This window comes from Achromobacter sp. UBA5777, assembly GCF_002418565.1.
GTDB classification, from domain to species: domain Bacteria; phylum Pseudomonadota; class Gammaproteobacteria; order Burkholderiales; family Burkholderiaceae_B; genus Achromobacter; species Achromobacter animicus.
The window spans coordinates 1-57,671 of record NZ_DIEJ01000106.1; the positions used below are offsets into that span (position 1 = coordinate 1).

Sequence of the window (57,671 nt, forward strand, 5' to 3'; positions counted from 1 at the left end):
GACGCTTCGCGTGTGGCTGCGATTAGGAATGCGTCGGTGTCGCATACGTAGGTGTCACACATACGTAGGTGTCTGACACCCCAGCGTTGACGCATCGCATTGAGCCGGCGTCTCCCCGGTGTCTGACACTGGCCTACGAAGCTCGGTCGCCATCAGCCATCGCACGGCTCCGGTCTTAGATAGCGCTCGACGGATCTTCCGTCGTCGCCAGCCGCTGCGCCGTAATCTGCTTTAAATAATCCACCAGCCGCTGACAAGCAGGCGTCAGCGGCCGATCCGCTCTGATTGAATACCCGACGTCGCCAAACGCGCCAAACACATTCGTAGGCAGGCGGGCCAAAATGCCCATCGAAAGAAACTGCGCGGCGGCGTCGTAAGGAATGAGCGCCAGCGCGTCGCTATGCATCAGCACGCCGATATTGGTCAAGAGAGACAGCGACTCAACATGCCGCGCAGGCAAACGCAATCCCGCATCGAAGAACGTGCGCTCTATCGACGCGCGCAGCGGCGACGTTGGCGCGGGCAGGATCCAGATGTGATCCATCAAATCCGCCAAGGCCACATCAGTGGCGCCAGCCATCGGATGACGCGCGCCGACGACCAGGCACAAATCTTCGTGATAGAGCTTGTGATGATCGACAGCGACGCCGGAGATCGAAGCCATATCCGCGCCGGGCAGACGGCCGACGACGATATCCACGTCGCCGGTGGCGAGCGCGGGCAGCAACTGCGCTGAGGGGCCTTCGCGGACAGTGACCTGGATACCGGGGTGTTCGGTCATGAGGCGGGCGATGGATTCGGGCAGGAGCTTGGCGGAGGCGGCAATCAAGGTGCCGACGACGACGTGGCCGCTGGCGCCGCCCAGGACGGCGTCGATGTCGTCGGCCATGTAGCGCACTTCGGCCATCATGGCGTGTACGCGCCGGCCGAGGACGAGGGCGAGTTCGGTGGGGGTGACGCCGCGGTTGGAGCGTTCGAACAAGGTCGATCCGAAGAACGCTTCGAGGTCGTGGATGGCCTTGGTGACGGTGGGTTGCGTCAGGTGCAGTTCGCTGGCGGCGCGCGATAGGGAGCGGCGCGCCAGGACGCGTTCGAAGATCTGGAGCTGATGCAGCTTGAGCTTGTGGCTCAGCGCGTTGGGCGTTATGCGGAAGTTCGACATCCGTGCGGCCGCCCTGGCGCTTGGCCGCGGACGATGGTCCTGTTCCCTGGGTGAGTCCGACATGCCGCCGCCCATGGTGCGCTGTCCGGATCGCCGGGGATCGGCTAGCGGGCGGCGGGCTTGTAGGCGACGGCTTTTATTTCGATCAGCAAATGCGGGTGCGGCAACTGGTGCACCGCAACCGTGGTGCGCGCCGGACCGTCGGCGTCGAAGAACTCGCCGTAGGTCTGATTGTATCCACCGAAGTCGTTCATGTTGACGAGGAAAGTACTGATCTCGACGACATCGGCAAGCGTGGCGCCGGCGGTGGCGAGAATGTCGCGGATGTTCTCGATGACGGCGCGGGTCTGCTCGCGGATGTCTAGCGTGGTGGTGCCCATGGCGTCGACCTCGGCGCCGGCGATGCGGTTGTCGGGCAGGCGCGAGCTGGTGCCGGAGACGTACAGGAAGTCGCCGGCGCGTTTGATGTGGGGATACTTGCCGCGGGGCGTGGCCTTGCCGGGGACGACGGTGGCGGTGGGGGTGGGCTGGTTCATCTTGCGGTCCTTTAAATGAGGTGTCAGAGCTTGATGCAGACGTTGGTCGGTTCGGTGTAGAAGTGCAGCGAGTGGCGTCCGCCTTCACGGCCGATGCCGGACAGGCCGCTGCCGCCGAACGGTGTGCGCAGGTCACGCAGGAACCAGCAGTTCACCCATGCAAGGCCGACGTTCATGGCTTGCGCGACACGGTGGCCGCGCGTGAGGTTCTGGGTCCAGACGGCGGCGGCCAGGCCGTAGCGGGTGTCGTTGGCCAGGCGGATGGCTTCGTCCTCGGTGTCGAAGGGGGCGATGTGGCAGACGGGGCCGAAGACTTCTTCCTTGATGCAGCGGGCGTCTTCGGACAGGCCGGTCCAGATGGTGGGCTGCACGTAGGCGCCTTCATCGCGGGCGTCGCCGAAGACGGGCACGCCGCCGCCGGTGACGACAGTTGCGCCTTCCTCGCGGGCGAGGGCGAAGTAGGACAGCACTTTTTCGCGGTGCTCGCGCGAGACGAGCGGTCCCATTTCGGTGTCGGGGTCCAGCGGCCAGCCGATGCGCATGGCGCGCGCGCGTTCGGCCAGCGCGGCGACGAAGCGGTCGTAGATGGGGCGCTCGACGTACACGCGCTCGGTGCACAGGCAGACCTGGCCGCAATTGGCGAAGACGGAGCGCGTGACGCCGTCTACCGCCGCGTCGAAGTCGGCGTCGGCGAAGACCAGTGCGGCGTTCTTGCCGCCCAGTTCGAAGGACACCGGTTTCACGCCGGGCGCCACGGCGCGCATGATGGCCGCGCCGGTGGAGGATTCGCCGGTGAAGGTGATGCCGTCGATGTCGGGATGCGTGGTCATGAATTCGCCGGCGGAGTTCGGGCCAAAGCCATGCGTCAGGTTCAAAACGCCGGGCGGCAGGCCGGCGTCGTGCGCGACTTCGGCGAGCAGGGTGGCGGTGGACGGCGTGACTTCGGACGGCTTCATGATGACGGTGTTGCCGAACGCCAGCGCGGGCGCGACTTTCCAGGTCAGCAGCAAGAGCGGCAAGTTCCAGGGCGAAATGACGCCGACCACGCCGAGCGGCTTGCGGTAGGCGTAGTTCAACGCTTGGCGGCCGTCAGGCGTGTCGGTCATGTAGCTTTCCATGTCCAGCGTGCGCGCCAGTTCCGCGAAGGTGCGGAAATTGGCCGCGCCGCGCGGGATGTCGATCTTGCCGGCCCAGCCGATGGGCTTGCCGGTGTCGCCGATCTCGGCCTGCAGGAAGTCGTCGAACCGGCGCTCGATGCCGTCGGCCAGCGCCAGCAGGTAGTCAGTGCGCGCCGCCACGGGCAGCGCGGCCCAGGCGGGCAGGGCGCGCCGCGCCGCGATGACGGCGCGGTCGACCTGGTCGCGGCTGGCTTCATGCACCTGCGCGATCAGTTGCCCGTCCACCGGACTGTGTTTGTCAAAGGTGGACGCGCCGTCTTCGAAGCGGCCGTCCAGGTAGTTGCGCAGTTGGCGAGTCGGCATCGGCGTCGTTCCCGTTGGAGTCAGATGGGGTGGTTCATATAAATACGTATACGTACTATATTGGCGGATATTAGGCAGTGGGCGGATCCAAGTCAATGCGCATTTGCGAGAACGGCTGCGCCTACAATCGCCAGGCACATTCCATGGACGCCAGATGACCGCCGCTTCCCGCTCCGCCCGACCGGCTTCCGCCCGGACCCTGAAGGAATTCGACCTGACGCATGTGGCGTCGCACTTGCTGCGCCGTGCGCATTTCCGGGCCGAGGCGCTTTTCACGCAGGCGTTTCCGGACGAGGATCTGACGCCGCGCCAGAAGGCGTTGCTGGTCACGGTTTATCAGAATCCCGGCGCGACGCAGAACCGCATCGCCGAGCTGATCGCTTTGGATCGGAATTCGTTCGCGGAAATGATCGCGCGGATGACGAAGAAGGGGTACGTGCGCCGGACGCGGTCGGCGGAAGATGGACGCGCTTATGCGCTGGAGATCACGCCGGAAGGCGCGGCGCTGCTCGCGCGCATCCTGCCGCGAGACGCGGAGGTGGAGGCGCAGGTGCTGGCGCCAATCCCGGAGGAATTGCGGCCGGTGTTCCTGCAGTGTTTGCGCTTGATGGCGGGATTGGAAACCGCGCCCACGCCTTGATGTGCAAGCCGCAGGTATCGCCGCGGGTCAGCTCTCGCTTTTGGGCACTGGCGCGGGCGGGGGCGTTTGAGAAGACGCTTGCGAGGGCGCTTTTGGATATGTCGGCGCAGGCGCTTGAGGATGCGACTGCGGGGGCATTTGCGATGACGCGTGCGAAGGCGCTCGTGGATATGTCGGCGCAGGTGCTTGAGGATGCGTCTGCGGAGACATTTGTGAAGACGCTGGCGGGACCGGGTGTGCGCTTGCCGGTGCAGGCGCCTGCGGCGACGTTTGCGGCGGCATTTGCGCTGCCGCCTGCCGCGGCCGTTCTACCTTTCCAAATCGCAACGCAAACTGGCGCGTGAAAACCGCGCCAAAGAAGAAGATCTGCGCGGAATACCAGATCCACAGCAGCAGCGCGATCAGCGAGCCCGCCGCGCCGTACGCGGACACCGCGGCGCCGCGGCTCAAGTACAGCCCGATGCCCCACTTGCCGAGCAGGAACAGGGCGGCCGTTACCACGGCGCCCGGAATGACATCCGGCCACGAAATCCTGGCACTGGGCAGCAGCTTGAAGATCACGGCAAACAGCGCCGCCACCACGGAAAACGAAAACAGGTTTGACGCCCACTCCGCCACAATCGAGAAGGTCGAATTGGCCCAGAGCGACCCATAAATGCCGCGCGCAGCAGCAAGCGCCGCATTCACGGTCAACGACACCAGCAAGAAAAGCGCCAGCACCAGCACCAGGCCGAACGACAGCAGGCGGCTTCGCACCAGGCCCTTGATGCCGCTCTTCTGATTGGCCTGCACTTCCCACAGCTCATCCAGGCTAGCCTGCAATTCAGCAAAGGCGGTGGTCGCGCTGAAAATCAGCACGCCGATCGACACCATGGCCGCAATCCAGCCGCTGCCGGATTCGTGCGCGCTGGCAAGTACCGTCTGGATCACCTCGGCGCCGCGCTCGCCGATCAGGTCGCGCAACTGCGCAAACAGCTCGGAACGCACGGCCTCTTCGCCAAAGAACGCGCCCGCCACCGCAATCACCAGCAGCAGCATCGGGGCCAGCGAAAACACCATGTACAGCGCCAGCGCGGCGCCCTTGCTGGACGCGCGATGGCTGGACCATTGCTTGGCTGAGTCCATCAGCAAACCGCCGATCTGTGAGGGTCGCAGTACTTGCAGAACGGTTCTGGGCAGTCGCATGGCGCAATGTCTCGGTAGGGCGAGCCTTCATTGTAGGGACGCGTACAAGCCCCAGATACGGCCAGATTGTTGGCAAACGTTTTCAAACGCCGGGATATTTGCCGCTACTGAAACAACACGCAAAGTATCGGGCGCCATTTCGGTGCGCAAAAAAGAAAAACCCCCGGGGCGAAGGACCGGGGGTTTTTCGGATACTGCATTCCCCGGCCGAAGCCGGGGAGGCCTTGCAGGAACAGCGGGACTTAGAAGTCCATGCCGCCCATGCCGCCCATGCCGCCGGGCATGGCCGGAGCAGCGGGCTTGTCTTCAGCCAGTTCAACAACGGCGGCTTCGGCCGTCAGCAGCAGGCTGGCGACGGAGGCAGCGTTTTGCAGGGCGGTGCGGGTCACCTTGGTGGGATCCAGCACGCCTTGCTCGACCAGGTCGGTGTACTCGCCGGTCGCGGCGTTGTAGCCGTAGTTGCCCTTGCCGCCCAGCACGTTGCTGACCACGACGCTGGCTTCTTCGCCGGCGTTCGTGACGATGGTGCGCAGGGGCTCTTCCACAGCGCGCAGGATCAGTTTGATGCCGGCGTTCTGGTCAGGCGTGTCGCCCTTCAGGTCAGCGATGGCTTGCTTGGCGCGCAGCAGCGCAACGCCGCCACCAGCCACAACGCCTTCTTCCACTGCAGCGCGGGTGGCGTGCAGGGCGTCTTCGACGCGAGCCTTCTTTTCCTTCATTTCGACTTCGGTGGCAGCGCCAACGCGAATCACGGCAACGCCGCCGGCCAGCTTGGCCACGCGTTCTTGCAGCTTTTCACGGTCGTAGTCGGACGTGGCTTCTTCGATCTGCACGCGCACTTGCTTGACGCGGGCTTCGATGGACTTGCTGTCGCCAGCGCCGTCGATGATCGTGGTGTTTTCCTTGCCCACTTCGATGCGCTTGGCTTGGCCCAGTTCAGCCAGACCGGCCTTTTCCAGCGACATGCCGGTTTCTTCGGAGATCACCGTGCCGCCCGTCAGGATGGCGATGTCTTCCAGCATGGCCTTGCGGCGGTCGCCGAAGCCCGGGGCCTTGACGGCGGTGGTCTTCAGGATGCCACGGATGTTGTTCACAACCAGGGTGGCCAGCGCTTCGCCTTCGACGTCTTCCGCGATGATCAGCAGGGGACGGCTCGACTTGGCAACTTGTTCCAGCACGGGCAGCAGGTCGCGGATGTTGCTGATCTTCTTGTCGAAGATCAGGACGAACGGGTCGTCCAGGACGGCAACTTGCTTGTCCGGGTTGTTGATGAAGTAGGGCGACAGGTAGCCGCGGTCGAATTGCATGCCTTCGACGACGTCCAGCTCGTTTTCCAGCGACTTGCCGTCTTCGACGGTGATGACGCCTTCCTTGCCGACCTTGTCCATCGCGTCAGCGATGATCTGGCCGATGGAGGTGTCGCTGTTGGCCGAGATGGAACCGACTTGGGCGATTTCCTTGCTGGTCGTGACCGGCTTGGATTGCTTTTGCAGTTCGGCGACGGCGGCGGCGACAGCCTTGTCGATGCCGCGCTTGAGGTCGATCGGGTTGAAACCGGCGGCAACGTACTTCAGGCCTTCCTGAACGATGGCCTGGGCCAGCACGGTGGCGGTCGTGGTGCCGTCACCGGCGTTGTCGGAGGTCTTGGACGCGACGTCCTTGACGAGTTGGGCGCCGATGTTTTCGAACTTGTCCTTCAGTTCGATTTCCTTGGCGACGGACACGCCGTCCTTGGTCACGGTCGGGGCGCCGAACGAGCGCTCCAGCACGACGTTGCGACCCTTGGGGCCCAGGGTGGTCTTGACAGCGTTGGCGAGAACGTTCACGCCACGGACGATGCGCACGCGAGCGTCATCACCGAACAATACTTGCTTGGCAGCCATTTCTTAGCTTCCTTCGAAAATTCGTTTGAGGCGGGAGATTTACTGAACCACGGCGAGGATTTCGTCCTCGCGGATGACGAGCAGTTCTTCGCCATCAACCTTCACGGACTGGCCGGCGTACTTGCCGAACAGAACCTTGTCACCAGCCTTCAGGTCGACCGGCAGGATCTTGCCGTCTTCGGTCTTCTTGCCGGGGCCGACGGCCACGACTTCACCCTGGTCGGGCTTTTCAGCGGCGCTGTCGGGGATGACGATACCCGAGGCAGTCTTGCGCTCGTTTTCGAGGCGTTTGACGATCACGCGATCGCCCAGGGGACGCAAGGCCATGAGGAACTCCTGTTAACTAAATGAAAGAGGTGGTCGGTTGCCCGGGAGGCGTTAGCACTCACCGGAGTCGAGTGCTAATTATAGGGATGATGTTCTGAGGTTCAAGGGGGGGCGGGGCGCTGTTACATATTTGGGGGCCCGGTGTCGAATTCCATTGAGTTTGGAATTTGTGTCATCCAGTTTGGAACTTTCGCATCGTCTGTGATGAGCGCACACCACAATAGCAGCGCCGTTGGCGTCTGTGTCCCCAAATACGAATATGTATTAATTTAACGCAAGCCGTTGAAAAATAAGGACTTATTGCGCAAGGGGGTTGGTTGGGATAGAGTTCAAACATCCCAACCCTGAACTTTTCTCGCCATGCTCTATGAGACCTTCGGATCCAAGCTTCGTCGGATGCGAGCTGCACGAGGCCTGACGACCAAACGGCTAGCCGACCTGGCAGGCGTGACTCCGTCCTACCTAACGCAGATCCAGAAAGGCAATCGGGAGCCCCCGGATGACTTGGTCGCACGCTTGGCGCGGGTGATGGACTTAGAGAGCCAAGAGGCGTCTGAGCTCGCACGCGTGCTCACAAAGGAACGAATCCTCCGAGCGATTAACAGATCTGGTAACGAGACGGCGGCGGTCATGCTTGCCGCTGAGATTCTGAAGACCGACGACGGCGTGTGCTCCGAGTCTGAGTATGAAGCATTGCGCGTAATCTGTTCCCTGTACCTGGCAAGGACTAGGAGTTACGCCGGGCGGGACACGCAGTCGCCGCCGAAGCCAGATGACAGGAGAGTTGCCATGTAGAAAAGACAACGCCGATCCACATAGAGATAGACCGGCGTTGTGCTTCGGTTTGGAAACCAAAGACTGGACATCCCAAGTTTCCTTCCGCAGTGCAACCCAGTCAAGCAATTTTTCGATGAGCGACCGCTCGTCGGGGACAAGTGTTGCCTTCAGGAGGAAAAGCATGCTGCTAGAACGCGGTAGGAAAGTGGTCACCAGATCACCACACCGTAGAGTGGGGTACATCTCTTGCCCATGGCTTCAAGAAGATCAGGTGGAATATGAAAGCCTGCTGGAGCTGAACTTTGCGCGTATTGCGTTGCTCTGCCCTGGGTTAGTGTCGATTCGATCCCAGCCCTTTGTCATCGAATTGCCCGGTGGCGCTACGTACACGCCCGACTTTCGCCTGGACTTCGCCAGCAAGCTTGCTGTCATCGTCGAGGTGAAGCCGTCAAAGTTCGTTCGTCAGCATCAGGAAAAGTTGGACGCCGCGGCTGAACTGCTGCGAAGCCACGGATTCACTTACCTGATCGCGACCGAGGAGCAAATCTACAAAGACGGTCGCGATGCGAGGGCGTCCGTCTACATCCGCTACGCCAGGTCTCACTACGCCGACGATGTCGTGAGAGGTGCATTGGTCAAACTCCAGGCGCAAGTTTCTCCTGGTTCGCTTGACAAGCTAGCCCAATGCGTCGGCTGCCCACGAGAGCTCGTCTTGCATCTGATTGGGGTTCGGCGATTGACGGTCGGTCCGTCGCTGCTGCCCGATCAGATCTCCTTTCCCTCTGATCTTGAGGAGCTTCGCAATGGCGACTTTTGCCCTGCAAGTTGGCTTAACAATTAGGAAGGGCGGTCGGTGCTGGACGTTTGTTCGGGACTTGGGTGACAACACTATCCAGTTCGAGGACATTCATACTCGGGCTGTGACTACGTTCCAGGCGGCAGACCTCGTACGCGACATTATCGACGGCAAGTATGAGGTCTTGAGCCCCGCCCCATTTGCTCCAGCGCTCACGCATGAGCGCGCGTCAACGGGGTCAGGTGACGCGCTGGCTTCGCTAATCGGTAGGTTGACCGCCAGGCAAGGCCGAGAGATAGAACGACGTGAAAGATACGTTCGGGCCGTCACAAAAAGCGGTATCAAGCCTGCAGCACGGTTGGAAATCTCGAGTGTAGTGGCGTCAGTGGTGCAGAGATTCCCAGACGAAAATCCACCCTCTGCTTCGACGGTGATCCGTTGGCTGCGCTGCTTCAACAATTCTGAGGGGAACGTGCTGAGTCTTTTGTCTGGAAACGTTCGCCGGGCCAAAGCAATCCGATTGGACGAGATTACAAGAGAGATCGCATGGGAGGTACTGCGGCAGAGCTATTTTGTCTTTCGTGGAAAGGGAGTAACGGCGGCGTATACGAGGTACCTGGCGAGACTCACGCAAATTGAGCAGCAACGGGGGTGTCGCCAGATTGAGCCAATGAGTTTGTCGTCCTTTCGCCGGCTCGTTCAATCGGTGCCCCGCTACGAGGCAGACAGAGTTCGGATGGGTGCAACCGCAGCAAACAATAGGTGGCGCCACGCGGTTGGCGGAGTCTACGCCACGCGCCCATTAGAGCGCGTGGAGATGGACCACACTCTCCTTGACCTCTACGTGATTGATGATAGGCGAGGCATTCCATTGGGACGGCCGACATTGACGCTGGTCATAGACTCATTCTCGAAGTACATCTTGTCGGTGTTCATCAGCTTCGAGGGCGAGTCTCTTGGCAGGGTGTGCCAAAGCTTGAAGCTAGCTCTGAGACCGAAGGATGATCTTGTCCGCGCGGTAGGGGCAGAGCGCGAGTGGCTCACCCCAGGCCTGCCGGAAACTATCCTTGTGGACAATGGTCTGGCATTTCATTCACAGCAGTTTCGGCAAATTGCATGGGCATTGCGATGCGATCTTGAATTCGCAGCAGTCAGAAAGCCGTGGTTCAAACCTAACGTCGAACGTGCTTTAGGGACGATGATGAACACGCTGCCCATCGAAGGAATGCCAGAGAAAATCCGCGGCCTCGCGAAAAGAACGGATCCAAAAATTACGGCCTGCGTCATGTTCTCCGATCTATGCCAATGTCTTGTTCGTTGGGCAGTCGACGTCTATCCGGTCGCAATACCAGAGCGTTCGTTGCTTAGGCCGTACGACACCCTATCCGAATCGATGCAGACCATGCCGCCACCGCAGTTTGCCGGCGGACTTGAACATCTCGATCTGCTCACTGGTCTCTCTCGTGATCTGACGGTCGCACACCACGGGGTGGAAATGTTCCACATCAGCTACCGCAGTCCGGATCTCGCAGAAATGGCGCGATCTCAGCGCACCCCAAGGTTCAAAACCGAAATCAAGTTTGATCCGAATGACCTTGGCAGCATCTGGGTAAGAAATCCCACCTCAAGAAGCTGGCTAAAGGTGCCCAGCATGATCCCCGACTATGCAGACGGCCTTACCCTCAGCCAGCACCGTCTAATCAGGCATTACGCGAAGGAAAAATTACGGGGGGAGGGTGCATATGCCGAATGGCAAAGAGTGCAGCAGGAGTTTGAGGATATGGTGGACAACGCCGTCAAACGTGGCAAACGCCTGATTCGCGACATGCGCAAGTACGCGCTGCTTCAGGGCCTTTCTTCGGTGAAGCCTCTTGCGGAACAGAAGATGAATATTTCGCCGCCTCCAGAGAAAGAAATAGAGCTTCAGATCTTCACCGACGATGAAATAAAGGTACTTCCAGAGGAAATCCCGATCTTCAAGGGTTTCATGCCGGATGAGTTCAACCTTGGGGGTGTCCGATGAATAGGTACGGAGCAGCCGCGATCAGTGCGAGCAACGCATTTTCGGAAGTCATCGTCCCACATCCTGCTTTTGAGAACGTTTTGCAGTATGTGCTGAATGCGATCGAAATTGGAAATCAGGTTGGCGTCTTCACCGGAGTGAGAGTGACCGCTCCATCAGGCGCAGGGAAAACGTTGTTGATGTCCCATCTTGCAGACATATTGCGCCAGGGGCTTAGTGACAGTAGCAACGTTCCGTTGATCAGCGCGAGCCTAAAAGAAGAGCCCTCTGTTTCCCAGCTCCAAACTGGATTGCTCAATAATTTCTCGTATGCCATGGCCAGTTCTATGCAGCGAGATAGAGGGCGCGCCAACAACAATGATGTCAACCAGATTCTTGTGAGCGCCATCAGGCACCATGGTGTCAAGGTGATAGTGCTTGACGAGTTCCAGCATGTCTATCACACATCGGGCACAAAGGTCTTCACACCCATCATAGATTGGCTAAAGCGGCTCATCAACGCGACAGGGGTACCAGTGGTGTTGCTGGGCACCGAGATGATGGATAACTTGGGAACGATCGATCCTCAATTGACCTCAAGGATTCCGGTGGCAGTCAAGCTGGCGCATTTTCGACTTGGGCCGGAGTGGCTCGGATTTCTGAAGGGCCTGGCAGACACCTGCAAGGCAACAGACCTTACTTCGTCGTACAAGAACAAAGAATGGGCAGGAGCAATTTTCCGGGTCACGTCGGGATCTCCTCGCCTATTGAAATCGCTTCTTGTGCAAGCGATTCTCCTTGCCGTCGAGCGAGAAGAACTGAACTTGTCAGCGGGAATTTTGCGTCAAGCCTATTCGCTCCAGACGGGGGCTTCGGACGAGGAGAATCCTTTTGCTTCTCTTTGACCACATACTTGGCCGGCCTTTGCCTGTCCAAGACGAAATAGGCGACAACGAGTCTGGCAACGGATATGCCCTACGAATGCTGACAGTGAACGGATTGCAGTTCTCTGATTTGGCGAGGGCTGCCGCTTCCGTTGGTCACACCTATATGCCTGCTACTGCGGCGCCTTATTTATCCTATGCGTTCGGAGCGTCACTCAGTCGGCTTCAAAGGGCGATCCCCAGAAGCTACTCGTTGAAAGGACGGCGCAGATCGGCCTTCCTTGGGCACGACTTCAGTCGGACCTATCAGTTGCGCTACACGCGGCCTCAGGTGTGTCCCTCGTGCCTGGCAAGGCCTGATGCCCGGCTACAAGCTATCTGGGAGATTTCCCTCTATACATCATGCGTTGAGCACGAGTGCCTGCTGCTCGATCTGTGCGTCTGCGGCCGGGGCATTTCGTGGAGGAGGGCAGGCCTGTTTGAATGCTCCTGCGGCGCGGATCTGCGAGCGCTATGTTGTGAAAGTGCAGGTCCCGGCTCTCTAGCGATCTCAACCTTGATTGCGGCGCGTGTCATGCGCGGAGTGCCTGAGCAAAAGAGCGCTGGTCGGCGAGGGCTTCTGAACGCCCTCAGTTTGGACACATTGCTTCGACTTGTGAGGGCACTGGGGATCTCTGAGAGCGCATCAGGCGATGACCTTGTACCAGGGCGATTGACACGCCTTTTGAGTGCTTCCGAGGCTGTGTCCACAGTGGGAAGAGCGTGGGACCGTCTGGGCGATAGAAATGCACCTATCTTCGCTGAGCTCCCACCTGCCTGGCAGATAGAGGAGCTGCTCGGAGGTGCGAATTCAGGTGATCTTAGGGTATTGCAGGCGTTGCTTGGTGAAGAGGAACCGACGGTCAGTCGTTGGCTGAAGCAGCATCGATGGGTTCAGTTGGATCTGCTTGAGAGAGACGTTAATGGTTGAGCAAATCCCTTCACTGTTGTTCTTACCGCAGCCAGAATTGTATGAGTCGACCTCTTCATGGCTGGCGAGGGTCGCGTGCATGCATGGAGCGCCAGTATCGAAAATCCTTGATGACCTCGATTTGTCGCGCAATCGGGATTGGGACATAGGCATCGGTTTAAGGAGTGCAGCTCGGTTGGCGCAAGGTACCAACCTACCGCCAGCGACGCTTCAAGGCTTTGTCTCGCGCTTTGACGCTTTCCGGCGGAATCGCTGGCTTAGGAGATGGTTGCGTCTGAATGAGCGGGGGACTGCCCGCAGCGGATTCTGCCCGAATTGCTTGCGCCAGGATGTTGTGCCCTACCTTAGATTTGAATGGCGAATGCGCTATTGGATGATTTGTCCAACGCACGGAAACCGTATCCTCACTATTTGCCCGGCGTGTCAGTTCAGCGACCCTGTCGCTGTGGATGATCAACACAGTGCGGTGCCTTTTGCGGGGTGCGGAAAGTGTGGTGCTGACCTCCGCTTTGTGGGGCTCGCGGCGTTGAAATGCGATACGGCAGCGCAACTCGCGCAGCTGCAAGTGGCTGTGACGGCCGCGATCTTGCAAGAGGGGTTTTCCTTGGTGGGGATTGAGGAGAGGATCCCACTCGCAATGCTCCCCAGCCTGTTGGCAGCAGGGATTGAACCTAGGGATCGAAATGAGAGGCAGCCCTTGAGTCGTGTTGATCCTCGGCTCTTGGACGACGCTAGACGAAGCATCGGTCAGGTCAATGCGCTTGGCAGGCTTTACGCCTCCGCAGACGTTGTGGCCTCCCGTGGCAATACGCGGGGACGGCGCGTTTGGAATGGAGATATCGGGAGACTGTGCGAGATCGCGTTGAAGCAACGCTTTCGATGGCCATTGGCCGTGGTTGAGCTTGATGCTCACCAGCGGCAGTAGGAGTTTTGGGTTCTGCTGGGGAGCGGCAGTCCGGGAGGTGCCGCCTTCACCATACCTGCGGGCGTCTATGCGCAGGGCACGACGCGTGGATGTTGGGCGTCGCGTGAACAGGTGGAAGGGCCTACTTGTAACGGGAAAAGCGAAAGCCCCAATAATGGGGCTCCGTAGTCTGGAAGTCATTACCCGCTCCGGGCGGAACCACGCTCGTGGGGCTAACGCTATTGCCTCGTCGGAGGCGCACCAGCTATTGCGTGTGGATAATTATCGCGTGAAAGTGCCTTCGCAAGCAAACGCAAGAAGGCCGCCAAGCAAATTTGTGGAAAGACTACTCCGACATGCCTGGCGCCGCTGACTTGGTACAAGCTGCCATTTTCGGCCAGGAGCTGCCGATCAGGATTTATTCTTGCTCGACTGCTTCACGCTGTTCTGAGTCAATTAATGCCATATCTCTGCTCTTTGGCCTTGTCGTTGGCTAGGGACAGATAGTTGGCCGACCTATAGAGCGCACCTTTGACTTTTCGAAATCCTTAGTGGCCTCGTCGATGCGCTTGATCGGTTCCTCGAACGCGTCAAAGCAAGTCGCCAGTTGCGGTTACACGAGGTGTTGAAGTCTTCCTCCAATCGGGCCGGCCTCCAGAAACGTAGAAAACCGCAGCGAGCCCCGTTTGCTAGTGGCTTTTCTTACGGGCGGTTGTCATTCGGCACACGGAGTAGACTTTCAATCTGGAATCGCCTGCACCTCACCTGGCTTGAACCACTTGCTCCTCTCGGCATACGCTAGCGCCTGGGCCGCATCGCTGGCCCAAAGCACCAGAGCCAGGCTCTCCTTTGCTCGGCTGCAGGTCACGTAGATGAGCCGGAGCGTCCTGTCTATCGACGTCTCTTTGCCTTCATCCGCGTTTTTGACGTCTGAATCACCGAGAGGTGCGCCGAACAGGCGGTCGTAGGCAAACAAGGAACCTGCGGCATCCTCATCGTCCATGACCACCATTACATGGTCGAACTCCGATCCTTTGACAACTTGGTGGGTCGCTAGATGCGAGTTGCCGCCCAAGTACATTTTGAACCGGCGAAGCTGGCTCCACGGAGAGGCGAAGAGAGCATGCCAACCCCGAGCCAACCTGTTTTCAGTGGTTTCTGGCTGTCGCGACTTTGGCGCCGACGGAGGAGGGTTCGTGTCGTTGAATGCAACTACCAGGCGCTTGTCGGGCTCGAACAGGCCGCCCCGGAGAATCGGCGCGAGCACCTCACGTACAGTCGCAGTGGGATTGACGCAGACTTTAGCGAACTCCTCAACTGCTCGCTGATAGGCTTTGAGTTGCCGCAATCGCGCGTCACCGTCTTCAGGCAGCTGCTTGAGCCGGCCGTAGCGGTGGAGCACTTCTGTAACGGCAAAGTCGGACGCCCCTCCATCGTCGACGCAGTCGGCGAGGTCCGTCATCTCCCTCAATAACATCTGAACTGCCGTAGGCCCAGTGGCCTCGCTATTCGCGTCAGGTCGAACTGAGTCTGGATCAAGCAATGAGAGCGCTTCAAACGCCTCGAGAAATCCACCACGCCGTGCGACCAGCGCATGCTCCAGAGCCAGAATCTTGTGTCCAAGGCTACCCGGCTGCCACTCAGAAACACCTGTCACAGCCTGCATTACCGACTCGCAAAGCCCTTCACGACGCAGCTTGTCTTCAGGCGTAGAAGTCGTGTTCCCGATAAAAATGCGCACGATCCCGGCCGACTTCTCAACGCGCGGATGTTGATGAACTGCCTTCTTGGCCTGGGTTCGGCCACCCAAATCAGAATCCCAGATTTCATTGATGAGGTCGACGATGCGCCGCTGGCTTCTATGGTTCATCTCCAGCTTCGGGGTTGCCCACGTCGGCGGGACAGTGTTCGGAAGATCTGCATGCCCATCCAAATAGATGCGCTGGCGATGGTCACCAAGTAATCCCAACATCAAGCTTGAAGGGGCCTCCGCAACGACCTCCAACAGCGAATCGAGGATGCTTTTCATCGTGTCTTGAGATTCATCGATGAGGATGACGGGATGCTGATCGCGAAGGATGCTACGAAGTGTCGGCTTTTGTTTAAGCAGCCAGGAGGCCACCGCCAAGACCTGAGAGTGGCTCAACGCCCCGTCGCCATAGCGCTTACGATCCGGGCTATAGGTGAACTGTAGGGTCGCGGTTAGAGCGATTGCCTTGGCTTCAAGCTCTGCAATCGTCACCTTGTCCTTGTCGGTCGCACCGTTCTTTCGACCAGCTGCGGCTACGCGTGCCTTTTCCAACGCCAGAGCGTTCAACGCTAGCAGCGCTTCACGAATGTCGTCATCGAAACCTGCAATCAGATCCCAGCAAAAGGAATGGATGGTCGCAACCTGTGTCAGGTCGTTGTTGCCCAGTCGGCCGGTGATGATCAATGCGGCGTTCTTCGTATACGTGATGACACGAATCGTCTGCGCTCGCGCCCTCAGTTCTCGCGCAAACCTGACTGCCGGGTCATCAGGCCCAAGCTGTAATTGATCTTGTGAAGCGCTTTGCCCGATGCCGGTGAGCTTGCGAAGGACCGCCACCAACGTCCGTGTCTTGCCGGACCCGGCCCCAGCAAAGAGAAAAAAGCTCCGCGGCGGTGTGCTCGTGGCGTAGCCGACGATTTCGTCAGCTACGCCCGCGTCGCGTTCATTCGGATCAACCTTGGGCTCAGCCATCAGATGTTCCCCTTCTTCGAGGATGCCAGCTCCTTTTCTAGCCACGTCAGCGAATCGGCGATATACGCCGGACAGTTCAGCTTGTCGCCCAGGCTGATGCGCTCAAACATGGTCGCGGCGAACTCAGCCTTGGCGAATTTTTTCCGCAGCATGGCGTGCAGTGCCCTATTGAGCCCCTCGGCGTCCGGTTGAGCGACGACAATTTCCACGACCACACGCAAGGCGCCAACTAATTTCGGCGGCGCAACTTCACCTTCAACTTCCTTCTTCCCCTTCTTTGGATCAATGCCTTTGAACCAATCAATATTGGTCAGGATCAGCGAGTCCTCAAACGAGCTTGGCCAGGAACCTCCCTTTTGAACCGGGACCTGCCATGCAAATCTGACCCGCCCTCCGCTTCCATTGGCCCAGACTTGGTCTGCTTCGGCTGGTTCCGCCAACAGATGTAGCTCTTTCTTCTTGGGGTGCCAACCGTTGAGGGTGTCGTTTCCACACTCCAGCACCTTCGGGTCGACGATTGCAGCGGCCTTGCGTACGAGTTTGCCTTCCGCGTCCTGCGTCAGCTCCACGGGGTCTATGTCGGTGATGACCACCGTGGGAATTCCAAGCCTCTCGACGAGCGGACGCAGTCGATGTGCGTGGCGACCACCAAGATCGAGGAAGGAGATGTAGCGCTTGTCGAGCTCGTGGAAATCGCGCTCGATAAAAAGGGGTACAAGCATCCGCTCTGCCGCACCCTCCACAAAGATCGCGGCGTCGGCGAATAGCAGGTCGGTGTGCTGCACTCGGAAATACCTTTCCGCAAAAGTCTTCGTCTCCTTGTCGCTCCCAAAGGCAGTGGCCAAATCGATGACATCGGAACAAGGCATCGCACCCACCGCCACCGGAATTCGCCGCACATAGCGCAGCCGGTCGAAGTTCTCGGCGTGTGCCAAATGACTAGCATGGGTGCTGATAATCAGTTGACTGCTTAGATGTGCATGCTCGGGGGCAGTAGGACTGATAAGCTCCGCTGCACGCCGCGGGAAAATGCGTTGCACTTGGACATGCAGGTGGGCCTCGGGTTCTTCCACCAGCACGAGATGCACGGCTGCGGGACTACCTTCAGGCGGCTTGAGCCTGGCATCTCTGAACGAGACCAATTGGTAGCTCAGCGACTGGAGGTTCTGGTAGCCCAGCCCGATTGAATATTCGGGAAGGTAGACGTCAGCATGTTGACCGTCAAGGCGGTACTGCACAGCCGTGCTGTGGTCGAGCAGGTCACCGGCCTGAATTCGAGTTCTGAAGTGAATCTCCTGCGGATCATGAAGCGTTGGATACCCGAGCTTCTTCACATCCTCGATGGAAGGTGTTAGAGCAGCTTGGATGCGAGCATCAAGCTCAAGTTGCGCCTTGGCCATTGCTCCAATGAGCTCTGGGTGGTGGCCTTGCCCAGTGGTCGCGACGCCCAGATGTTGACGGGCGTACTTCAAGAGTTGGTTGGAAAATAGGCCAACTCTGTGGGTGCCCGAGGTTGATCGCGCCTCTGCTTCCTCCGTCCCCAGCCCCCGCTGCGCTGCAACAAAATCTACCCGCAGCAGCTTCGAGAGCTTTGCGCGGTCAATCGGCGCTGCCTGAGACGACAGGGGCTGCGGCGCACCTGCGGGTGGGTTCGCGAGCGGCCCTTTAGCGGGGTCCAGCTTGTAAACCAGGACGCTGCCAAGGTCAGCTGCGTGACGAAGCCAATAGTCGACAAGGTCAACGGGCCACGCATGAGCCTCTTTGTTGAGGTTTTTCACGGGCTGCCGAGCCTCACGGTAGCGCCAAGCCAGTCGCTGCAGCCCTTCTACCGAGGAGGCAGGTTCAAGGCGAAGGCGAACACCCACAGCGCCACCGGTCCAGTTCAAAGAAGTAATGAAGGGTGCGACAAGGTTGTAGGACCCGATCTGCGCATCGAACCACAAGTCCAGCGTAGGCATGCAGGCCCAAAGCGCTGCCAACTGCCCCTCCCACTTGGCTACTTCACCTGCAGCAGACGCCGGGTCTTCAGTCAGCTTCTCCCATTCTTCTCCGAGCGCTCTCAACGCTGGCCACTGATCCAGGCTGATGTCAAAGGCACCGAAGACCTGCCCTGGAGCGAGAAAGTTGCGAATGGCTATTAGGGTAGACGTCTTGCCGCTGTTGTTTGCGCCTACCAGTACCGTCGTCTTCTTGTCGATCTTAACCAGGGCTCGTGTCAGTCGTCGAAATCGGCTCAGCTCGACGCAGGCCAGGGTGACAGTGGGAGTTGCAGAAGATTTTTGAGCTGGTGCGCTCATCGACGTTCCTTGAAGAATCTAATTCGTGGGGTGGCGCACTCGGGCAGTGCGTTGCTTCCAGGCAATTGGGCTACTGGCCTCACGGAGGGACAACTAGTGAAGGGACTGCGTGTGAATGAGCGCGCAAAACACGCAGTCGCTGTGGTCTGTTCCGCTGAAGGAGGGAAATTGAGGGTGCGTGCGGTCTATCGTTCGCGTTACTGAACCCCAGCAACTCAACTACCAGGTTTGGCTTCAGCCCGACTGAGGCACGCAACGAAATCTTGCGGCTCGGTGACTGCACGACTCCTCCTTGCTCTAGGCCCTGCGCTTTGTGCAGCATTGAGATAGCATAATTTGAAACATTATATGTCTTTATGTATATGAAATGAGAATGCGATGTTGCCGATCTACGTAGAGCATGCCCTTTGCCCTTCATCGAGCCATCTGCGGGTCGCTGCGGACCTCATAATGGCCGAGGAAGCGTTGTTCACGGTTGCCAGCGAATGCTGCTTTGCGGCCGCTCGAGCCCGGCTGAGCGACCGCAACGGGTCGAAAGCGATCTGTCGTCAAAGCCGGCTTCCGGTCAGAAGCGAATAATCACAGCGCGCTCTCGGCTGACTGCTTCAGAGCGAACAGTGCTATTCACGATAGAGTTCTCGAATAACCGCAGCCATCGGCGCAGGCCACACTGCGCCGCAGATCGGCGTTTGATGAGTCAGCAGCATGCGCCTCTGGTGCTGGACGCGCCGATGACGCTGAAGCCGTTCCTTTAGATTATTGTTGCCACCGACTATCCAACTCCAATTCCATGGCCCCGAAAAAGCCCAAGAAGCAGAATCCATCCACCGCCACAGCTCCTGCGACGGCCCCGGCGGAAGGCGAACGCCGAGCACTCCGTGGATATATTGGCCAATATGAGCGAGCGGGCGCTGCCATTTACTCAGCGCTCGAGCGCGACGAGCTGCGCTGGATCGGCGTTGCCGACCGCAACGCGGGTATCGCTGATGACCTAGTACTCGGTTTTGATGGATTGGTGGTCGGCCACCAGTTCAAGACGTCCAAGTTCCCGGGAACTTTCACTGTTGAGACGCTGTTTACTGGCGCTAGTGGCCTCTGGAAGCCCCTGGTTCATGCTTGGCAGTCCCTGCGCACGGACAACCCGGGAAGCCGCGTCGAGATTCGCTTGGTCGTCAACGACTTTCCGTCGACTACTGACAAGCCAGGCGACGGCACCCCCTCCCACAGCGCGGCATTTCTTGAAGAGTTTCAGCAGCATACAAATCGGTCGCTAGCGGATTGGTGCACGCCGGAGTGGAGCCGACTGATCGATCACCTGCGCCGGGAAGCAGGCCTTAGTGATGGCGACTTCGAACGGTTCTTGCAGAGCCTCCGTGTGGTGTGCGGAGCTGCGGCGGACTTCGTCCAGTCGCACAAGCTGAACGCCGAACAGGCGAGACAGGCATCTGAGATTGCCAGCGTACTGCCCAGGCTGGTCGTCGACTCACGGGACAAGGACAGGTGGACGCGTGACGAGCTGCTTCGTGAGCTTGGCTGGCGCGATCCCGTCAAGACGTTGCTCATCCATCGGTTCCCAGTCGGCGCCTATGTCCAGCGCAACCGCGACACTGAGGTCAAGCTATTGGCCGCGCTGCAAGCCACCAGCCACGGCTATGTCTCACTCATAGGGCCGCCTGGCTCAGGGAAATCCACCCTCCTACAGGTGGCGCTGGCCACCGAAGCAAATACCCGGCTCGTCCGCTATCTGGCGTATGTGCCGGGCGCTGCCCAGGGCGTCGGGCGCGGAGAGGCCGATAACTTTTTGACCGATGTCGGCGCGCAACTGCGCAACAGCGGTTTGATCGGGCTGCGTCTTCGCGATGACTCGCTGCATGAGCGGCGCGAACAGTTCGGCGTCCTGGTGCGGCAGGCAGGGGAACGCTTCGACCGCGACGGGATCCGAACGATCGTCGTCGTCGACGGGCTCGACCATGTTCCCCGCGAAGAGCTGCCGACCAATTCACTGCTGGGGGAGCTACCTCTTCCTGCGGCCATCCCGAAGGGGGTTGTGTTCGTCCTCGGCACGCAGCGGTTGGATCTTGCGAATCTGAAGCCCGCCGTTAAGGAACAAGCGGAGAAGAGCGAGCGGCTAGTCCTCATGAGCTCCCTAGGTCGCGAGGAAGTCGCCCGGATGGCGGATGCGCTTGGCCTGCCTGTCGACATTCCGCGATTGGAGCTGAGCAAGCTCACGCATGGCCACCCGCTGGCAACGCGCTACTTGATTCAGGCACTGCTGCACGCGGACGAAGCCGGCCGCAAGTACCTGCTCAGTGGCGGGATGCCGTTCGACGGCGACATTGGGACCGTGTATGCCGCCGCCTGGCGCGAAATCGCAAGCGACAGCGATGCCATGGACGTGCTTGGCTTTATCGCCCGGGCCGAGGCACCCATGGACCTGCGGTTGTTGGCCACGGTGGTCAAGGAGTCTGCGATTGAGCGAGCACTGGTCGTGGCACGGCACCTGCTCCGCAGTTCATCCCTGGGATGGAGTGTGTTCCACAACAGCTTCAGGCTGTTCGTCATCGCCCAACCGCGAATTCGCCTCGGTAGCGTCGACGACGAATATTCCCGGCGCGTATACCGCGACCTCGCCGAACTGGCAAAGAACGCGCCGCAAGAATCCGCGCAGCGGTGGCTTGAGTTGCGCTACCGCGCCCGTGCTGGGGACGGTGCCGATGTACTTGCGTTGGCAATTCCCGCTCGTTTCCGGCAACACCTGGCCGATGGGCGTTCTATCACCGAGATCCACGCTGATATCCGGCTAGCTCTGCTAGCAGTGCGTGAAACGCACGATGCGACGGCCTTCACAAAGCTGTTGCTGTGTAGTGACGAAGTGGGCAGGCGCGAAACAGCCCTTGAATATGCCAACCAGCTTCCGCTTGCGATGCTGGCAGTCGGGAACATCGATTCAGCCGTCTCTTTCGTGCAGTACTTTCCCAGCCAGGGCTACGAGGTAGTCGACGCCCTGTTGGCGCGAGGCGACTTCGAGCGCGCGAAGGAGCTATTTGAAAATCTAGAACCACTATCGCAGCTCCATACGTCCAAGTTCCAGAACTACGGGAACGAACACAACATCAACGAATTCAAGAGGTGGGCGAGGCGCGCCGTCCATTTCCGAGATACAGAGCAGATGCAGGCAGCGATTGACCATCTCGCCGCGGAGGGGCTACGCGAGGCCGAAAAGGTGGATCCAGAAACTGTCGCCGCACTGCGCCGGCATTTGCGGACGGAAGCCGCAGAGGCGACGCTCCTCCATAAGGTTGACGACGATCCACAAGACCTCTGCAGCGAGCTCGGGGTATCCGACGAAGACAAGCCTTCTGTGATGGTTCACGCAGGGCTATTGGCAAGTCGGCGTGGCGCCATTGCGCACGCGCTTTCTCTGTTCGATGCCGCTGTCGTCCTTCCCGGCTTCGGAGAGGTGCCCAATGGCGACCGCCGCCGTATGGCACTGATTGCATGCCAAGCTGGCCGTCGTGACCTAGCCGAGGTGCTGTTCGATAAGTTGGTAGCGCCGATGATCTCCATGTGCGACGACGAGACGGACCTGGCTGGGCTGGGTTATCTGGTCGGCGCGGTGATGCATCACGTGAGGCTTTGTACGATGCTTGACAAACCGTTGCCGAGTGTGGTGCCGTCGAAGCACTCCTTCCTTCATCCGTTCCAGCAGCGCGCGTCGACGATAGGCGTACTCCTAGGTCGCGCCGCTGTCGACAACGCGGCAGTACAGGCTGGCAGCATCCAGGCCGAAGCCCGCGTTGCCCTTGGGTCCGTGCTACGTCTGACTTCAGAAGCCGGTAGCGAGTCATATCGCATTCAGCAGGCATTCAAAGCGATCCCTGTGCTTGCGAAAGTGCTACTTAGGCTCGGCGCCAAATGTGGCGAGGATGAGTACCGCGCCGTACTTCGAGCAGTTGATGCAGCCATCGCCTCATCTACGCTGGGGGGTACTGCATACCTGCGGCGCCGGTTGGCCGTCGATGCGTATCGGGTTGACGGTGACCGTGCGGGGGCCGTCGACCGGCTCAACGCCCTCGTGACGGAGCTTCAAGAAAGCACGCCGAGTGAACAAATTGACGGGTTGGCGGATCTGTCCATCGCGTTGGCTGCGGTAGGGGACGTAGAGCGGGCGAAACAGTTGCTGGCGACAGTTCCCGAACAGTGCCTTGGCTACGCGCTACCTCCCAAAAAAGATCCACAGTACGCAATCTGGCGGGACATCCTCGTCCTTGCGAACACCGCTGACCCGGAGGGCCGTGTCAAGCGGCTCTCAGGCTTGATACGCCAGGTCAGCGGCATGACCGAAACGGAAGGGTCTTCGGCCGCGCACCGCCTGACAATGTCGCTGATTGAGGAAGCGATGCAGGTCGGGCCTCGCTTCGGTTTCGAGGTGTCAAAGGCACTGGCAGATTGGTATCTGATTGGCTGGCCGAACCGCGTCGATCTACTCATGAAGGGGATGGCCCGGCGAAGCCCTGACTTCGTCTTGCCTTGCGCTACCGTCTGGTGCGGGCTCTGCCTACCGTTCTACATGGAACCGCACTACCGGGATCCGTACCACGTGGGCGACTTCATCGATGTCGCCGCCGACGCGGCAGGCCCCGGCCAGATTGAGCCGCTCACACTGATGCTATTGGGGGCGATCGAAGTAGTCAGCAGAGCACATGAGAGGGTCGGACTGCTCCGGCGTCTTCGCACCGCGGCCGGAAGACATGGGCTCTCTTCCGCGGAGCTTGATGCCGCTATCGCCCGATGGAAGTCAGAAGCGCCGGACCCACGATACTCGTCTACCCCCAGCAAGTATGACTCTGCGGCTACTCTTGATGAGCTTGAACTCGAGTTTGAAGCGGATGGCGATGAACTGAACTACAACGCCGCGTACCGATTCAGAGATCTTGCCGAGAAAGCTCCACTTTATGCGGTGCGGAGGATGTTTGAGCGTTGGAAAGTCTTGCGGGACGACGCGCGCTGTCGCTTCCTGATGGTGAAGCGGTTGGCTGCGGCGGGTGAGATTGAGTACGCCAAGAAGCTGATTCAGGGCTATGAGACGAGCAAGGACCCCTGGCGGGCCTGGAGCCAATGGATGGGGGGCGGCAAGTTCCTCTATTTTGAGGCGAAGAAACTCTTGGACGGGCCATCCACATCTGCTGTCGCCTTCGAGAATATCGTCGATTCGGTGACGGCGGGCGAGGAGAATATCCAGTCTCTGCTGACAGAGCTGGATTCGATATTGCCGGTAATTAGCGCGACGCCTGACTGGCCGGCCATATGGTCGCTGCTTGAGGAGCAGATGGCCTGCACTCGCGAATTCCAACTGGGACGGTCATTCCAGCCGAGCGAGCACCCACTCAGCGAGACGGATCTTCTGGAGGACTTGCTGCACTTTGCCTATCAGTTGCCCGTTGCCGAGGTTCAGCGACACGCACGCAACTGCACTCTGCGCTTGGCAGGCCAAGCAGGACATGGTCAAGCTTTGTTCAAGTCTCTTATGCGGCGACTTCTGACCGGCGATTCCGATGCCCCCCTGCGCGCGCTCGGAACGCTGCTGGCTTTTGACAGCGCGGGCCTAACATCCGAGCTGGGCACTGCCGTGGCTGCGTTGGTCAGTCACCGCGATGTATGTGTAGCAGAGTCAGCCGCGATCTTGTCACATCGGTGGGGGGTGACAGTCTCAATGGACGCGAAGCCACTGCCGCTCTTCTATAGCCTCGAACTGGAGTTCCCCTCGGAGGGCGACAATGCCTTCAAGGACGAGAGAACTGGTGCGATGCGAGTCGAGTCGTCGCTTGGCTGGACCGAGATGCTGCGCTCCACAGCAAGGCACCTTGCGCAGGCGGCAGGTATCGACGAGATGACAATCCGCCAGCGCGCGGCGATATTCATCCAAGATTGGGGCGGACTTGAGGCATTCGGGCCTTCTGGTGTCAAAAGGCTAGAGGCTCAGCTTCGCGCCCTCGAAATGCAGATCACATACCTGAAGCCTCACGCCTATATTGCGATTGCCGCCCTTCGCCACGTTGCGGGAGAACTGCGGCTGGCGGGTAAGCTAAACGGCCGCGACAGGCCGACGCTGTTGGAGCGTTTGGGTTGCCCCTTGCCGCCTCGGCCTTCGACGTTCCCGCAAGCGCGCCCCGAATGGATCCGCATGCCGCTGTTCGACCGACACGCCGGTTGGTCCGAGCGAGAGAAGAAGTGGGTTGACGAGGTCGACAGCGACGTTGCGTCTTTCCCGGCACACCCGGACGGCCAAGTTGTGGCTGAGGTGTCGCGTATCAAAATCTTCAAGCCACGCTTGTCAGAGCATCGTCTCTATCGATTTCGAGCACCATCGGCACATACTGACGGGGAAGACTTCGACCAGTGCTATGAAACGTTGCCCCTCGCGGTCTGGCTGGGTCAGCACGTCGCCCTCGACGATGAGCTGGCTCCAACGCTGGTAAGACGAGTTGTTTGTTCCGTGGACATGGGCTTTGATGTAGCGGCCTATCCGTTCGCGTTGTGCCCGAACTGGGTGATGAGGCTTCGTTGGCGCACGCACGACGAAGAGCCGAGCGTCTTCCTCAACGCGGGTGGGGCTGTCGTCGCAAAGCTCTATTGGTGGCGTGACGCCGGCCCGGTTGACATCGATGCGGAGGCTATGTGGGGCGAAGGTTGCTACCTAGTTCTGACGCCAGCAGGCCTCGAACAGCTCGCAGCTACCTGCGGGAAGCTGGACCTGACCATCAACGTATTTGCAAGCAGGCAGATCAATCAGCCCAGCCACTACGGGCAATCTCTCCTAAAGACGGCGAAGAGCAGCTATTCGGTTTAGGCTGTCCTCATACAGCTGCGATGTCAGACGAGAGAGCCCAGGCCGACGCTGGCCTATCGCTCTCATACTGGGTTACCCGAAAGCGCCCCTAGCGTCCTGATTGCGCGACCGTGGCCAGCTTCTGAGTGGTGATCTGCCCGATGATCCGGTAATTCACTCATTGTTGGCGGTTTTGTATTCAGACGGTCAGTGCAACGGTTTTGCGCGGGGGGGGCGACCTGGCCTACGCCGATTCATTGGATACGGTTCGAAGCCCGCACTCATCCGCGAATATGTTAGCTCGCGTTGGATCGTGGGATGTGACGAAGTGGAGTACGCGTATAGTGCTCTGCTTGCCATAGGAGCGATAGGTATACGGCCTTGAACCTGATGTCTGGCCACAGAAGCACTTCAGAACAAAGGCTCTTAATTTGGCTTTTGGGAACAATAGTTGGAGTTTGGTACAGACGATGAAAACGAGTGCTCAGCTTCGCGTAGACAATCACTACGTGCCCCAGCTCTATCTGAAGCAATGGGCGAAGAATGGGAAGATCCCCACCTATCGGCTCTTAGTGCCGAAAAATGAGGCTCCTCTATGGAAGGACCATTCCCTTCGAGGCATAGCCTATCACCAGCACTTGTACACATACGTGGCCGGTCAAGAGGAGACAGATGAGCTTGAGCATTGGCTGAGCAAGGAGTTCGAGGATCCAGCACAAGAAGCTATTCGCCTTGTGGTCAATGACGAACGAATGTCTCCAGAGCATTGGAGGAGATTGATTCGATTTGCGGTTGCGCAAGATGTCCGCACGCCAGCGAGCCTGCGCGCTTTTCTTGCTAGACACCGCGACTCGATGCAAGGGCTTTTGAATCAGACGGTGGAGTCGTCCGTCAGATACTTGGAAGCCGCAGTCAAAGCCGGAATCAAGTTGCCGGAGCGGGCGCCAGATCGGGAGCCTAGGGAGTCCTTCCCGGTCAAAATCTCAATTGTTCGAAACCCGGAAGGAGATGGCTCTATCGAAACGAGGACTGTCCTAGGGCGGCGTTTGTGGCTGTGGAGCGTGCGGCATGTGTTGACGGAAACCATCACAAAGATTACCAATCAACGATGGACGATTGTGCATGCCCCCGCGGGCGTATCGTGGCCGACCTCAGATAACCCTCTAATTAGACTCAACTACCGTGATCCGGCCAGTTATAGCTTTGGCGGAGGGTGGGGCGTCGACAACGTCGATATCCTGATGCCTATCAGCCCGACACACCTGCTCCATAATTGCATAGGCCGGAGAAGCTGGCCTAGAGGTACGGTGCTCGACCAGGCGACCGCACAGTTTCTACGAAAGGTCATCATTGAGCATGCAGACCGTTACGTGTTCGACATAAGCAAGAGTGACGTGCAGAAGATTCGCGGGAGAACTGTGAATTTGGCGGCCTACAACGAGGAGCGGGCTATTTGGCAAAACTGGGGTAAGGAACAAGGTGCAGCTGAGGCAGAGCTATTCTAGTTTTGCTGCCTGGCGGCCGCCTTTTGGACGGGGGGCGACTAATGCTGCGATCTCAGTCGCGCGGGCGTTTTGACGACGATTGCTTCAGCCGAAATTCTAGTTAGGTTGTGATTCTTCAAGAGAGACCGAATACAACCAAGTGGCCGCATTGCAACTGACGAAACGACGACGTGCCCGGACCGAGTTTTGGGATCGTTGTATGACGAAACCCTTGAACCCTATCGAACTGACGGAGTTGCGCCGCAGAGCCGAGAATGCGGTGGCCTAACATCGCTTGGCCGGATTTGAGCTGGACGCCCGCACAATTGCGGACCTGTATCGAGTGGCGGATGGTGCGCTGTCGTTCGAAGAATTGACCGAAGACCTTCAGCGGTGGGGGCGCTCTGGAGAGCTTTCGGACAATGCGAGGCCGCTTAAAGAGGTGTTAGGCGACCGCTTTACCGCCAGGTTCATATCGCTGTGCAAGCGGCCCACCTCACCCGCACCGAGTCGTGCTGGGTGAGCCAACGAGTGATGCCGGGATCGATCCAGTCAAGGACCTCCAGAATAGTGGCGTGTAACTCCTCCACGGTAGGATTCACCCATAGCAGCGAAATTGACAGCGATGTCTAACGATGCCGGTGTTTGCCTTGAACGCTTGAGGAAGCGTCGGGACATGTATGCCAATCGTCTTGCGTCTCTTGTCGGCGTCGACACGTCGTACATCACCCTTCTAGAGCGAGGGCGTCGACCGCCTCCTCGTGACGCTGTTCTCAGGCGCTTGATTGCAGCACTGCTTCTCACACCATGTGAAGAGGAGGCTCTGACGCGTGCCGCTTTGAACGAGCTGATCCTTTAGTGGAGGCCCTGCGATCTCTTGCTATAACTTTTGCTTGGGCGTAATTAATGACTCACTCAATCACAACCACGACGCGACTGAGCTCGGATATATGGCAGCCATATCAGTGGAGCCAATTCTGAATACTCTTGGCTTTCACAATACTTCTCCGCCCGGGGTATACCCTTCCTGGACGCTATACGGTAACGAATCGCCGCCTGCTCATAGCTCACAAGATGCGATTCCACCAGAGACGGTGTAACACCTCAGTGCGCAAACTTAACAGTTTGTCTGGCTGAAATTACTCCGCGACGTAGTGTGACCCAGACGCTGTGCGACTGTTTTTATGCATTCCATAGACCATGTGCAGGTTTGACCCGTCTCGCGTGCCTATGAAGGGAGTGCATGAAAGTGCGTTTGTCATCTAGACGTCCTGGATTACGCCTCACTTTTCCTAATATGTCCCGACGGCGTCACTGACCGACGTGCCATGCACTCGTCTTGATGGATGGATAAAGCCGGTCGGTCAGACACATTTATTGACAATATGGTTAGAAAATGAAACTATTCCGTTGCAGGACGGAGAGATGCGCGGAAATGTCTCCTAGTCTGGCCAGCACGGATATGACGGCTGGCAAGGGTCGATAGACCCTGAGGAGACCTTTCCCAGCTTCTTTGGGCAGTGCGTAGACCCGCATAAAGCGCTACTTCGCGTGTTGCTCATTGTCGACTCCTTCCAGTGACATGACTCACGACGGAGAAGATGAATGCTGGAATTGTGCTTGTTCGACTTGGACAATACGCTTATCCGAACGGACGACCTAAAGGATATCCGGGAGGCGTGCGCGAACAATTCCAATCCGGCCCGTCTTCGGGCGCTGGTAGAACAGATCAGACAGCTCCCTGATCGCCGAATCTATTCTCATGCGTTTCTTCGCACTATCAGGCAACGATTCCCTGGCATTAAGCTGGGTGTTTTCACGCGTGCGCCGCGCAGTTACGTGAACACGGTGTTGGACTGGGCCTATCCCGGTTTCATTTGGGATGTCATCATTGCCTATGAAGACGTCCGTCCTACCAAGCCGTATGGTGACGGTGTATTGGTAGCTATGCAGCATCTCCAATTGCACAACCCCTCGGCGGTCGCGCTAATCGGCGACACGGACGTTGACGTCAAGGCAGCCTATAACTCCGGTTGTCTGGTCGCGGTGGATACGCAGGCATGGCCATATAGATATCTTCAAGAACATTGGCGGGCCCTCGAGCTGGTCCCCGACGCGTTCATCGAAGGGGAGGCGGATGTTCTAGCCTTCCTCGCTGAGCATCGTCAGTTTCTGCCTAACATGGAGTGCCTGATTGAAAGTGCGCCTCGTCAACGAGTTTGGCGCTATGACAAGATAGGCTATTTCATGCCTCGCCCGCTCGAAGATGGAGGCTCGCCATATCAGATCCATGTCGCAGGACGGAGCTTCTCGAACCATGGGTCCGTCAATCCTCGGCATGCCGTTCATGCTTTGACTGCGTCGATCGGGGCTTGCAAGGACGTAGTTGTGTTCCCGCCATATTGGATTGAGACCATTCGAAATTTCATCAATCTCAATTTCGATGCTCTTTTTGGCCCGAAAGAGGTGGTCGTGACGGTTGTTCCGCATCGGCCAGATCGGCAGCCGCGCCTCGAGCGGCTTCTTGAGCAGCTTGCCGCGTCGTTCGCTGTGAACCCCCTTGAGGTAAATGTTACCTGCGTGCCTGACCTGCTCGCCTACACTAATGGCGTTCGGTCAAACCACAACGAATTTCTGAACCGTGCAGAACGGTTTGAAAACGTCCGAGAGCATCTTATTGTGAACCGACCTGACCGGGTCGAACGCAACAAAGCCTATGTTGTCGTCGATGACGTGGTGACAACGGGCGCGTCCCTGATCTACGCAGAGAGGTGCCTAAAGGCTGCGGGCGCAGGGCAAGTTATGCTCCTCGGCTTGAGTAAAAATATCGGCGATATCTACGCCTACTTATGACGATCATTTCGCCACAGACCCGCTTTCTGCTCTCCCTTAGCAAGCTCAAGGGAGTGGGGCCTGCCGCGCTCAAAAAGGTCGCGGCGATCCCCCAGTTCGACAGTTGGTCGATCGAGAAGCTTGCCACGGCGGTTCCTCAGGTCGCTCGCTCTCTAGAGGGTGAAGTGAATTGGGACGAGTCGCAGGACTGGGCACATGCTCAGATTCAGTCAGCCGAGCGGCATCAGGCGCGTATCTTGTCCCCGCTGGACCCCGATTACCCAGCGCTGCTGGCCCAGACAAAGGATGATCCCTTTATTCTCTACGTCCAAGGCACCCTGGCTGCACCAGGGCAGCGCTGCGTCGCCGTGATCGGGACTCGAGAACCTACTGCGCATGGCGCCGTCGTCGCGAAGCGAATCACGACTCAGTTCGGCAAGGCTGGCTGGAGCGTCATCAGCGGCTTGGCTCTTGGGTGCGACGCGCTGGCACACCAGGCCGCGCTCGATTGTGGCGCGCATACGGTCGCTGTGATGGCGCATGGTCTTCAAATGATTGCCCCGTCAAAGAATAAGCAGTTGGCGCAAGCCATCCTGGACGCTGGCGGGGCACTCGTGAGCGAGTACCCTTTCGGGCAAACAGTACAAAACCAACAATACGTGAAGCGGGACCGCACGCAAGCTGGCATGGCCCTCGGCGTCGTGATGATCCAGTCCGATATTAAGGGCGGCAGTCTGTATGCCTCCCGCGCTTGCCTGGATTACGGGCGCTGGCTTGCCGTTCCTTATCCCACGGATCGCGACCTGGATAGCCGCGCGCCAAAAGTTCAAGCAAACGTCGTCATCGCAAATGCCCCTGCGCACGAGCGCGCAAACCTCCTGCGTTGTACGACTTCAGCGCTAAGCAGGGTAATCATTCTTAGAAACAGAGAAGACAGCATTTTACTGACCGAATCGGATGGAGTCAGGGCGTTCGAGGGCCTGTCAGAGCGAAGCGTTTATTCCAACGAAACAGACTTGTTGACTTCGACGCCAGCCGAGGTATCCCCGAGCGCGAGTAACGGTTTTTCTCGTGATTTGCTTCTGGATGAGCCAGCCAAGCACGATGGGCTTGCCGAAGGGACTCCAGACCATTGGGAAGAAACCGCAGCTGAAACCAGCGAGGCAGGTGGCATTCCATCTGAGCCATCCTTGCAACCCAAGCCCGTGGAAGCGCCGGAAGCCGAAGACAGCCTTGCGAAGGCGTCGCCTGACGAGCAATCCTTGGAAGCTCAGAACTCGCCCTCAGAAGCGCCTCCAACTATCGAAGCCAAGACGCACACTGACGACCAAAACACGAAGGTCACACGGCAGTTGCCACTAGTCTTGACGCTGGTTCTGCACAAAGGCAGCGACCCGAGCCCAGCTTTCGGACTTTGGGACCCTCCGAAAGTTAGTTCTAAAGAGTTCAAGACGCGGCTTGGCAATGCCAGAGAAAACCTTGGCGTGCGTGAATTTTACGCGCGGCATAAGCGGCTGCAATCTCATCTTGCCAAGCTGCAGCGAAAGCTGGCCGATGCAGCGAAGCCCCTATCGCATGACAAACTCCTGGACCTTCGGCTAGACGGCGAGGAGGTGATCCTCCATCTCGCCCAACTTGCGCGGTCCTCAGCGAACATTGACGCGCTTGCAACCGAGTTGCACCTACGCGATGAAGCGGAAGACTGGATAAAACGCGACTACGCAGAACAACGATCTACGGGCAGGGACGTGAGTTGCACAAGCGAAAGTCGCCACCGCCTTGTCGAGGAGTTGGCAATCCTGCTGAAGACAGATCTCAGATCGTTTGTTATCGACGATGGACATTCCGACGCTGCTCGGACAACGGTCAATGGGGAGTTCCGTCAAGTGGCTTTGCTTCAACTCATCGAGCGGCTGAACGCTGTTCTTAAGGCTGCGTTTAGAGAAGACTTCGGTGAGAATTCGTAGCGTTTGTGCTGCCACTCATAGGTGAGAGAGGATTTAAATGTTTGCACTCGTGTCGTCGCCGGGCTCTGTCTTGCGAAGCGGTTCACCTGATCCTGCGTTGGTGAGCACACTGAGCGCTGTAGCCGCTTCAGGCTCACCCGTTATGCTGATTTCCAACCATGACGCTCCGACCTGGTTCAATCAGGCTTTCGGCGCTACCGGCGTTAAGTTCTTGAAGAGCCCGGGACGGCAGTCAGGGGAGGTCGTTCGCGACATCGCCAAGCGCTTGAAGATCGCTTCGCACGATGTGTTTGCGCTAGCCACGAAGGCAGAAGATGTACAGATGGGCAAGAACGCGCAAGCGGTGCTCGTCGCCGGCAGCTGGGCTAACGATCGTCAGGTATCGTCTTTGGGCATCCGTGTGGACGACGCCCAGCAGCTTCAGGACACCTTGCAGCTGGTTCATGGCTGGTCTGGGCAGTGGTGGTTCTCGGGCCAAGCCAAGAATTATGGGCTGCGAGCCCTCAGTAACCTTTCCAGCATGTATACGTCTGCGGACCAAGCCGACTTTGGTCGCCGGGTGACCGCGACTGTGAAGAACGGTGGACCACGGCTGATGGCGCTGCTGGCTATTACCTCTCGCTCGCTTCTGATGGACGGCGTTGACACGCTCGAGAATCTCCTGTGGGGGGTATATCCGTCTTCCAAGAGCAAGAACGACGACAGCGAGGTCCTGAGCGACTTCACTCACCGGCTGCGCACCACGGTGTCGCGCGTTCGCTTGGCCAAGGCTGGATTACCTCTGTTCATTCGCCACACACCATCTACGAAGCGGTCGGCCAGCGGTGGCAGCGTGGACCGCACGGATCCATCAGAGCAGATTCAGACGATACACCTCAATCCCGAGTACAAGAAGAATATTAAGGGGCGCAACGTCGTGGTTGTCGATGATTGCACGACTTACGGCGTCTCGTTCGGCGTCGCGGCCGCTTTTCTGGTGAAGGCCGGCGCGGCGTCCGTTCGTGGTATCGCTCTGGGCAAGTTTGGCAGCCGACTGCAGCAGTACGAGATCGACATTCTGAGTGACCCGTTCGCACCGGTTGGGGCGGCTGAGTTTAAGGTGGCTGCGGCGACTGCTTTTCCAGGCATGACGAGCCAGGTGAGCCAGCAGACATTGTTGAACATTTTCCCCTGACAGGCGTTCAAGTCATGTTCTGCTCAGCCTAGATTTGTAGGCGAAGCGCGACCGCAATTCTAAGTCGCGCGGTCAATGACCGCCTTATTGCCGCCCGAGGTGCACCTCCGCGAGGCTCCCTGGCGAAGCTAGGCGAACATGTGATGCATAGCCGGCTGCGTCGACGGACAACCCCCTGGCGGTGGACTCCGGCGTCCAGGGCAAAGCCCCCCTGGGGTGAACTGCTCCCCAGAAGTTGGACAGTTTTAAAGTCTAGGTGGCCAAGGCCTGACCTTCCCCCGTAAATTGGACAGTTCAAAACTGGAGGGTGGCTGCCTCTGTTGGTTGCTCTGACCACTTTTGGACGTACTCACACGGGGTCAGATGGCCGAGTGAGCCGTGGGGACGGTGATGGTTGTAGTCGTCCTGCCAAGCCTGAAGTTTTTGCCGCAGGTCGTGCAGCGTGATGAATTCATGCACGTTAAGGAATGCTAATCGAGCGGATTCCCGAGGCGCGCCGCGCACTGATCGACGTCGTGGTAATCGATCTATCGGCCGGCAAGCCCTGACGCGCCCATGATCGACTCTCATGTAGCGCCAGTTGGCTGGCGATTCATACCCGCTATCGGGGAACTGCGACACTCAACCACTGCTGATAGGTCGCGGGCTGCGCTCTTAGTAAGGCTTCTTCGGAAAATTCCAAGTTAAGTGAAATTTCCTACGGAAAATTCCAAGTTAGATGGCACGGCGGTACCAACTCTAATGACAGTGTTCTGCCAAGTCATTGATATTTATAGAGTGTGGATTCTAAGCCGATTGAACTCCGACACCCGGGCAGGGATCACGGTGTCTTGATCAACGGACTCGAGGTCAGTTGTTCTTCTCTGCCACCTGCCTCCCGCCTGATGACAAGTTTCGAACCTGTCTGATTCGAATGCGCAATCGATCTCTATATCGTATCGCCGCATCGCCGATGTGGCAGGCGAGTGGGCTTTCTCGGGTGAGTTGGCGGTCTCCGATATTTGCGAAGGCGAATACTGCAACTGACGCTCAAACCCGGAGGCTAATCTATCGTGTTGTTTGCACCCAGTATTAAAACCGTGAGGTTGACGAGTCGCGTTGCTGTCGCCGGAGCTTTGCTGACCGTCGTCGCCAACCTGGCGGGATTTTATATCGTCACATACCGGCCTTGGAGCGATAACGAGATTCCGCCATGGCTGAACTGGTTCGGAATCCAGCTGGCATTCGGAGGCTGGCTCATCATGTTGCTTGGTGGCAAAAGGTGGCTCGGTTGGGGCGCGGTGGTGCTCTCTGTCGTACTGCTAAATGTATTTTGGCCCTCGCGAATGCACATTTACCTATTCGATGCGAGCAATGAATCCGTATACGGGCCACCTTATCGCATCAGCTACGAGCCTTTTCGCAACTGGAGATGGCGAGTCACTCAAGACGAGGGACTGACGCCCGGAAGTAGTACGTTTTCCGGCCAGAGATTCACGTACAAGAAAGTGACTGCCGCGATGGCTGATGACGTTGGTGATATCTCGATTCAAGATTTCAGATGCGAGGCCCGCAGGGAGGTCTATTGGGGGCCCATATCGGTTACGTATGCGCGAGCTTTTCCCGACAATCCTCTGAGCCCCTATTTCAACTTGCCTGCAGACCCTGCAAGTCTCAATCTCAAGGGATGTTCCATCGTCGAGGAGAAAGGTAGGTAGTGCTGTGACGCGGCCACGAGGACCGTACATTCGGTATTCTGGACCTTCAAAAGTCGTAAAGCCGCGCCGCGTTATCGACCAGGATCGCCTGCTTCTCCGCTTCGCTCACCCACGCGCAGAAGGCCGACAGCTGATCACCATCGTCAATCGGATGAAGCGGTTCACTGCGATCGCGCGTGCGGGCCACGCCCGGCCAAGCCCCCGAATGCGGCCAGTCGGTGCCCCACAACATGCGATCAAGCCGCGTATTGATCAGCGCTCGTGCGATCTCTCGCGCCTCGATGGGCGGGCGGCCATCCTGCCAGACCGTCAGGCGGTACGGCGCTGAGAGCTTCACGTACACATTGCCTGTCGCCACGATCTCCAGCAGCGCATCGAAGCCGGGCTGGCCCGTGCCGGCCACGGCGCTTGCCAGTGCGAAATGATCGATCACGACGGGCACGGGGCAGTCGCGCAGTGCGGGTGCGAGCGCGCTCACGACCGGCAGTGTGGTGTAGATCTGCACGTGCCAACCGAGATCGGCAACCTGTTCGGCGGTGCGCGCCAGCGCATCGCGCGCGATGGCCGGATCCTGCTGGCCGAATGATTGCAGGTTGACGCGTGCGCCCCTCACGCCCGCCGCATGCAGCGCGCGCAGGCCGTCGCGCGAGATATCGGGCGCCAGGACCGCGACGCCGCGCGATGCATGGCCTGCCGCATTCAGGGTGGCAAGGGCATCGGTCATGCACCGATTGTCGGTGCCTTGCGGGCTGGCCTGCACGACGACAGCGCGGTCGATCCCAAGCGCCGCGTGCAGCGCAAGCAGATCATCGGTCGACGCAAGCCCCGGCATGAACACGCGGTTTTCGGCCAGCGGATAGCGGTCGAATGGGCCGAAGATGTGCACATGGCAATCGCAGGCGCCAGGCGGAATCGTGCCGGTGACCGGGCTGTGACGGACGCCCAGCACGGTAGGCGGGTCGTCGGGAGTAGCGGCAAGCTGGGTACGGCTCATGGGATGCTCGGGAAGATGATGGGGGAAGGGCGTACACGCGGCCGCGCTCAGGGGTTCTGCTTGATGCCGGCGGTCTGGATCAGCCGCACCCATTTGTCGCGATCGGCCAAGTAGTAGCGGGTGAAGGCCGCCGGGCTGTCGTCCGACAGCGCGTAACCTTGCGCCTCCAACTTCTCGCGCACATCCGGCAGGCGAAGCACGCGACGCACTTCCGCATTCAGCGCGTTGACCACGTCGGGCGGCGTGGCGGCGGGTGCAAGCAGGCCAAGCCAGGTCGCGACCTCGTAGTCCTTCAGGCCTGCCTCTGCCGTGGTCGGCAACTGCGGCGCGAAGTTGACGCGCGCTTTGCTGGTCACGGCCAGCGCGCGCAGGCGCTGATCCTTCATGTAGGGCAGGGCCGTCGAGGCGTTCGCGAACATGAACGGCAACCGGCCCGCCAGCATTTCGGTGATGCAGGCTTGTTCGCCCGCAAACGGGATGCTGTGCAATTCGATGCCCGCCGTCTGGGCGAACAAGACGGCCGCCATATAGGGCGAGGTGCCGATGCCTCCAGAGCAGAAATCGATCTCGCCCGGCGCGGCCTTGGCTTGGGCAATGAGCTCCTGGACGGAGGTGGCGCGCAGCTTCGGCCCGGCTAGCAGCACTTGCGGCGCACTGCCCACCAGCGCCACGCCAGTGAAGTCCTTCATGGGATCGAACGTCGTCACGTTCTGCAGCGTGGGCGCGACGGCGACTGTCGTCTGGCTGGCGAGCAGCAGGGTGTTGCCATCGGGCCTCGCGCGAGCCACGTAGGCCGCCGCGATCATGGAGGCGGCGCCGTTCTTGTTCTCCACCATTACGGCGCGGCCGCCCACCTGCATGTGCTGCGCCACGATGCGGGCCACGGTGTCGGGCGCGCCTCCCGGCGGCGCACCGACCACGATCCGGATCGTGCCGCCCGCCGGGGTCTCGGACAGCGCGGGCGCGGCCGAAGCCAGCAATACGGTGCCGAGCAGCGGAGTAAGCAGTCTGGCCAGCAGCCTGCGTGGGTATACGCCAGGGTTCGTGCGCATCGGTGTCTCCTCGCGATGTCGCCGTGCGCCGCATGCAAGCCGCGCCGGCTGTTGTGATGTGGAGTCAGTGTCCGGCAGGCAGATTGATATAGTCAAATATATAAATTGAGTCATTTCATACATAGATATGTATGAACAACGAGGTTCACATGAATAAACGCGAGATGGCGCTGTTCGAAGCCGTGGGGCGCACCGGCTCCGTCACCTTGGCGGCTGCATCCACCGGGATGTCGCAGCCCGCGGCAAGCGCGATGCTGAAGTCGTTGGAAGACAAGCTGGGCTTCGCGCTGTTCAGCCGCGAAAAGCGCCGGCTGGCGCTGACCGCCGAGGCTCGCTTGCTGCTGCCGGAAATCGTCCATGCCTTGGCGGCGATGGACAACGCCGAACGTATGGCGGCCAGCATGCGGGGCGGGGCGCAGGCGCGACTGGACGTGGGGGCCGTTGCGGCCGTGGGCGCGAGCATCCTGCCCGGCGCGATGGCCTGGTTGCAGGCCCGGGAGCCCGGTGTGCGGGTCAGCGTGCGTACGGACATGACGCTAGGGGTGGCGGGGCTGGCGGCCGATCAACGCATCGATATCGGCGTGGTGATCGGCTCGGCCGCGCTGCCAAACGTAGGCCAGCGCACGCTGGCGCGGCTGAGCCTGCAGGCCGTGATGCCGGCGGGCCACGCGCTGGCGAATCGTCACCGTCTGGCATTGGCCGACCTGGCGGACACCCCCTACATCTCGCTCAGTCGTCACTTGCAGGTGGGGGCGCTGACGGCGCGGCAGTTCGAGCAGGAGCGCTTGCCGTTTCTACCGGTGATCGAGGTGAATCAGTATTCGGCCGCCTGCGCCTTTGCGGAACGCGGCCTGGGCGTAGCCATCCTTGACAGCATGAGCGGCCTGTATGCGCGGCGTCACGGGCTCAGCGTCGTGCCCGTCGATGTGGAAGGCGGTCTCGATCTGGCCATCGTGTGGCCGTTGAATCGAGGTCTGGGACGCGTGGCGCGGCAGCTCGAGGCCGGGCTGGTGAATGAGCTGTCGCACGCTACTGAGTAGGCGGGCGCCAGCCTTTTGAGCCTGGACTTGCCGGGAACCATGTCGAGCGCGCCCGGTGCAGGCGAGGTGCGCATCGCGGTCCCGCCTGGTACTGACCGCGGCTGCGGACAGTTGAATCGAATCGCCTGGTCGCTACGTCGTTTGAAGAACGGACATCGACGAGACGCTCATGATGATTCCAGTTGCGGCAAGCAGTGTGCGCACAAGCAACCGCAGCACTACTGGCGAGAACGGAGGCGGCCTGCGTGCGGTCAATATCGTGACCAAGAGCACGATCGGCACGGCCATGATCGTCAATTCGAATGACAGCTCGGTGAAGCCGATCGTCGGCATCATGACGGCGAATCGAATCAGTCCGGCGGCGCCGTTGAGGAACATCAGGGATTCCCGTGTTCTAGCCAGATCCCAAGGCTGCCGGTACAACAGGAATACAAGCGGCGGCCCGCCTGCGGCGAATAGACCGTTCATCAGACCGGAAAGAAATCCGATCGCAAGAAAAGCGCCTGGCGCAGACTCAGCGGCCCGCGGTTGGTTGCTCCGCCCCAACATCCAGGCGCAATAAATGATGCTCAGGCCGAGCAGAAGACGCAGTAGCTCATAAGCGTTCCCCATGATCCACGCCAGGGCCGCTATCCCCAACATCGTGCCTAGCATGCTGGCAATCAGGAGCGGCCACAATTTCCGGTCCAGCCGTAATGCTCGCCGCCTGTAAAGAAACACGGCCGCGTTGACCACTGCAATGATCGAAACCGCATTGACGACATCTGGCAGCGGCAAGATTCCGGCGGCGCCGGTGAGGCCGAGCAGGACCAGAGCGAGCGCGAAGCCCGTCAGGTTCTGCGCGTACACGGCTACCGCGACGAAGACGAGGAACAGCATGCTGTTCAGCATGGCTCAAGCTCCTCGTCGCGACGGATTGACGTCATGTCGGCGCGCGCCGGTCAAGCGTGAATCTTTTGTGAATGCGCGGCTTCATCGGCTCAGAGCGACGGCCTTTCTACGCATGGCAACGCCCAGGGCGGCGACGGACAGCGCCAGTGGAATGAATGACACCCACAGCACGGTGTTCCAACCGAACGCCGACAGCAGGCCCCCGGATGAGAAGGAACCGATTGCCATCAGGCCGAAGACGATGAAGTCGTTCAGGGACTGGACGCGGGTTTTCTCCTCCGGCCGATGGCATTCCAGGACCAGCGCGGACGCGCCCAGAAACCCGAAGTTCCACCCCACGCCGAGCAGGACCAGTGACCACCAAAAGTGCATGACGTCGATACCTCCCAGGCCCACCGCGGCCGCCACGCCAATCAACACGAGGCCCATGGTGGCGACCCGTCCTGCACCGAAGCGGGAGATCAGTCTGCCGGTGAAGAAACTTGGCGCGTACATGGCAATGACGTGCCACTGCAGTCCCAGGTTGGCGGACTCCTGCGAGTGGCCGCAGATGTGCATTGCCAGCGGTGCGGCCGTCATGAGGAAGTTCATGAGCATGTATGAGACCGCGCCAGCGATCACTGCGGCGATGAACCGCGGCTGCAGCGCAATCTCGGAAAGCGGGCGCCCGCCTGCGACCTCCGCGGCAGTGGGGGCGGGCAATCTGACGCCGACAAGAATGAACGCGGAAATCGCAGCAACCGCCGCTTGCGCCAGAAAGGTGGCGGCAAACATGTGCGGCGGCCACAGGTTCATCGTCCAGGTGACGAGTTGTGGCCCGACGACCCCGGCGGCGACGCCACCCGCCATGACCAGGGATAGCGCGCGCGCCCGTCGCTTGGGTTCCACGCCGTCCGCGGCGGCGAAGCGGAACGACAGGACCACTGCCGCATAAACACCGCCGAAGAACGTGGCCAGGCTGAATAGCCAGAAGCTTCCGATCATGACCGCCAGCATCGCCAGCAGACCGGTGAGCACGCCAGCGCCGGTGCCCAGCAGAAATGCCGCACGCCTGCCGTGGCGCCGGGCGACGGCGCCCATGGGCAGCGTGCATGTCGCCATGCCCACCACAAAAATGGAAATCGGCAGGGTCGCGAGCATGGGCGTCGGGGCAAGCATATTGCCGACGATGGAGCCGGTTGCATAAACGACCACCGAATTCGCGCCCGCCAGGGCCTGGGCGGTGGTCAGTCTCCAGATATTGCCTTGCTGAACGCTCTCGGGCAGAACAGCAGGGCGATCATGCCCTGGGGAGGCGCTACGTTGTGTCATTGCGGTGAAAGGCGTGGGACGGGATAGGTGAGCTGGCATTACAACGCAAAGTTACGTAGGCGATCTATCGACAGATTGCCAAGTTATATAGAATCGGCGACATATGAATGCGCTCATGCAGTGGAAAGCCATTACGGCCCCCGCGGACGTCCGGCCGCCGGCGCCTATGACCATGCGGGTGCAGTCCATTGGCGCGCGGGATTACTTCGCCGCGCATACGCATGAATGGCACCAGGTCGTATACGCCGTCTCTGGCGTCCTCATGGTCACGGCAAACGACCGTTCTTTCGCCATATCCCCAAACCAGGCCGCCTGGATTCCGTCTGGGACAGTTCATAGCGTCGGTTCTTTTCTCGGCGCCGAGTACCGCAGCCTGTGGCTTGCCGACCATCCCGGGGGAACGCTTTCCGAGGGCGGGGTGGCGGTCTTTGGCGTGTCTGCGTTGTTGAAAGCGTTGATCGTTGAGGCGGCGGCAATTCAAGGGCGCTCGGACGAAGGCGAATATTTCGGTCGGGTATACCGGTTGGTGCTCGACCAACTCTGCCGTGCCAACCCGATTTCATTGGTGCTGGCGTGGCCGGCGAGCGGCCCGCTATTGACCATATGCGAAGCCTTGTACAACCGGCCGGCCGATCAAAGGGGCCCGGATGATTGGGGCAGGGAGCTGGGAATGTCCGGGCGGACGTTGGCCAGGAAGTTTCTTGCGGAAACCGGGTTGACGCTGCGCGATTGGCGGCGCCGGCTGAAGTTGTTCAGAGCCATCGAGCTATTGGAGAGCGGTCTCGACGTAACGGGGACTGCATTGGAACTCGGCTATGGTTCCACGTCGTCGTTCATCTTTGCGTTCCGGACGGAGATGAAGTGCAGCCCGATGGCGTACATGCGAGCGCGGGCGCCATACCGTGAAGTTGCGCCCACATCCGCTCAGAAGGTGGAAGTCAGTGAGCAGCGCGACAACGAGGCGCCTCGCTCGTAGCCGGGGAATTAGGGTTATTCCGGGATTCTTTATGCTTAAACTTTTGTGAAGAATGGGCGGCGGATGCAGGGCCGCCGCTGCGATGAGGCATGAGGGCGGCTCACCGTGGTGCGGCACGAGACGCACCGTGCTCGACATTGCGGGGTGACGCCCCATCTGGAGAATCGCATGCTGCTGCGTAGACGTTGTCTGGCCGTGATGATGCTGGCGCTGACTGGCTGGGCGACGGGCAGCCATGCGCAAACGCCGGCTCAGGCCTGGCCCACCAAGCCCGTGCGCCTGGTCGTGGGATTGGCGCCGGGCGGGCTGGTCGACGTGCTGGCGCGCACCGTGCAGCCGCACTTGGCCGAGGCCTTGAAGCAGACCGTCATCGTGGAGAATCGTGGCGGTGCGGGCGGCAACGTGGCGGGCGCCGAGGTGGCGCGCAACGGAAAGGACAACCACTCCTTCCTGCTCAACCCCTCGACGACCGAGTCGGTCAACCCGCTGATGTTCGCCAACATGCCGTTCGATCCGCAGCAGGATCTGCGGCCGGTTGGCTTGCTGGCCAACAGCCAATTGTTCCTGTTTGTCCGGTCCTCGCTCGGCGTCAACACGCTCGAGGAGTTCGTGGAATACGCGCGCAAGCGGCCCGATCCGCTCAATTACGGATCCGCCGGCAACGGCACGACGCCGCATCTGGCCGGCGAGCTGCTCAAGCAGGCGACGGGCATGCAGGCGACCCATGCGCCGTATCGCGGCGTGGCGCCGGCGATACAAGACCTGGCAGCGGGCCAGATCGACTTCGCGTTTGGGCCTGCGACGGTCTTTCCCATGGTGCAGGCGGGCAAGCTGAAGGTGCTGGCGGTAGCGAGCCGGCAACGCGCTGCCGTGGCGCCCGACATTCGAACGTTCTCCGAGGTGGGCATCGACGGTGTGTTCGCGGACAGCCTGTTTGGCGTGTATGCCGCCTCGGGCACCCGCGATGATGTGGTCGAGCGCATGAACGCCGAACTCAACAAAGTGCTTGCGCGGCCGGACATCCAGAAGCGCTTTCTGGATGCGGGCGCCGAAGCAATACCGCTGAGCGCGGCCGATTATGCCGCGCGTGTGCAGGAAGAAAAGAAGCTGTTCGCCCCGTTGATGAAATCGCTGGGGTTGAAGGAACAGTAGATAGCCCTGGCCAGAGTGACCCGTGCGTCATGCCGGCCTGCCTTCCCGAATCACCACCGCGTCCAGCGCCATCGCTCCCTGACCCTCGGGAAGCGCGAGCAAGGGATTGATTTCGATCGATCTGAAATCTCCCGCGCGTGCATGCGCGAACCGGGACAAGGTGGCCAGCGCGTCGGCTAGTGCATCGACATCGCACGGGGGCGCGCCGCGCGCGCCCTGCAGCAGGGGGAAGCCCTTGATCTCGCGAATCATGGCCAGCGCCTCATCGCGGTCAAAGGGCGCCAGCCGGAAGCTGACGTCCTTGAGCACCTCGACGAAAATGCCGCCCAGTCCGAACATGACCACGGGCCCGAACACCGGGTCGCAATGCACGCCAGCGATGCATTCCACGCCCTTGGGCGCCATGGGCGCGACGAGCACGCCCTCGACGCGGGCGTCCGGCCGAAGCTGGGTCACCGAGGCCATGATGTCGGCGTAGCTGCGCCGCACAGCGTCCTCGCCCAGGACGTTGAGCTTGACGCCGCCGACGTCGCTCTTGTGCGTGATATCGGGCGAGACGACCTTGAGCACCACGGGATTATCCTGGTTCGCCGCGCAAAAGCCGGCGGCAGCGCGCACGGCTGCGTCGGCGTTGGCTGCCAGCGTGCTCGGGGAAGCCGGCATGCCGGCGTCGCGCAGCAATTCCATGGCCTGGATTTCTGTATAGGTATCCCGCAGCGGCGCACTGTTAGCCGTGTCCGGGGCGGGATCCGCTTGCGTCGTTCCGTGGCCGGTATGGGAAGCCATTGCGGCCACCGCGGCGATCGTGCGGACGGCGGCGCTGGGATCCGGGAAGACCAGGCAGCCCAGACGCTCCAGTTCGCGCCGCCGTGCCGGCGGGAACAGGGCGCTGATCGCCAGCGGCACGTCGGGATGGCGCGCCTGCATCTGCCGTGCGAATGCTTCGAAAGTGGGCCACAGCGCTTCGGACGATCCCGCGGCGGCCAGGAAGACTGCCAGGGCATCGTAGCGGCCGTCGGCCAGCATGTCGTCGGCGGTGGCCAGCAGCAGCCCGGGTTCGGAGACGGCCTGGCCGGTGACGTCGACGGGATTGCGGCCGCTGGCAAAGGGCACGCGTTCCAGCAGCCTGGCCTGCGCGTCATCCGCCGGTTCGGGCAGCGTCAGTCCGCTGTCGGCGGCTTCATCGGCCATCAGCGCGCCCACGCCGCCGGAGATGGTGAAGATGCCCAGGCGGCGGCCTTGCGGCGGTTGCTTCCAGGTGTCCAGCGCGTAGCCCAGGTTGAAGAATTCCTCGATGGTGCGCGCGCGCAGGGCGCCGTACTGGCGGAACAGCGCGTCGTAAACGGCGTCGTCGCCGGCCAGGGCTGCCGTGTGCGAGGCGGCGGCTTGCGCGCCGGCCTGGGTGCGGCCGATCTTGGTCACAACCACGGGCTTACCGGCAGCGCGCGCCGCGGACAGGGCGCGGCGCAGCTTGGCGCCGTCGCGGCAGCCTTCCATGTAGGCCATGATGACGCGGGTATGCGGATCGCCGGCCAGCCATTCGATGCAGTCCGCAACGTCGATGTCGGCCTCGTTGCCGGTGCTGATCCAGTGCGACAGGCCAAGGCCGCGCTCGCGCGCCATGCTGTAGGCGTAAGCGCCGAACGCGCCGCTTTGCGTCACCATGCCGATGCCGCCGGCGGCGACGACACCGTTGGCGGGCGCGGGCGAGAACGTCGCGTAGACGTTGCGCCGCACGTTCATGAAGCCCAGGCAGTTAGGTCCCAGCAGCCGGATGCCGCGCTCTCGCGCGATGGCGCATAGCCGGTCCTGTTCGGCCGCGCCTTGCGCGCCGGTTTCGGAAAAACCGGAGGTAAACACCACGGCCGCGCCTACCTGGCCCGGGCGGGCGCGTTCAAGCGCCTGCGCGGCGTGGGCGGCGGGCACGGCCAGAATGGCCAGGTCGATGTCCGCGTCGAGTGCATCCAGGCCGGGCACGGCCGGCAGGCCAGCGATGGTATCCGCGCGGGGATTCACGGGGACGATGCGGCCGCCGTAGCCGTGCTGCAAAAGCAGGCTGACGGGCATCGCGCCGATCTTGCCGGGCGTGGCCGAGGCGCCGACGATGGCAATCCCTTGCGGATCGAAGAGGCGGGAAAGGGAGGAGAGGGCAGACGGGTTCATGGATATCGGCGTTCAGGAGTAGCGGACGACACTGCGGCCGGTGCTGCCGCGTTCAAGCATGGCGGCAAGCGCCTGCGGCAGCTCGCGGGGTTCGAGGACGCGCGCGATCAGGTCCAGGTGCGCGGGGCGGTATTCACCGGCGAGCTTGTTCCAGACCGCGCGCCGCAATGGCATGGGGCTGTTGGCGTTGATGCCCAGCAGCTTGATGCCGCGAAGGATGAAGGGGATGACCGAGGTGGGTAGCTCGGCGCCGCCCGCGTTGCCGAAGGCCGCGGCGACCCCGTCCGGCTTCACGCTCGAAAGGGCGTGGGCCAGCAGCGTGCCGCCCACGGCGTCGATCACGCCCGCCCAGCGCGCGCTCATCAGCGGCTTGATGCCGGCCGACAGATCGGGCGGGGCGATCACTTCGTGCGCGCCGAGCGAGCGCAAATAGTCCGTGGCGTCCGGCTTGCCGGACATGGCGCAGACGCGATAGCCGCGCTGGCTCAGGATGTCGATGGCGACGCTCGCCACGCCGCCCGTGGCCCCAGTGACGAGCACGTCGCCCTGCGCGGGCGTCAGTCCGCAGTGTTCCATCCAATGCAGCGACAAGGCGGCGGTGTAGCCGGCCGCGCCCAGCACGGCCGCATCGCGCAGGCCGATGCCAGCGGGCAGCGGCAGCACCCAGTCATGACGCACCCGCGCAAACTCGGCATAGCCGCCGTCGCAATCCACGCCGATGCCGAAGCCGTGCACGACGACCTCCTGGCCCGGCGAGAGCGCGGGATCGGCGGAACGCACCACGGTGCCCGACAGGTCGATGCCGCCGATGCGGGGGTAGTCGCGGACGATGCTGCCGCGTCCCGCCTGCGCCAGCGCATCCTTGTAGTTCAGGCCGGCGTAGGCCACCTTGATGAGCGTGTCGCCGTCGGACAACTGGTCAGCGGTCAGCGTCTCGAAGCGGCCCTGCGGCGGCTCGCCCGCCGCGCCGGCGTGCAGCCGGTAGGCCTGGAATCGGGGATTGTCCATCGTCGTCTCCATTGAGGCTCAGGCTTGCGCCATCAGCCGGCGCGCCAGCGTGGCGCGGTGCAGTTCGTTGGCGCCGTCATAGATGCGGAAAGGACGCATCTCCTGCCAGATCATCGACACGGGCGTGTCGTCGGACAGGCCTAAGGCGCCCATCATCTGCACCGCGCGGTCGGCCACGCGGTTCACGGCGTCGGACACGAAAACCTTGGTCATGGCGCTGTGCTGCTTGACCGACAGGCCCGCGTCCATGCGGGCCGCGCAGTCCAGCGTCATGAGGCGGCTGGCGTGCAGGTCGATGTGCGAGTCCGCGATCATCGCCTGCACCTGCTGCAGGTCCGCAAGACGCGCGCCGAAGGACTCGCGCTGCGTCACGTAGGCCTGCGCCGTCTCCAGCGCGCGGCGGGCACGGCCGATGTATCGCATGCAGTGGGAAAGGCGTGCGGGCTCCAGCCTGAGTTGCGCATGGGCCAGGCCCTGACCGGGCTCGCCCAGCACGGCGTCGTCGCCGACCTCGCAGTCCTGCAGCAGGATTTCGGCATGTCCACCGATCTGGTAGCCCGTGACCATCCCGATGTCGCGCACCACCCGGTAGCCCGGCGTGTCGGCGGGCACCAGGAACAAGGTGGCGCCGATGTCGCCGCGTGCCAGCACCAGGGCAAAGTCCGCGCCCACGCCGCCGCTGATGAACTGCTTGTGGCCGTTGAGCACCCAGCGCGAACCTCGCCGCTCGGCCCGTGTGCGCAGCATGGAGGGATCGGAGCCGGCGCCCGGCGCCGGTTCGGTCATGGCGAAGCAGGCCCGCTGTTCTCCCCGCACCAGCGGCGCGAGAAAGCGTTCCTGCTGGGTGGCGTTGCCCAGCCGCAGGAGCGTCAGCATGTTGGGCTGGTCGGGCGCCGCGCAGTGCAGTGCCGCAGGGCCCAGGAAACCCCTGCCGGCTTCTTCCAGCACCTCGGCCAACTCGCGCCAGCCCAGGCCGATTCCGCCCCATTCCGTGGGCAGCTGAGGCGCGTACAACCCGGCCTCTTTCGCCCGTGCGCGCAACTGGGCGACACAACGATCCAGCGCGGCCACGTCGCGGGCGATGGCTGGAGATTCGGCCGGTATCGCGACCTCGTCAACGAAGCGGCGCACACGCGCGCACAGGTCTGGCAGCGCAACGTCGGCGTGGCGATCTTGCGTACTTTGCATGGCTTATTCCTCGATCCTTACGCCCGCCTGCTTGACCACGGCGCGCCATCTGCGGGCTTCTTCGGCAATGTGCTGCCCGAAGGCTTCGGGCGTGCCACCGGTTGGCTGCATGCCCAGGCCGGTGAAATAGCTGCGCACCTCGGGATCGGCCAGCACGACGTTGATCTGGCGGTTGAGCTGCCTGATCACGTCCGTCGGCGTGCGCGCGGGCGCCATCACGCCCCACCAGGACGAGGCTGACAGCGGCACGCCAAGCTCGGTCAGCGTGGGCACGTCGGGCAGATCGGGATTGCGTGTCTTCGCCGCGATGGCGATGGGCCGCAGCCGCTGCGCCTTGACCTGTGCATACACCGGGGGAAGGTTGTCAAAGCTCATCTGGACCTGGCCGCCGACCAGCGCGGTGGCGGCCTCGCTGCTGCCCTTGTACGGAATGTGCCGCAGCGCAATGCCCGTCTCGTGCGCAAACTGCTCGCCCGCCAGGTGGGGAATGCTGCCCGTGCCGGCGGTGGCGTAGGTCAGGCCCTCCTGCGCGGCGGCGGCGCGCTTGAGGTCTTCCAACGTCCGCAGGGGGCTGGCCGCCGGCAGCAGCAGGTATACGGGTACGTCCGTGGCCGCGATCACCGGCGTCAGATCCTTGTTCACGTCGTAGGGCAGCTTGGCGTAAAGCACGCTGTTCGTTGCAAGATTGGCGGTGCCCATCAGCAAGGTGTAGCCGTCCGGCTGCGCGCTGGCCACGTAGGCGGTCCCGATCTGCGTGGCGCCGCCGGGCTTGTTCTCGACCACCACCGGCTGGCCGATCAGCGGCGCCAGTTTGCGCGCGATCATGCGCGCGGCGGTGTCGGTGCCGCCGCCAGCCGCGTAGGGCACAATCAGCCGCACCGGTTTATCCGGATAGGCGCCCGCCTGGGCGGCGCCCGCTGCGCTTAGCAGGACGGCGGCGCATAACGCGCGCAACGTTCGAAAGCAGGGTTGCATGGCGCTCTCCTGGCGTCGGCCTATTGGATGCGGGTGCCCGTGGACTTCACCAGCTTGGCCCACCAGGCGGTTTCATCGGCAATCTGCCTGGCGAACTCGGCCGGCGTGCTGGCCAGCGGTTCAGCGCCCAGCTCCTGGAAGCGGGCGCGCAGTTGCGGATCCTGCAGCGCCTTGACCACGGCTGCATGCACGCGCTCGATCACCGCCGGGTCGGTGCCGGCGGGCGCCATCAACCCTTTCCAGGCCATCACCACGAAGCCCTTCTGACCGGCCTCGTCAAACGTGGGAATGTCGGGCGCGGCGGTGGCGCGCTGGTCGCTGGGCACGGCGAGCGCGCGCAGGCCGCCCGCCTTCACCTGCGGGAGCAGGGCGGGCATGTTGTCGATCATGAAATCGATATGTCCGGCCACAAGGTCGGTGATGGCGGGACCGCTGCCTTTGTACGGGACGTGCTCGGCCTGGATGCCCGTCTGCTGCTTGAGCAGCTCGCCGGCCAGTTGCGCGGGAGAACCATTGCCCGGGGAGCCGAAGGAGAGCTTGCCCGGGTTGGCGCGGGCGTATTGCAGGAACTCCTGCAGCGTCTTCACCGGCATCGACTTTGTCACCACCATCAGGTTGTGCTCGCGTTCCAGGCAGGTGATGGGCGCCAGGTCCTTGGCCGGATTGAACGGCATGTTGGCGTACAGGCTGGGATTGACGACGGTGGGGCCGGCGGCGGCCAGCAGCAGCGTATAGCCGTCAGGGGCCGCGCGCGCCACGAAGTCGCCGCCAATGTTGCCGCCCGCGCCCGGTTTGTTTTCGACGATGACGGGCTGACCCAGGATGGGGTGCAGGGCCTCGGCCAGCAAGCGGCCGAGGATGTCGGTCGAGCCGCCGGGGGCGAACGGCACGATCAGGCGGATGGGCTTGTCGGGGTAGGCGGCCGCGGCTTGTGGCGGCAACGCCGCGCAGGCGAGGGCAGCGGTCAGCGCGCCGAGCCATTTGGGCAGGTGCTTGTGCAGCATGATGGAGGTCTCCTTTGGTTTGGCGGGCCGGCGGCTTCTGGTGGCCGTGGTCCCTGGGTGCCCTAGCGGCCGGGCATGTAGCCCGCCTGGGTCAGCGTGTGGCGGGCGATGGTCAATTGATGGATCTGGCTCGTGCCCTCGTACAGACGGAACAGGCGCACGTCGCGGTAGAAGCGCTCGATGCCGTAATCGGCGATGTAGCCATAGCCGCCGTGCATCTGAACGCAGCGGTCGGCAACGCGGCCGCACATCTCGGAGGCGAAGTACTTGCAGATCGAGGCGTTCAGCGTCACGTCCACGCCCGCGTCGCGTTCCCGGGCGGTTTGCAGCACCAGGGCGCGGGCGGCCTGGATTTCAGTCTGGCAGTCCGCCAGCATGGCCTGGATAAGCTGGAAGTCCATCAGGGGCTTGCCGAACTGCTGGCGTTCGGCCACAAAGCGCAGCGTGTCGTCCAGCATGCGGATGGCGGGACCGATGCACAGGGCCGCCAGATGAATGCGTTGCTTGTTCAGCACCTTCATCGCGGTCTTGAAACCAAGGCCTTCCTGGCCGCCGATGATGTTGGCCGCCGGCACGCGGCAGTCCTTGAAATGCACGGCCGACACGGGAGACCCGGCCTGGCCCATCTTGTCGTACGGCTGGCCGGTGGTGAGGCCCGGCGTCCCGCGTTCCACGATGAACGCGGTGATGCCCTTGGCGCCGGGCGCGTGCGGATCGGTGCGCGCCATGACGGTGAACAGACCGGCCAACGGTGCATTGGTGATGAAGCACTTTTCGCCATTCAACACGTAGTGGTCGCCGTCGCGCACGGCAGTGGTCCGCAGCGCGGTGGCGTCGGAGCCTGCCTGCGGTTCCGTCAGGGCAAAGCACCCGGTCAGTTCTCCCGCCGCCAGCAGCGGCAGATAGTGCGCTTTCTGCGCCGGCGTGCCGTCGGCCACCAGCGCCTCCGAGCCGATGCCCGTGTTGGTGCCAACGCGGGCGCGCAGCGCGACGGAACACTGGGACAGTTCCATCGCGGCCAGGATCAGCTCTTCGGTCGTCATGCCCGCGCCGCCATACTCCTGCGGAATGGAATAGCCGAACATCCCCTGTCCGGCCATGCTCTCGACCAGATCCTGCGGCACCTCATCCAAACGGGCGATCTCGGCCTCGCGGGGCGCGAGCTGGTCGCGCACGTAGCGGCGCAGTGAATCGAGAAATTGCGGGAAACCTTCGGGGTCCCTGATCATGGCGAGTCTCCGTTTTATCGTGGGCGCTGATACGTGCCGCGCCGTGTTCGAATCAGGCTAGCAAAAGGCCCGCAGATTTGAGACAAGTGTTTCGATATCTTGAACGGTATAAGGGTGGATGCCCGGGCAGGCTGCTCTATCATCGGCGGATACGTGGTGCGCATCCCGAGCGCGCCGGACCAGGACTACCCCTATGACCGCGAGCCCCGGTGAACGCCATGCCGACCCCGCCTTCGCCACCACGCTGGCGCACGGTCTGTCGGTGCTGCAGGCATTCCGGCATGGTGAACCTGCCCTCAGCAACCGCGAACTCTCGGACCGCACCGGCCTGTCCAAGGCCACGATTTCCCGCCTGACGACGACGCTGATGCAGCGCGGCCTGTTGCGCTATGACGCTGGGTTGCGGCGCTACCGCCTTGGGACGGCGGTGCTCTCGCTGAGCTATCCGCTTTTGGCGAGCATCAAGGTCCGTCAACTGGCGCGCCCGTTGATGAAGCGTCTGGCCGACGCCGCGGGCGGGTCAGCTTCGCTGGGCATGCACCACGGCTTGAGCATGGTCTACGTGGAAACCTGCCGCGGTCACGATGCCGTGTCGTTTCGCCCTGACATCGGCGCCTTGCTGCCGCTGCTGCCCTCGGCGATGGGGCGCGCATGGTTGGCGCAGGCGTCGCCCGGCGAGTCGGAACCCGTGCTGGCGGCGTTACGGCAACACGATCCCGCCATCTGGCGACGCCACGCGCCGGATCTGGCACAGGCGCAACGTGATTACGCCGAACACGGGTATTGCGTAGGGCAGGGTGATTGGCATTCGGACGTGCATGCCGTGGCGGTGCCCATGCGCACGCGCGTGGATGGCCAGACGCTGGTTTTCAATTGCGGGGTGCCGGTGACGCGGCTGCGGCCTGGCGATCTGCGTGGCCGGATTGCGCCGCGCCTGCTGACGCTGGTCAAGCGTGTGGAGAAGATGCTGGAGCAGCGCAATGACGCGTGACCTGGACCGCGAACTGACCACCACGCTGGCGCGCGGCATCGATATCCTGACGTGCTTCCGTGCCGACAGGCCGGTGCTGGCCAACAAGGACTTCGCGCAGCAGACCGGCCTGTCGCGTAGCGCGGTGGCGCGACTGACGCACACGCTGGTGACGCTTGGTTTTTTGCAGCGCGAGGGCGAACCGGCACGCTACCGGCTGGGCGCGTCGGTGCTGGCGTTGAGCTACCCCCTGCTCGCCAGCATGCAGATCCGCCAGCTGGCCCGGCCGTTGATGAAGCAGCTGGCCGACCATGCGCGCGGCGCGGTGTCGCTCGTTGTGCGAGACCGCTTGCAGATGGTGTATGTGGAGACGGCCCGCTCCAATGAGGCGCTGCAGACGCGGCCCGACATCGGCGCGTCGCTGCCGCTGCTGTCCAGCGCAGCCGGCAAGGCATGGCTGTCCCGGGTGCCCGACGAGGAACGGGCCGTCGTGCTGAACCAGCTGCGCGTGGCCGATCCAAGACATTACGCGGCGCACTTTCCCAATCTGGCCGCGGCTCGCCGAGATCTGGAACGCAAGGGCTTTTGCGGCAACAACCAGGAATGGCGGCCGGATGCCTACGGGTTCGCGGCGCCGCTGGGACGGCCGTATCAATCGCTGCTGTATGTCTTCAATTGCGGCGTGCCCACGCAGGACGGGCCTCACCGCGAGCGCGCGGGCGACATCGGGCCGCGGCTGGTTGCGTTGGCCCGCGAGACGGAAAGACTGCTTGGACTTGGCTGATCAGTGTTTCCCCGAGGGTTGTGCTTGCGACCCGAAGAACGCCAGGCCAACGCGTTGTGTGCAAATGGCGCGCTGAATCCGGCGTCGGCGCTATCTGGACTGACCAGAATTTGCAGATTGCGCGCGCTGCGGGGATAAAGCGGGAGGGGCAGACGACAGCAAGCCGAGGTCGCCAAATACACCGCGCACAATTTTCATGCGCGCAGCAGCATCTTGGCTTTTCTTGACGTCAACGTTGACCGCGAAATAGAAGACATCTCCCTGCCGCTCCAGATAGCCCACAAGCCAGGCCGTTTGCGTCGCGCCGGCTTCGCCAAATCCGGCCCATCCTGTCTTGCCGCTCAGACGGTAGTCCGGTGTCTGTTCCAGCACGAGCATGTCTTTGGTCAGTTGCACCGTTCGTTCGGACAGGCCCAATTGATTGACGTAGAACCGACGCAAGAATTCCACCTGCTCGTTCGCGGAGATTCTGAGCGAACCGGTTAGCCAAAATTTATCGATGCCGCCGGAAATGTCCCGATTCCCGTAGTTGAATCGGTCAACATAGGCCTGCATACGCTCGGGGCCGATGCGCCTGGCGATTTCCTGGTAATACCAGACGGCAGAGTTTTGTAATGCCGATTCAAGCGTATGGTTTTGCGCCCATGCTGCCGGCCACCACGGCTGGCGAGGTGCGCGCTTGCTGTCCCACTCGATTTCGTAATCTTTGCCTTTCGCTTCACCTGTTTCCAACGCAATGAGCGTATTGGGGATTTTGTAGGTGGAAGCTGGCAGATACCGTTGAGCGGCCCGAGCTTCGTCATGGCGCTGAAACGCTCCGGTCTGGCCGTCAAGAAGGACAAACGTTCCCTCGACCTGCTCCTCTCGAAATCTCGCGCCTATATCGACCTGCGGTAGTTCTGCATGAGCGCCTGCGGGCGCGAGCAACGTCATCAGCAACGGCAAGGCTGCTTTGGCAAAACGACGAAATTTCGACTTCATGTTATCTCCGTGTTTGTCATGCGGGATGCATGCGGCCGCCAGAATATGCGTCTGTCCAATCCGGGCCAATCGGCTCGCCGTAACCGCTGTAACATGGCGGATTGACTCGAAATATCCAAATCGATTTAGGCCGTCCCCTCCTTGTGAACGGCAAGCCTGCGCGGTATCAGTCGGTTTGGCTGCTGTTGAGAGTCTGGTATGCGCAGAAAACCGGTGAGGTGGCGGTACCCGGATCGTCATTGCAGGCTCGGTACCCGGGAAACTCCAACCTTCGCATGATTGTTTCCCGCGCTTTTCGTGATTTCGCAGCGTGGGGGGTCGAGGTGGGTTGGGGAAATTCCATTGACCTCCCTCCCGCACTGCTCAATGCTTCCCGTCGCAGCCAGGGCCCGTTCTGGATGACGCCAGCGCAGGCGGATAGGGTGCTGTGCTGCCGCGGCACGGAGCCTGCAAGCCTGGAACTGGTAGAAAGCTTTCTTGGTCCGAGGGGACATGCGCCCGCGCGCGCAGGCCTTCTGCAATATGTGACCCAGGACGGGGACTACTGGAATCACCTGACGCAGGCCATGCGGCTCGCGCGAGATGGCATGACGACGACGGGTATGAGTTGGGCTGCGAGCTATCGGGCCGCAGACCGGACGGCGCTGGACGACTTTCAGCGAGCGTTGGCCATACTCAAAGAGAGTCTCGCGTGGCGTCGTCACGGCAACGTAAGGCGCAGCGAGGCAGCGTTAAACAGGTTGGACAGAATTCTCCAGTCAGAAGCCGTCGGACCTTCCATGCCGACTTTGTCGGCAATGGCGTCGGTCGCCTCGGCCTGGAATAGCTATGCGCGCGGGGATATCCGGCAATCTCATGCCGGCCTTGACCGTCTCGTGTCAGACCCGTCTCTGTCGCCGGTCATTCGCTACAACCCCCGCGTGCGCTTCGAATACCTGAATTTGCGCGCCTTGCTGCACAAAGGCAGCGCTCTCGAAGACAAGAGTGCCGATCTGGTCTTGAGAATGAATGAGGCGGAGAAGGCGATTTGTGCCTTGTCGGAAGCACTGCAGGCCGCCTACGAGGCGGATTCTGTCGAGGCGGCTCAGGATGTGGCGGCAAATATCGGGTGGACGTTGTGGTTGTTTTGGCAACAGCGACTGCTTGCCGTACTCAACGACCAGGACGTGCATGTAGTCCAAGGATTATCGCTACGCTGGCTGGGGCTATCCGAATGGATATGCGACCGCTTCGGGGTCGGCGGCAGTTCCGTCTGGAATACGGTGTTCGTGCTCCGCATTGCGCGAGGTGGCTGTGACGACAGAAGCGGGGATTTGAAGCGCTTTCAAGCTCAGGCGCCCCTTCCCGTGGACAGAATGCTGGAGGCAGTCAAGCCGTTTGAAGCCGCCTTTTCGCGTGCGAAGGGCTACGAAGACTGGTCGAATGTCGCTGCCTTCACTCTTGAGGAAAATGACGCCGGCCGTGTTTTTTATGGTGCTCATCAAGTGGCCAACCTGCTGCTTGAATTTGTTTGGTATCGCAGCCATGGAAAGGGGCTGAATCATCACGTTTTCGCTGCGGTGGAGCGACTTGCGCACATAGTCCAAGGTTTGGCGCCGGGCCAGCGGCGCTTTTTCAGGGAAAGCCTCAAGGCCTTGCCCATGCCGCTCCAGATTGCCGCAAAGGATGCGACGGCCTCACGCGCCGCCAAGAAGCCGGCATGATTTGCGCTGCCGGCCTTACTTGTCAAAATTCCCGCACCTCATCCACCGCACGATCCAGCGCATCGCGATCCAGCGTGGCCGCGCCTTTACCGGCGTCCTCGATGAGCTTGGCCTGGACAGCGTCCAGGATGCCCATCAGCGCCACATAGATCTGGTCGCGTTCCACCGTTTCGATGAAACCGGTGCGCCGGTCGAGCGCGTTGAAGCCTTCGGTATACGCCCGCACGATCTCGGACAGGGCCGCCATCAACGCTTGCGCATCGGAGGCGTGGGTCACGGCGGCTTTCAGTGCATCGCTGCGGGTCCTGCGGTACAGCGCAGCGGCTTTCTTGGCCTGGGCGGCGGTGATGTGTTCGCTGCCGTCCCATTCGCGAAACGGATTGTCCAGGTTCGCGGCCAGCCATTCGGGCTTGCGGGGCTTGCTGACTTCCAGGTCCAGCCCTGCGGCCGCGGCTTTCTTGTAGTCCTTCTTGGCCTGCGCGAGGATCTCGGCGGGCATGCTTGTGAGCCAGAGCGATTGCAGCTGGGGCCAGGCGTCGGGCCCGGGCAGGCGGCACTCGGCAGGTGGGAACACGTCGTTGATCAGGATCATCGCCAGCTCGCGCAAGGCCGCCAGATGCTCGATGCCGGTGGCCACGCCCGGGGCGCCCCATACATACAGCGAGTGCAGGTGCGGAAAGACACGCGCCACTTCGGCGCAGTCCAGCGTCTTCATGCCGCGCAGCGAGATTGCGCCCAGACGCGTCAAGCCGGCGCCGGACCAGATCGCGTTTTCGCGTTCCAGCCGCAACCACATGCCGTCGTCTTCGGCGTGCACGACCAGGTCGGGATGCACCTCACCGCGCAGCGACAGTGTGTTCAGCCCATCATTCAAATAGAGCTCGCGCACGCCGCTCACGTCAATCGCGACTCGCCCGAACGAGGTGTCGCGCAGGTCGACGACCGGCTCGCCGAAGCTGGCGTATTCCAGTTCGCTGAGAATCGGCTTCGTGCGGGCCCATTCGATCAGCCCGGGCACGGGCGCATCCACGTGCAGCTTGATCAGCAAGGGCATGTCGTCGAACGCCGCGAGCGACGGCGCGGCGAGCAGCGCCTCGCTGTCCAGGCCGCGCATGGCGCGCGTGATCGTGCGGCCCGGCTGCGCCAGCACCACGGTGTTATCGGGCGTATCCGCGTGGGCGGCCGCTTTGAAACGCGCACGGACGCCGGCGTCGATCGCGTTCCAGCGGCGCTGGCTGTAGAGCTTGTCGCCACTGGACCAGCCGCCGGAATACGAGCGCGACTCCTCGGTCACGAGCGGATCGCGCCAGCCCACGTGCTTGGCGTGCGCGGGCACCGGCCCGCTGATCCACGTATGGTCCACGCGGTCGCGCCAGAAGTAGAAATCGAAGTGCGCCGGCCGCATCGCCGCGATGTCGGCGTCCCCGGGCAGCTCGCTGCCCACCCAATCCAGGCTCAGCACCGCGATCTCGGCGTCTGCGCCGTCACCCTTCACATGCGTGATCTGCGAGGCGGTGTAGGCCTGCAGTCGGCGGTTGAACGTGACGTAGATATCGCCGGGCGTGTAAGACATGCGGGGGCATCCGATAGGCTTCAAAGAATGGGCAGTATACGGTTGCGATCTGTCCCCATGGTCGGCGCTCCTGCGCCCTGTCACGCAAGTGCCGCCATCGCAGGCTGGGGGCAACACCCGCCTTGCGCCGCAGGTTAAAAGCATATGTCTGAATCGTATTTGGACTCCTGAGGCCGGCGTGTCCATACTGAGCGGTTTTGGCTGCCGCCGTCGGCCTGCCTTCCTTCATTGCATCGGACGCATCATGAGCACCCTGTCACCCGAAGTACAAGCCGTCCAGGCCTTGGGCCGTGAAGCCGGTGTCGGCACCCCCAACGTGCTGACCACCCCGCTGGATCAAGTGCGCCGGCAGGCGCGCGGCTATCAGATCTGGTTGGCTGGGGACGTGCCCGAGGTCGGGCGGGTGGTGGAGCATCGGCTGGATCATCTGCCGGTGCCGGCGACGTTACGGCTCTACTATCCCGCGGGCTCGGAGGGCAAGGCGCTGCCGCTGTATCTGCATCTGCACGGCGGCGGGTTTGCGCATGGTGATCTGGAAACCCTGGATCGCTGGAAACGCGAGATTGCCAATGAAGCCGGCATCGTGACAGGCGGGTTGGCGTATGCGCTGGCGCCCGAGGCACGATACCCGGTGGCGGTGGAGCAGGTGCTGGGAACGGTGCGCTGGTTGCATGGCAATGCGCCAGCGCTGGGCCTGGATGCCGGACGCCTGAGCCTGGGCGGAGAGTCCGCCGGCGGCAATCTGACGCTGGCCGCGGCGCAACGGCTGCGGGATGCGGGCGAGCCGCTGTTGCGCGCGATTGCGCTGATCTACAGCATGCTGTCGGCGCGCCGTGATACGCCTGCGCAGCAGGAACTGGGCGATGGCCGATTTGGGTTGTCGACCGACAAGCTGGATTGGTTCTGGCGCCAGTATGTGGCCGATGAAGCGCAATTGCAGGATCCTGGCGTCGCGCCGCTCTTGGGCAGCGTGCAGGGTCTGCCGCCCGCCATCCTGCAAGCCGCAGAGCTTGATCCCTTGCTGGACGACACCAAGGACCTGGCGCAGGCGTTGCGCGAGGCGGGCGCGCAGCCGTGGCAGAAAATCTACCCCGGCGTGCCGCACAGCTTCATCAGCATGACCCGCATCCTGCCTCAAGCGCAGGAGGCACGTTCGGATCTGGTGCGGCAGTTGCGACTGCTGCTGGCCTGAGCGCCTTGGTTGACCGTTCCTGATGCCACGACCACAGCGTCGCGGCATCAGGCCGGTGAGGGCGGCGTCTGAATCGGGGCGAGGTCGCGCTTAACTCCGAACCGGCTTGTTCCCGTGAGACACGCTGGGCGTATCGCGGAACAGCGACATGTGCGTGTGCGTCGCCACCCACGGATCGCCGACATTCTCGCGCGCGAACGACACGGTGGCGCGGCCCAGGCGATCGAAGCTCTTGCCGTCCGGGTGATAGCCGATCGAGTCCCACACCGCCGCACCGACGGCAAACAGGCGATCCGGCGACACAAAGGTCTGCACGTCGTCCAGACGCCACAGGAACTTGTCGATGCTGAACCACACGTTGCGCCACTGGTTTTTCTCGGCATGATCGCGGCCATGCACGAAGTTGGTGTACGTGCCGAACGCGACAAAGTCTTCCGCGAACAAGTGGCGCGCCGCCGCGTAATCCACGGCTTGGACATGGTCGGACAGTTCCTTGAACCAGGCGCGCACCGCGTCGGCGTCAGCCGGATCGACAGGGGTCAGAGCTTTAACAGACATGGTTTCTCCATGAAAAATTACGAGGAAATCGGGGCGGCGCCGGGAAACCAGCAAGCCACTTTGTGTTCGCCCGCCATGGCCATCAGCGGCGGCGCTTCCTGGCGGCAACGTTCAACCGCCAGCGGGCAGCGCGGGTGATACCGACAGCCTGACGGCGGGGACATCGGGCTGGGCGGTTCACCCAGCGCGACCGGAAACCTCCGACGGCCATCGCGATGGCGTTCCGGCTCGGGTACGGCAGCCAGCAAACCGCGCGTATAGGGATGCAGCGGCCGGTCATAGACATCATCTCGGCGACCGGTCTCGACGATCTGGCCGGCATACATGATGGCGATGCGATGCGAGATATGCCGCACCACGGCCAGATCGTGCGCGATC

At 61.4% G+C, this 57,671-nt stretch carries 43 protein-coding genes and 1 pseudogene (1 of these 44 running past the window's edge); 21 read left to right on the plus strand and 23 right to left on the minus strand.

Features of this window, described 5'->3' with window-relative positions:
• Positions 1–175 precede the first annotated feature (175 nt).
• From B3446_RS07595 to B3446_RS07605, 3 genes are read right to left on the minus strand one after another with little or no spacing between them, the layout of a single operon-like run.
• Positions 176–1,237 (minus strand): LysR substrate-binding domain-containing protein, encoded by a 1,062-nt coding sequence (locus tag B3446_RS07595; protein WP_291379369.1) that lies wholly within the window; start codon positions 1,235–1,237, stop codon positions 176–178.
• 29 nt (positions 1,238–1,266) lie between these two features.
• On the minus strand, positions 1,267–1,698 hold the full coding sequence (locus B3446_RS07600) for a RidA family protein (protein ID WP_175122587.1): 432 nt from the start codon (positions 1,696–1,698) through the stop codon (positions 1,267–1,269).
• Positions 1,699–1,721: 23 nt separating this feature from the next.
• The gene (locus B3446_RS07605) at positions 1,722–3,179 is read right to left on the minus strand and encodes a 2-hydroxymuconic semialdehyde dehydrogenase (protein WP_291379372.1); all 1,458 of its coding nucleotides are present in this window, start codon (positions 3,177–3,179) and stop codon (positions 1,722–1,724) included.
• A gap of 154 nt (positions 3,180–3,333) precedes the next feature.
• Here B3446_RS07605 and B3446_RS07610 point away from each other — a divergent pair, with 154 nt between their 5' ends.
• On the plus strand, positions 3,334–3,819 hold the full coding sequence (locus B3446_RS07610) for a MarR family winged helix-turn-helix transcriptional regulator (protein WP_105240524.1): 486 nt from the start codon (positions 3,334–3,336) through the stop codon (positions 3,817–3,819).
• A gap of 291 nt (positions 3,820–4,110) precedes the next feature.
• On the opposite strand, the pseudogene B3446_RS07615 reads toward B3446_RS07610, so the two are convergent.
• The 3 genes and pseudogenes from B3446_RS07615 to groES all read right to left on the minus strand — a co-directional run.
• Positions 4,111–5,004, minus strand: a pseudogene (locus B3446_RS07615) (YihY/virulence factor BrkB family protein); the annotation flags it as partial.
• Between the two features lie 242 nt (positions 5,005–5,246).
• Positions 5,247–6,887, minus strand: a complete 1,641-nt coding sequence (gene groL, locus B3446_RS07620; protein ID WP_175122591.1) for a chaperonin GroEL — start codon at positions 6,885–6,887, stop codon at positions 5,247–5,249.
• A gap of 39 nt (positions 6,888–6,926) precedes the next feature.
• Entirely contained in the window at positions 6,927–7,214 is a 288-nt protein-coding gene (gene groES, locus B3446_RS07625; RefSeq protein WP_006221616.1) for a co-chaperone GroES, read from the minus strand.
• 360 nt (positions 7,215–7,574) lie between these two features.
• Between groES and B3446_RS28555 the strand changes: the two genes are divergently transcribed.
• The 6 genes from B3446_RS28555 (at position 7,575) to B3446_RS28565 (ending at position 13,568) form a co-directional block, all read left to right on the plus strand.
• Positions 7,575–8,009: a helix-turn-helix domain-containing protein gene (locus B3446_RS28555; RefSeq protein ID WP_409558257.1), complete on the plus strand. Its 435-nt coding sequence runs from the start codon at positions 7,575–7,577 to the stop codon at positions 8,007–8,009.
• Between the two features lie 253 nt (positions 8,010–8,262).
• The gene (locus B3446_RS07630) at positions 8,263–8,832 is read left to right on the plus strand and encodes a TnsA endonuclease N-terminal domain-containing protein (protein WP_291379409.1); all 570 of its coding nucleotides are present in this window, start codon (positions 8,263–8,265) and stop codon (positions 8,830–8,832) included.
• Between the two features lie 772 nt (positions 8,833–9,604).
• Complete coding sequence (locus tag B3446_RS07635) at positions 9,605–10,810, plus strand: Mu transposase C-terminal domain-containing protein (protein WP_409558258.1); 1,206 nt, start codon at positions 9,605–9,607, stop codon at positions 10,808–10,810.
• Entirely contained in the window at positions 10,807–11,694 is an 888-nt protein-coding gene (locus B3446_RS07640; protein WP_291379411.1) for a TniB family NTP-binding protein, read from the plus strand. Before B3446_RS07635 ends, B3446_RS07640 begins: the two co-directional genes overlap by 4 nt.
• Before the next feature lie 19 nt (positions 11,695–11,713).
• A complete protein-coding gene (locus B3446_RS28560) occupies positions 11,714–12,643 on the plus strand; it encodes a TniQ family protein (RefSeq protein ID WP_409558261.1) in 930 nt (309 codons plus the stop codon).
• Entirely contained in the window at positions 12,636–13,568 is a 933-nt protein-coding gene (locus tag B3446_RS28565; RefSeq protein ID WP_409558259.1) for a TniQ family protein, read from the plus strand. Before B3446_RS28560 ends, B3446_RS28565 begins: the two co-directional genes overlap by 8 nt.
• Positions 13,569–14,286: 718 nt before the next feature.
• On the opposite strand, the gene B3446_RS07645 is transcribed toward B3446_RS28565, so the two are convergent.
• Positions 14,287–16,269: a UvrD-helicase domain-containing protein gene (locus B3446_RS07645; protein ID WP_291379412.1), complete on the minus strand. Its 1,983-nt coding sequence runs from the start codon at positions 16,267–16,269 to the stop codon at positions 14,287–14,289.
• The gene (locus B3446_RS07650) at positions 16,269–18,566 is read right to left on the minus strand and encodes an AAA family ATPase (RefSeq protein WP_291379414.1); all 2,298 of its coding nucleotides are present in this window, start codon (positions 18,564–18,566) and stop codon (positions 16,269–16,271) included. The genes B3446_RS07645 and B3446_RS07650 overlap by 1 nt, the downstream gene beginning before the upstream one ends.
• Positions 18,567–19,356: 790 nt before the next feature.
• Here B3446_RS07650 and B3446_RS07655 point away from each other — a divergent pair.
• The 6 genes from B3446_RS07655 (at position 19,357) to B3446_RS07675 (ending at position 32,852) form a co-directional block, all read left to right on the plus strand.
• On the plus strand, positions 19,357–25,416 hold the full coding sequence (locus tag B3446_RS07655) for an ATP-binding protein (RefSeq protein WP_291379416.1): 6,060 nt from the start codon (positions 19,357–19,359) through the stop codon (positions 25,414–25,416).
• Between the two features lie 449 nt (positions 25,417–25,865).
• Positions 25,866–26,900, plus strand: a complete 1,035-nt coding sequence (locus tag B3446_RS07660; protein WP_291379418.1) for a DUF4238 domain-containing protein — start codon at positions 25,866–25,868, stop codon at positions 26,898–26,900.
• A gap of 604 nt (positions 26,901–27,504) precedes the next feature.
• The gene (locus tag B3446_RS28570) at positions 27,505–27,738 is read left to right on the plus strand and encodes a helix-turn-helix domain-containing protein (RefSeq protein WP_409558260.1); all 234 of its coding nucleotides are present in this window, start codon (positions 27,505–27,507) and stop codon (positions 27,736–27,738) included.
• Positions 27,739–28,484: 746 nt separating this feature from the next.
• Positions 28,485–29,732: an HAD family hydrolase gene (locus B3446_RS07665; protein ID WP_291379420.1), complete on the plus strand. Its 1,248-nt coding sequence runs from the start codon at positions 28,485–28,487 to the stop codon at positions 29,730–29,732.
• Entirely contained in the window at positions 29,729–31,678 is a 1,950-nt protein-coding gene (locus tag B3446_RS07670) for a DNA-processing protein DprA (RefSeq protein WP_291379422.1), read from the plus strand. The genes B3446_RS07665 and B3446_RS07670 overlap by 4 nt, the downstream gene beginning before the upstream one ends.
• A 142-nt stretch (positions 31,679–31,820) precedes the next feature.
• Positions 31,821–32,852 carry a phosphoribosyltransferase gene (locus tag B3446_RS07675; RefSeq protein WP_291379424.1) on the plus strand — a complete coding sequence of 344 codons (1,032 nt, stop codon included), beginning with the start codon at positions 31,821–31,823 and terminating at the stop codon, positions 32,850–32,852.
• Between the two features lie 294 nt (positions 32,853–33,146).
• Here the strand turns inward: B3446_RS07675 and B3446_RS07680 are convergent, their stop codons facing one another.
• Complete coding sequence (locus tag B3446_RS07680; RefSeq protein ID WP_291379530.1) at positions 33,147–33,422, minus strand: integrase core domain-containing protein; 276 nt, start codon at positions 33,420–33,422, stop codon at positions 33,147–33,149.
• 482 nt (positions 33,423–33,904) lie between these two features.
• On the opposite strand from B3446_RS07680, the gene B3446_RS07685 reads away from it, so the two are divergent.
• The gene (locus B3446_RS07685) at positions 33,905–34,549 is read left to right on the plus strand and encodes a hypothetical protein (RefSeq protein WP_291379426.1); all 645 of its coding nucleotides are present in this window, start codon (positions 33,905–33,907) and stop codon (positions 34,547–34,549) included.
• Between the two features lie 46 nt (positions 34,550–34,595).
• Here B3446_RS07685 and B3446_RS07690 read toward each other — a convergent pair whose 3' ends face one another.
• The gene (locus B3446_RS07690) at positions 34,596–35,543 is read right to left on the minus strand and encodes an amidohydrolase family protein (protein WP_291379428.1); all 948 of its coding nucleotides are present in this window, start codon (positions 35,541–35,543) and stop codon (positions 34,596–34,598) included.
• 47 nt (positions 35,544–35,590) lie between these two features.
• Positions 35,591–36,595, minus strand: coding sequence for a tripartite tricarboxylate transporter substrate-binding protein (locus tag B3446_RS07695; RefSeq protein ID WP_291379430.1), 1,005 nt, complete (start codon positions 36,593–36,595; stop codon positions 35,591–35,593).
• A 149-nt stretch (positions 36,596–36,744) separates the two neighbouring features.
• Between B3446_RS07695 and B3446_RS07700 the strand changes: the two genes are divergently transcribed.
• Positions 36,745–37,635, plus strand: a complete 891-nt coding sequence (locus tag B3446_RS07700) for a LysR family transcriptional regulator (RefSeq protein ID WP_291379432.1) — start codon at positions 36,745–36,747, stop codon at positions 37,633–37,635.
• A 132-nt stretch (positions 37,636–37,767) separates the two neighbouring features.
• Here the strand turns inward: B3446_RS07700 and B3446_RS07705 are convergent, their stop codons facing one another.
• Positions 37,768–38,526, minus strand: coding sequence for a TSUP family transporter (locus B3446_RS07705; RefSeq protein WP_291379434.1), 759 nt, complete (start codon positions 38,524–38,526; stop codon positions 37,768–37,770).
• Between the two features lie 81 nt (positions 38,527–38,607).
• On the minus strand, positions 38,608–39,837 hold the full coding sequence (locus B3446_RS07710; protein ID WP_291379532.1) for an MFS transporter: 1,230 nt from the start codon (positions 39,835–39,837) through the stop codon (positions 38,608–38,610).
• A gap of 115 nt (positions 39,838–39,952) precedes the next feature.
• On the opposite strand from B3446_RS07710, the gene B3446_RS07715 reads away from it, so the two are divergent.
• Positions 39,953–40,813 carry an AraC family transcriptional regulator gene (locus tag B3446_RS07715; protein ID WP_291379436.1) on the plus strand — a complete coding sequence of 287 codons (861 nt, stop codon included), beginning with the start codon at positions 39,953–39,955 and terminating at the stop codon, positions 40,811–40,813.
• A 168-nt stretch (positions 40,814–40,981) separates the two neighbouring features.
• Positions 40,982–41,965, plus strand: coding sequence for a Bug family tripartite tricarboxylate transporter substrate binding protein (locus B3446_RS07720; RefSeq protein WP_291379438.1), 984 nt, complete (start codon positions 40,982–40,984; stop codon positions 41,963–41,965).
• 27 nt (positions 41,966–41,992) lie between these two features.
• Here the strand turns inward: B3446_RS07720 and B3446_RS07725 are convergent, their stop codons facing one another.
• The 6 genes from B3446_RS07725 to B3446_RS07750 all read right to left on the minus strand — a co-directional run bounded on the left by B3446_RS07725 (position 41,993) and on the right by B3446_RS07750 (position 49,532).
• Positions 41,993–44,128: an acetate--CoA ligase family protein gene (locus tag B3446_RS07725; RefSeq protein ID WP_291379440.1), complete on the minus strand. Its 2,136-nt coding sequence runs from the start codon at positions 44,126–44,128 to the stop codon at positions 41,993–41,995.
• 12 nt (positions 44,129–44,140) lie between these two features.
• A complete protein-coding gene (locus B3446_RS07730; protein ID WP_291379442.1) occupies positions 44,141–45,136 on the minus strand; it encodes an acryloyl-CoA reductase in 996 nt (331 codons plus the stop codon).
• A gap of 18 nt (positions 45,137–45,154) precedes the next feature.
• Positions 45,155–46,324 carry an acyl-CoA dehydrogenase family protein gene (locus tag B3446_RS07735; RefSeq protein ID WP_291379444.1) on the minus strand — a complete coding sequence of 390 codons (1,170 nt, stop codon included), beginning with the start codon at positions 46,322–46,324 and terminating at the stop codon, positions 45,155–45,157.
• A gap of 3 nt (positions 46,325–46,327) precedes the next feature.
• Entirely contained in the window at positions 46,328–47,299 is a 972-nt protein-coding gene (locus tag B3446_RS07740) for a Bug family tripartite tricarboxylate transporter substrate binding protein (RefSeq protein ID WP_291379446.1), read from the minus strand.
• Between the two features lie 20 nt (positions 47,300–47,319).
• Positions 47,320–48,303 (minus strand): Bug family tripartite tricarboxylate transporter substrate binding protein, encoded by a 984-nt coding sequence (locus tag B3446_RS07745; RefSeq protein WP_191577886.1) that lies wholly within the window; start codon positions 48,301–48,303, stop codon positions 47,320–47,322.
• Between the two features lie 62 nt (positions 48,304–48,365).
• The gene (locus B3446_RS07750; protein WP_291379449.1) at positions 48,366–49,532 is read right to left on the minus strand and encodes an acyl-CoA dehydrogenase family protein; all 1,167 of its coding nucleotides are present in this window, start codon (positions 49,530–49,532) and stop codon (positions 48,366–48,368) included.
• A gap of 193 nt (positions 49,533–49,725) precedes the next feature.
• On the opposite strand from B3446_RS07750, the gene B3446_RS07755 reads away from it, so the two are divergent.
• Positions 49,726–50,523, plus strand: coding sequence for an IclR family transcriptional regulator (locus tag B3446_RS07755; RefSeq protein WP_191577884.1), 798 nt, complete (start codon positions 49,726–49,728; stop codon positions 50,521–50,523).
• Positions 50,513–51,286: an IclR family transcriptional regulator gene (locus B3446_RS07760; RefSeq protein ID WP_291379450.1), complete on the plus strand. Its 774-nt coding sequence runs from the start codon at positions 50,513–50,515 to the stop codon at positions 51,284–51,286. Before B3446_RS07755 ends, B3446_RS07760 begins: the two co-directional genes overlap by 11 nt.
• 90 nt (positions 51,287–51,376) lie before the next feature.
• Here the strand turns inward: B3446_RS07760 and blaOXA are convergent, their stop codons facing one another.
• On the minus strand, positions 51,377–52,267 hold the full coding sequence (gene blaOXA, locus B3446_RS07765; RefSeq protein ID WP_291379452.1) for a class D beta-lactamase: 891 nt from the start codon (positions 52,265–52,267) through the stop codon (positions 51,377–51,379).
• A 275-nt stretch (positions 52,268–52,542) separates the two neighbouring features.
• On the opposite strand from blaOXA, the gene B3446_RS07770 reads away from it, so the two are divergent.
• On the plus strand, positions 52,543–53,970 hold the full coding sequence (locus B3446_RS07770) for a hypothetical protein (protein ID WP_291379453.1): 1,428 nt from the start codon (positions 52,543–52,545) through the stop codon (positions 53,968–53,970).
• Between the two features lie 22 nt (positions 53,971–53,992).
• On the opposite strand, the gene B3446_RS07775 is transcribed toward B3446_RS07770, so the two are convergent.
• Positions 53,993–55,543, minus strand: a complete 1,551-nt coding sequence (locus B3446_RS07775) for a hypothetical protein (RefSeq protein ID WP_291379454.1) — start codon at positions 55,541–55,543, stop codon at positions 53,993–53,995.
• Positions 55,544–55,787: 244 nt separating this feature from the next.
• On the opposite strand from B3446_RS07775, the gene B3446_RS07780 reads away from it, so the two are divergent.
• Positions 55,788–56,735 carry an alpha/beta hydrolase gene (locus tag B3446_RS07780; protein WP_291379456.1) on the plus strand — a complete coding sequence of 316 codons (948 nt, stop codon included), beginning with the start codon at positions 55,788–55,790 and terminating at the stop codon, positions 56,733–56,735.
• Positions 56,736–56,825: 90 nt separating this feature from the next.
• Here the strand turns inward: B3446_RS07780 and B3446_RS07785 are convergent, their stop codons facing one another.
• Positions 56,826–57,293 (minus strand): YybH family protein, encoded by a 468-nt coding sequence (locus B3446_RS07785; RefSeq protein WP_291379458.1) that lies wholly within the window; start codon positions 57,291–57,293, stop codon positions 56,826–56,828.
• 17 nt (positions 57,294–57,310) lie between these two features.
• Positions 57,311–57,671, minus strand: partial view of an ABC transporter ATP-binding protein gene (locus B3446_RS07790; RefSeq protein ID WP_291379461.1) — the end only. It continues 635 nt past the right edge of the window; 361 of the gene's 996 nt are visible here — the last part of the coding sequence; its start codon lies beyond the right edge, outside the window; the stop codon is at positions 57,311–57,313.

What these genes read in the sequence shown, in the direction of transcription:
- B3446_RS07660 (WP_291379418.1), top strand. Translation starts at nt 25,866, where the DNA reads ATGAAAACGAGTGCTCAGCTTCGCGTAGACAATCACTACGTGCCCCAG.
- groL (WP_175122591.1), bottom strand. Translation starts at nt 6,887, where the DNA reads ATGGCTGCCAAGCAAGTATTGTTCGGTGATGACGCTCGCGTGCGCATC.
- B3446_RS07650 (WP_291379414.1), bottom strand. Translation starts at nt 18,566, where the DNA reads ATGAGCGCACCAGCTCAAAAATCTTCTGCAACTCCCACTGTCACCCTG.
- B3446_RS07760 (WP_291379450.1), top strand. Translation starts at nt 50,513, where the DNA reads ATGACGCGTGACCTGGACCGCGAACTGACCACCACGCTGGCGCGCGGC.
- B3446_RS28570 (WP_409558260.1), top strand. Translation starts at nt 27,505, where the DNA reads ATGTCTAACGATGCCGGTGTTTGCCTTGAACGCTTGAGGAAGCGTCGG.
- B3446_RS07675 (WP_291379424.1), top strand. Translation starts at nt 31,821, where the DNA reads ATGCTGATTTCCAACCATGACGCTCCGACCTGGTTCAATCAGGCTTTC.
- groES (WP_006221616.1), bottom strand. Translation starts at nt 7,214, where the DNA reads ATGGCCTTGCGTCCCCTGGGCGATCGCGTGATCGTCAAACGCCTCGAA.
- B3446_RS07700 (WP_291379432.1), top strand. Translation starts at nt 36,745, where the DNA reads ATGAATAAACGCGAGATGGCGCTGTTCGAAGCCGTGGGGCGCACCGGC.
- B3446_RS07640 (WP_291379411.1), top strand. Translation starts at nt 10,807, where the DNA reads ATGAATAGGTACGGAGCAGCCGCGATCAGTGCGAGCAACGCATTTTCG.
- B3446_RS07730 (WP_291379442.1), bottom strand. Translation starts at nt 45,136, where the DNA reads ATGGACAATCCCCGATTCCAGGCCTACCGGCTGCACGCCGGCGCGGCG.
- B3446_RS07695 (WP_291379430.1), bottom strand. Translation starts at nt 36,595, where the DNA reads ATGCGCACGAACCCTGGCGTATACCCACGCAGGCTGCTGGCCAGACTG.
- B3446_RS07690 (WP_291379428.1), bottom strand. Translation starts at nt 35,543, where the DNA reads ATGAGCCGTACCCAGCTTGCCGCTACTCCCGACGACCCGCCTACCGTG.
- B3446_RS07740 (WP_291379446.1), bottom strand. Translation starts at nt 47,299, where the DNA reads ATGCAACCCTGCTTTCGAACGTTGCGCGCGTTATGCGCCGCCGTCCTG.
- B3446_RS07735 (WP_291379444.1), bottom strand. Translation starts at nt 46,324, where the DNA reads ATGCAAAGTACGCAAGATCGCCACGCCGACGTTGCGCTGCCAGACCTG.
- B3446_RS07785 (WP_291379458.1), bottom strand. Translation starts at nt 57,293, where the DNA reads ATGTCTGTTAAAGCTCTGACCCCTGTCGATCCGGCTGACGCCGACGCG.
- B3446_RS07655 (WP_291379416.1), top strand. Translation starts at nt 19,357, where the DNA reads ATGGCCCCGAAAAAGCCCAAGAAGCAGAATCCATCCACCGCCACAGCT.
- B3446_RS07595 (WP_291379369.1), bottom strand. Translation starts at nt 1,237, where the DNA reads ATGGGCGGCGGCATGTCGGACTCACCCAGGGAACAGGACCATCGTCCG.
- B3446_RS07645 (WP_291379412.1), bottom strand. Translation starts at nt 16,269, where the DNA reads ATGGCTGAGCCCAAGGTTGATCCGAATGAACGCGACGCGGGCGTAGCT.
- B3446_RS07680 (WP_291379530.1), bottom strand. Translation starts at nt 33,422, where the DNA reads ATGAGAGTCGATCATGGGCGCGTCAGGGCTTGCCGGCCGATAGATCGA.
- B3446_RS07635 (WP_409558258.1), top strand. Translation starts at nt 9,605, where the DNA reads ATGGACCACACTCTCCTTGACCTCTACGTGATTGATGATAGGCGAGGC.
- B3446_RS07745 (WP_191577886.1), bottom strand. Translation starts at nt 48,303, where the DNA reads ATGCTGCACAAGCACCTGCCCAAATGGCTCGGCGCGCTGACCGCTGCC.
- B3446_RS07705 (WP_291379434.1), bottom strand. Translation starts at nt 38,526, where the DNA reads ATGCTGAACAGCATGCTGTTCCTCGTCTTCGTCGCGGTAGCCGTGTAC.
- B3446_RS07710 (WP_291379532.1), bottom strand. Translation starts at nt 39,837, where the DNA reads ATGACACAACGTAGCGCCTCCCCAGGGCATGATCGCCCTGCTGTTCTG.
- B3446_RS28565 (WP_409558259.1), top strand. Translation starts at nt 12,636, where the DNA reads ATGGTTGAGCAAATCCCTTCACTGTTGTTCTTACCGCAGCCAGAATTG.
- B3446_RS07720 (WP_291379438.1), top strand. Translation starts at nt 40,982, where the DNA reads ATGCTGCTGCGTAGACGTTGTCTGGCCGTGATGATGCTGGCGCTGACT.
- B3446_RS07715 (WP_291379436.1), top strand. Translation starts at nt 39,953, where the DNA reads ATGCAGTGGAAAGCCATTACGGCCCCCGCGGACGTCCGGCCGCCGGCG.
- B3446_RS07775 (WP_291379454.1), bottom strand. Translation starts at nt 55,543, where the DNA reads ATGTCTTACACGCCCGGCGATATCTACGTCACGTTCAACCGCCGACTG.
- blaOXA (WP_291379452.1), bottom strand. Translation starts at nt 52,267, where the DNA reads ATGAAGTCGAAATTTCGTCGTTTTGCCAAAGCAGCCTTGCCGTTGCTG.
- B3446_RS07725 (WP_291379440.1), bottom strand. Translation starts at nt 44,128, where the DNA reads ATGAACCCGTCTGCCCTCTCCTCCCTTTCCCGCCTCTTCGATCCGCAA.
- B3446_RS07770 (WP_291379453.1), top strand. Translation starts at nt 52,543, where the DNA reads ATGATTGTTTCCCGCGCTTTTCGTGATTTCGCAGCGTGGGGGGTCGAG.
- B3446_RS07755 (WP_191577884.1), top strand. Translation starts at nt 49,726, where the DNA reads ATGACCGCGAGCCCCGGTGAACGCCATGCCGACCCCGCCTTCGCCACC.
- B3446_RS07780 (WP_291379456.1), top strand. Translation starts at nt 55,788, where the DNA reads ATGAGCACCCTGTCACCCGAAGTACAAGCCGTCCAGGCCTTGGGCCGT.
- B3446_RS07665 (WP_291379420.1), top strand. Translation starts at nt 28,485, where the DNA reads ATGCTGGAATTGTGCTTGTTCGACTTGGACAATACGCTTATCCGAACG.
- B3446_RS07750 (WP_291379449.1), bottom strand. Translation starts at nt 49,532, where the DNA reads ATGATCAGGGACCCCGAAGGTTTCCCGCAATTTCTCGATTCACTGCGC.
- B3446_RS07600 (WP_175122587.1), bottom strand. Translation starts at nt 1,698, where the DNA reads ATGAACCAGCCCACCCCCACCGCCACCGTCGTCCCCGGCAAGGCCACG.
- B3446_RS07670 (WP_291379422.1), top strand. Translation starts at nt 29,729, where the DNA reads ATGACGATCATTTCGCCACAGACCCGCTTTCTGCTCTCCCTTAGCAAG.
- B3446_RS07605 (WP_291379372.1), bottom strand. Translation starts at nt 3,179, where the DNA reads ATGCCGACTCGCCAACTGCGCAACTACCTGGACGGCCGCTTCGAAGAC.
- B3446_RS28555 (WP_409558257.1), top strand. Translation starts at nt 7,575, where the DNA reads ATGCTCTATGAGACCTTCGGATCCAAGCTTCGTCGGATGCGAGCTGCA.
- B3446_RS07610 (WP_105240524.1), top strand. Translation starts at nt 3,334, where the DNA reads ATGACCGCCGCTTCCCGCTCCGCCCGACCGGCTTCCGCCCGGACCCTG.